Origin of the sequence: Archangium sp. (genome assembly GCF_036277355.1) — a bacterium.
GTDB lineage: Bacteria > Myxococcota > Myxococcia > Myxococcales > Myxococcaceae > Archangium.
The window spans coordinates 113,604-169,709 of the sequence record NZ_DASUNC010000063.1 but is presented as its reverse complement, the minus strand read 5'-3'; the positions used below and the strand labels follow the sequence as shown (position 1 = coordinate 169,709).

The 56,106-nt window shown below is 68.7% G+C and carries 53 protein-coding genes, 2 tRNA genes and 1 pseudogene (2 of these 56 running past the window's edge); 21 read left to right on the top strand and 35 right to left on the bottom strand.

Annotation, left to right across the window (positions count from 1 at the left end; translation table 11 throughout):
* The 6 genes from VFZ09_RS17075 to VFZ09_RS17050 form a co-directional block, all read left to right on the top strand.
* Window positions 1-721: the 3' portion of a hypothetical protein gene (locus tag VFZ09_RS17075; protein WP_329728639.1), read on the top strand. 419 nt of this gene lie to the left of the window's left edge; the window shows 721 of its 1,140 coding nt (coding positions 420-1,140); the start codon falls outside the window, past its left edge; its stop codon occupies window positions 719-721.
* Between the two features lie 3 nt (window positions 722-724).
* Window positions 725-1,195: an Imm26 family immunity protein gene (locus tag VFZ09_RS17070; protein WP_329728638.1), complete on the top strand. Its 471-nt coding sequence runs from the start codon at window positions 725-727 to the stop codon at window positions 1,193-1,195.
* A 132-nt stretch (window positions 1,196-1,327) separates the two neighbouring features.
* Window positions 1,328-1,612 carry a hypothetical protein gene (locus VFZ09_RS17065; protein WP_329728637.1) on the top strand — a complete coding sequence of 95 codons (285 nt, stop codon included), beginning with the start codon at window positions 1,328-1,330 and terminating at the stop codon, window positions 1,610-1,612.
* A 552-nt stretch (window positions 1,613-2,164) separates the two neighbouring features.
* Window positions 2,165-3,172, top strand: a complete 1,008-nt coding sequence (locus VFZ09_RS17060; protein WP_414640709.1) for a thiamine pyrophosphate-dependent dehydrogenase E1 component subunit alpha — start codon at window positions 2,165-2,167, stop codon at window positions 3,170-3,172.
* 3 nt (window positions 3,173-3,175) lie between these two features.
* A complete protein-coding gene (locus VFZ09_RS17055) occupies window positions 3,176-4,234 on the top strand; it encodes an alpha-ketoacid dehydrogenase subunit beta (protein WP_329728636.1) in 1,059 nt (352 codons plus the stop codon).
* A gap of 111 nt (window positions 4,235-4,345) precedes the next feature.
* On the top strand, window positions 4,346-4,837 hold the full coding sequence (locus VFZ09_RS17050; RefSeq protein ID WP_329728635.1) for a GNAT family N-acetyltransferase: 492 nt from the start codon (window positions 4,346-4,348) through the stop codon (window positions 4,835-4,837).
* Between the two features lie 44 nt (window positions 4,838-4,881).
* Here VFZ09_RS17050 and VFZ09_RS17045 read toward each other — a convergent pair whose 3' ends face one another.
* Complete coding sequence (locus VFZ09_RS17045) at window positions 4,882-5,244, bottom strand: TIGR02266 family protein (RefSeq protein WP_329728634.1); 363 nt, start codon at window positions 5,242-5,244, stop codon at window positions 4,882-4,884.
* A 187-nt stretch (window positions 5,245-5,431) separates the two neighbouring features.
* Between VFZ09_RS17045 and VFZ09_RS17040 the strand changes: the two genes are divergently transcribed.
* Both VFZ09_RS17040 and VFZ09_RS17035 read left to right on the top strand, forming a co-directional pair.
* On the top strand, window positions 5,432-6,292 hold the full coding sequence (locus tag VFZ09_RS17040) for a hypothetical protein (RefSeq protein ID WP_329728633.1): 861 nt from the start codon (window positions 5,432-5,434) through the stop codon (window positions 6,290-6,292).
* Window positions 6,293-6,335: 43 nt separating this feature from the next.
* Window positions 6,336-6,752: pseudogene (locus tag VFZ09_RS17035) on the top strand (MFS transporter); the annotation flags it as partial.
* A 93-nt stretch (window positions 6,753-6,845) separates the two neighbouring features.
* Here VFZ09_RS17035 and VFZ09_RS17030 read toward each other — a convergent pair.
* On the bottom strand, window positions 6,846-9,515 hold the full coding sequence (locus tag VFZ09_RS17030; protein ID WP_329728632.1) for a phosphoenolpyruvate carboxylase: 2,670 nt from the start codon (window positions 9,513-9,515) through the stop codon (window positions 6,846-6,848).
* Between the two features lie 199 nt (window positions 9,516-9,714).
* Between VFZ09_RS17030 and VFZ09_RS17025 the strand changes: the two genes are divergently transcribed.
* Window positions 9,715-11,403, top strand: a complete 1,689-nt coding sequence (locus VFZ09_RS17025; protein WP_329728631.1) for a peptidase domain-containing ABC transporter — start codon at window positions 9,715-9,717, stop codon at window positions 11,401-11,403.
* Window positions 11,404-11,405: 2 nt separating this feature from the next.
* On the top strand, window positions 11,406-12,488 hold the full coding sequence (locus tag VFZ09_RS17020) for an efflux RND transporter periplasmic adaptor subunit (RefSeq protein WP_329728674.1): 1,083 nt from the start codon (window positions 11,406-11,408) through the stop codon (window positions 12,486-12,488).
* A gap of 7 nt (window positions 12,489-12,495) precedes the next feature.
* Here the strand turns inward: VFZ09_RS17020 and VFZ09_RS17015 are convergent, their stop codons facing one another.
* From VFZ09_RS17015 to VFZ09_RS17005, 3 genes are all read right to left on the bottom strand, one after another.
* Window positions 12,496-15,054, bottom strand: coding sequence for a DEAD/DEAH box helicase (locus tag VFZ09_RS17015; RefSeq protein ID WP_329728630.1), 2,559 nt, complete (start codon window positions 15,052-15,054; stop codon window positions 12,496-12,498).
* 109 nt (window positions 15,055-15,163) lie between these two features.
* Window positions 15,164-15,466, bottom strand: coding sequence for a type II toxin-antitoxin system RelE/ParE family toxin (locus VFZ09_RS17010; protein WP_329728629.1), 303 nt, complete (start codon window positions 15,464-15,466; stop codon window positions 15,164-15,166).
* Between the two features lie 47 nt (window positions 15,467-15,513).
* Window positions 15,514-15,807 (bottom strand): type II toxin-antitoxin system prevent-host-death family antitoxin, encoded by a 294-nt coding sequence (locus VFZ09_RS17005; RefSeq protein ID WP_329728628.1) that lies wholly within the window; start codon window positions 15,805-15,807, stop codon window positions 15,514-15,516.
* A 228-nt stretch (window positions 15,808-16,035) separates the two neighbouring features.
* Between VFZ09_RS17005 and VFZ09_RS17000 the strand changes: the two genes are divergently transcribed.
* The gene (locus tag VFZ09_RS17000) at window positions 16,036-16,665 is read left to right on the top strand and encodes a TIGR02265 family protein (RefSeq protein ID WP_329728627.1); all 630 of its coding nucleotides are present in this window, start codon (window positions 16,036-16,038) and stop codon (window positions 16,663-16,665) included.
* Between the two features lie 53 nt (window positions 16,666-16,718).
* On the opposite strand, the gene VFZ09_RS16995 is transcribed toward VFZ09_RS17000, so the two are convergent.
* The 8 genes from VFZ09_RS16995 to VFZ09_RS16960 all read right to left on the bottom strand — a co-directional run bounded on the left by VFZ09_RS16995 (window position 16,719) and on the right by VFZ09_RS16960 (window position 26,340).
* A complete protein-coding gene (locus VFZ09_RS16995; RefSeq protein WP_329728626.1) occupies window positions 16,719-17,567 on the bottom strand; it encodes an MnmC family methyltransferase in 849 nt (282 codons plus the stop codon).
* Between the two features lie 4 nt (window positions 17,568-17,571).
* The gene (tgt, locus tag VFZ09_RS16990) at window positions 17,572-18,750 is read right to left on the bottom strand and encodes a tRNA guanosine(34) transglycosylase Tgt (RefSeq protein WP_329728625.1); all 1,179 of its coding nucleotides are present in this window, start codon (window positions 18,748-18,750) and stop codon (window positions 17,572-17,574) included.
* A 126-nt stretch (window positions 18,751-18,876) separates the two neighbouring features.
* Complete coding sequence (locus VFZ09_RS16985) at window positions 18,877-20,070, bottom strand: LLM class flavin-dependent oxidoreductase (RefSeq protein ID WP_329728624.1); 1,194 nt, start codon at window positions 20,068-20,070, stop codon at window positions 18,877-18,879.
* An 84-nt stretch (window positions 20,071-20,154) separates the two neighbouring features.
* Window positions 20,155-21,678 carry a vanadium-dependent haloperoxidase gene (locus VFZ09_RS16980; protein ID WP_329728623.1) on the bottom strand — a complete coding sequence of 508 codons (1,524 nt, stop codon included), beginning with the start codon at window positions 21,676-21,678 and terminating at the stop codon, window positions 20,155-20,157.
* A 117-nt stretch (window positions 21,679-21,795) separates the two neighbouring features.
* Entirely contained in the window at window positions 21,796-22,623 is an 828-nt protein-coding gene (locus VFZ09_RS16975; protein WP_329728622.1) for an ion transporter, read from the bottom strand.
* Window positions 22,624-22,668: 45 nt separating this feature from the next.
* A complete protein-coding gene (locus VFZ09_RS16970) occupies window positions 22,669-22,869 on the bottom strand; it encodes a hypothetical protein (protein ID WP_329728621.1) in 201 nt (66 codons plus the stop codon).
* 67 nt (window positions 22,870-22,936) lie between these two features.
* Entirely contained in the window at window positions 22,937-24,706 is a 1,770-nt protein-coding gene (locus VFZ09_RS16965; RefSeq protein WP_329728620.1) for a DUF262 domain-containing HNH endonuclease family protein, read from the bottom strand.
* A gap of 119 nt (window positions 24,707-24,825) precedes the next feature.
* Entirely contained in the window at window positions 24,826-26,340 is a 1,515-nt protein-coding gene (locus VFZ09_RS16960; protein WP_329728619.1) for an alkaline phosphatase D family protein, read from the bottom strand.
* 149 nt (window positions 26,341-26,489) lie between these two features.
* Here VFZ09_RS16960 and VFZ09_RS16955 point away from each other — a divergent pair, with 149 nt between their 5' ends.
* The 5 genes from VFZ09_RS16955 (at window position 26,490) to VFZ09_RS16935 (ending at window position 30,541) form a co-directional block, all read left to right on the top strand.
* The gene (locus VFZ09_RS16955) at window positions 26,490-26,690 is read left to right on the top strand and encodes a hypothetical protein (RefSeq protein ID WP_329728618.1); all 201 of its coding nucleotides are present in this window, start codon (window positions 26,490-26,492) and stop codon (window positions 26,688-26,690) included.
* Between the two features lie 622 nt (window positions 26,691-27,312).
* Window positions 27,313-27,780, top strand: a complete 468-nt coding sequence (locus VFZ09_RS16950) for an HNH endonuclease (RefSeq protein WP_329728617.1) — start codon at window positions 27,313-27,315, stop codon at window positions 27,778-27,780.
* Between the two features lie 14 nt (window positions 27,781-27,794).
* The gene (locus tag VFZ09_RS16945) at window positions 27,795-28,220 is read left to right on the top strand and encodes a hypothetical protein (protein WP_329728616.1); all 426 of its coding nucleotides are present in this window, start codon (window positions 27,795-27,797) and stop codon (window positions 28,218-28,220) included.
* A 78-nt stretch (window positions 28,221-28,298) separates the two neighbouring features.
* Window positions 28,299-28,748: a hypothetical protein gene (locus VFZ09_RS16940; protein WP_329728615.1), complete on the top strand. Its 450-nt coding sequence runs from the start codon at window positions 28,299-28,301 to the stop codon at window positions 28,746-28,748.
* Between the two features lie 194 nt (window positions 28,749-28,942).
* Window positions 28,943-30,541, top strand: coding sequence for an ABC-F family ATP-binding cassette domain-containing protein (locus tag VFZ09_RS16935; RefSeq protein ID WP_329728614.1), 1,599 nt, complete (start codon window positions 28,943-28,945; stop codon window positions 30,539-30,541).
* A 44-nt stretch (window positions 30,542-30,585) separates the two neighbouring features.
* Here VFZ09_RS16935 and VFZ09_RS16930 read toward each other — a convergent pair whose 3' ends face one another.
* Window positions 30,586-31,623: a YihY/virulence factor BrkB family protein gene (locus tag VFZ09_RS16930; RefSeq protein ID WP_329728613.1), complete on the bottom strand. Its 1,038-nt coding sequence runs from the start codon at window positions 31,621-31,623 to the stop codon at window positions 30,586-30,588.
* A 214-nt stretch (window positions 31,624-31,837) separates the two neighbouring features.
* Between VFZ09_RS16930 and VFZ09_RS16925 the strand changes: the two genes are divergently transcribed.
* The gene (locus tag VFZ09_RS16925) at window positions 31,838-34,144 is read left to right on the top strand and encodes a glycosyltransferase (RefSeq protein ID WP_329728612.1); all 2,307 of its coding nucleotides are present in this window, start codon (window positions 31,838-31,840) and stop codon (window positions 34,142-34,144) included.
* On the opposite strand, the gene rfbC is transcribed toward VFZ09_RS16925, so the two are convergent.
* The 4 genes from rfbC to rfbB all read right to left on the bottom strand — a co-directional run bounded on the left by rfbC (window position 34,132) and on the right by rfbB (window position 37,598).
* Window positions 34,132-34,683 carry a dTDP-4-dehydrorhamnose 3,5-epimerase gene (gene rfbC, locus VFZ09_RS16920; protein ID WP_329728611.1) on the bottom strand — a complete coding sequence of 184 codons (552 nt, stop codon included), beginning with the start codon at window positions 34,681-34,683 and terminating at the stop codon, window positions 34,132-34,134. The genes VFZ09_RS16925 and rfbC overlap by 13 nt on opposite strands.
* Window positions 34,680-35,561, bottom strand: a complete 882-nt coding sequence (gene rfbA, locus VFZ09_RS16915; RefSeq protein ID WP_329728610.1) for a glucose-1-phosphate thymidylyltransferase RfbA — start codon at window positions 35,559-35,561, stop codon at window positions 34,680-34,682. The genes rfbC and rfbA overlap by 4 nt, the downstream gene beginning before the upstream one ends.
* 101 nt (window positions 35,562-35,662) lie before the next feature.
* Window positions 35,663-36,562, bottom strand: coding sequence for an SDR family oxidoreductase (locus VFZ09_RS16910; RefSeq protein ID WP_329728609.1), 900 nt, complete (start codon window positions 36,560-36,562; stop codon window positions 35,663-35,665).
* A 16-nt stretch (window positions 36,563-36,578) separates the two neighbouring features.
* Window positions 36,579-37,598 (bottom strand): dTDP-glucose 4,6-dehydratase, encoded by a 1,020-nt coding sequence (rfbB, locus tag VFZ09_RS16905; RefSeq protein WP_329728608.1) that lies wholly within the window; start codon window positions 37,596-37,598, stop codon window positions 36,579-36,581.
* Window positions 37,599-37,713: 115 nt separating this feature from the next.
* Here rfbB and VFZ09_RS16900 point away from each other — a divergent pair, with 115 nt between their 5' ends.
* Both VFZ09_RS16900 and VFZ09_RS16895 read left to right on the top strand, forming a co-directional pair.
* Window positions 37,714-39,351, top strand: a complete 1,638-nt coding sequence (locus VFZ09_RS16900) for a glycosyltransferase (RefSeq protein ID WP_329728607.1) — start codon at window positions 37,714-37,716, stop codon at window positions 39,349-39,351.
* Window positions 39,341-39,844: a hypothetical protein gene (locus VFZ09_RS16895; RefSeq protein WP_329728606.1), complete on the top strand. Its 504-nt coding sequence runs from the start codon at window positions 39,341-39,343 to the stop codon at window positions 39,842-39,844. Before VFZ09_RS16900 ends, VFZ09_RS16895 begins: the two co-directional genes overlap by 11 nt.
* A gap of 20 nt (window positions 39,845-39,864) precedes the next feature.
* Here VFZ09_RS16895 and VFZ09_RS16890 read toward each other — a convergent pair whose 3' ends face one another.
* The 9 genes from VFZ09_RS16890 to VFZ09_RS16850 form a co-directional block, all read right to left on the bottom strand.
* Window positions 39,865-41,292 carry a glycosyltransferase family A protein gene (locus VFZ09_RS16890; RefSeq protein ID WP_329728605.1) on the bottom strand — a complete coding sequence of 476 codons (1,428 nt, stop codon included), beginning with the start codon at window positions 41,290-41,292 and terminating at the stop codon, window positions 39,865-39,867.
* Window positions 41,289-42,137, bottom strand: coding sequence for a glycosyltransferase family 2 protein (locus VFZ09_RS16885; RefSeq protein ID WP_329728604.1), 849 nt, complete (start codon window positions 42,135-42,137; stop codon window positions 41,289-41,291). Before VFZ09_RS16885 ends, VFZ09_RS16890 begins: the two co-directional genes overlap by 4 nt.
* Entirely contained in the window at window positions 42,134-43,438 is a 1,305-nt protein-coding gene (locus VFZ09_RS16880; protein ID WP_329728603.1) for an ABC transporter ATP-binding protein, read from the bottom strand. Before VFZ09_RS16880 ends, VFZ09_RS16885 begins: the two co-directional genes overlap by 4 nt.
* Window positions 43,438-44,217 (bottom strand): ABC transporter permease, encoded by a 780-nt coding sequence (locus tag VFZ09_RS16875; RefSeq protein WP_329728602.1) that lies wholly within the window; start codon window positions 44,215-44,217, stop codon window positions 43,438-43,440. The genes VFZ09_RS16880 and VFZ09_RS16875 overlap by 1 nt, the downstream gene beginning before the upstream one ends.
* 194 nt (window positions 44,218-44,411) lie before the next feature.
* Window positions 44,412-44,486 (bottom strand) — tRNA-Gly (locus VFZ09_RS16870).
* 13 nt (window positions 44,487-44,499) lie between these two features.
* Window positions 44,500-44,574: transfer RNA gene (locus VFZ09_RS16865), tRNA-Gly, on the bottom strand.
* 83 nt (window positions 44,575-44,657) lie between these two features.
* Window positions 44,658-45,347 carry a CDP-diacylglycerol--glycerol-3-phosphate 3-phosphatidyltransferase gene (gene pgsA, locus VFZ09_RS16860; protein WP_329728601.1) on the bottom strand — a complete coding sequence of 230 codons (690 nt, stop codon included), beginning with the start codon at window positions 45,345-45,347 and terminating at the stop codon, window positions 44,658-44,660.
* 11 nt (window positions 45,348-45,358) lie between these two features.
* Window positions 45,359-46,861, bottom strand: a complete 1,503-nt coding sequence (locus VFZ09_RS16855) for a tetratricopeptide repeat protein (RefSeq protein WP_329728600.1) — start codon at window positions 46,859-46,861, stop codon at window positions 45,359-45,361.
* On the bottom strand, window positions 46,815-47,501 hold the full coding sequence (locus VFZ09_RS16850; RefSeq protein WP_329728599.1) for a transglycosylase SLT domain-containing protein: 687 nt from the start codon (window positions 47,499-47,501) through the stop codon (window positions 46,815-46,817). Before VFZ09_RS16850 ends, VFZ09_RS16855 begins: the two co-directional genes overlap by 47 nt.
* An 87-nt stretch (window positions 47,502-47,588) precedes the next feature.
* Between VFZ09_RS16850 and nadB the strand changes: the two genes are divergently transcribed.
* Both nadB and VFZ09_RS16840 read left to right on the top strand, forming a co-directional pair.
* A complete protein-coding gene (gene nadB / locus VFZ09_RS16845) occupies window positions 47,589-49,178 on the top strand; it encodes an L-aspartate oxidase (RefSeq protein ID WP_329728598.1) in 1,590 nt (529 codons plus the stop codon).
* 22 nt (window positions 49,179-49,200) lie between these two features.
* Window positions 49,201-49,797, top strand: coding sequence for a TIGR00730 family Rossman fold protein (locus VFZ09_RS16840; RefSeq protein ID WP_329728597.1), 597 nt, complete (start codon window positions 49,201-49,203; stop codon window positions 49,795-49,797).
* A 15-nt stretch (window positions 49,798-49,812) separates the two neighbouring features.
* On the opposite strand, the gene VFZ09_RS16835 is transcribed toward VFZ09_RS16840, so the two are convergent.
* From VFZ09_RS16835 to VFZ09_RS16800, 8 genes are all read right to left on the bottom strand, one after another.
* Window positions 49,813-50,442, bottom strand: a complete 630-nt coding sequence (locus VFZ09_RS16835) for a hypothetical protein (RefSeq protein ID WP_329728596.1) — start codon at window positions 50,440-50,442, stop codon at window positions 49,813-49,815.
* Entirely contained in the window at window positions 50,439-51,008 is a 570-nt protein-coding gene (gene pyrE, locus VFZ09_RS16830) for an orotate phosphoribosyltransferase (RefSeq protein WP_329728595.1), read from the bottom strand. The genes VFZ09_RS16835 and pyrE overlap by 4 nt, the downstream gene beginning before the upstream one ends.
* Window positions 51,005-51,865 (bottom strand): ParB N-terminal domain-containing protein, encoded by an 861-nt coding sequence (locus tag VFZ09_RS16825; protein ID WP_329728594.1) that lies wholly within the window; start codon window positions 51,863-51,865, stop codon window positions 51,005-51,007. The genes pyrE and VFZ09_RS16825 overlap by 4 nt, the downstream gene beginning before the upstream one ends.
* 81 nt (window positions 51,866-51,946) lie before the next feature.
* A complete protein-coding gene (locus VFZ09_RS16820; RefSeq protein ID WP_329728593.1) occupies window positions 51,947-52,645 on the bottom strand; it encodes a polymer-forming cytoskeletal protein in 699 nt (232 codons plus the stop codon).
* Window positions 52,646-52,648: 3 nt separating this feature from the next.
* Entirely contained in the window at window positions 52,649-52,975 is a 327-nt protein-coding gene (locus VFZ09_RS16815; RefSeq protein WP_043389034.1) for a bactofilin family protein, read from the bottom strand.
* 48 nt (window positions 52,976-53,023) lie between these two features.
* Entirely contained in the window at window positions 53,024-53,368 is a 345-nt protein-coding gene (bacN, locus tag VFZ09_RS16810) for a bactofilin BacN (RefSeq protein WP_043389032.1), read from the bottom strand.
* A 64-nt stretch (window positions 53,369-53,432) separates the two neighbouring features.
* The gene (locus VFZ09_RS16805; protein ID WP_329728673.1) at window positions 53,433-54,269 is read right to left on the bottom strand and encodes a lysophospholipase; all 837 of its coding nucleotides are present in this window, start codon (window positions 54,267-54,269) and stop codon (window positions 53,433-53,435) included.
* Between the two features lie 14 nt (window positions 54,270-54,283).
* Window positions 54,284-56,106: the 3' portion of a tetratricopeptide repeat protein gene (locus VFZ09_RS16800; RefSeq protein WP_329728592.1), read on the bottom strand. It continues 49 nt past the right edge of the window; only the last 1,823 of its 1,872 coding nucleotides appear in the window; the start codon falls outside the window, past its right edge; its stop codon occupies window positions 54,284-54,286.

Sequence of the window (56,106 nt, the reverse complement as noted above, 5' to 3'; positions counted from 1 at the left end):
GGCTGTGAACGGGACGGAGACCCCCATCGACATCGCGGACAATTTCTACGGGACGCACTTCGGCGATGCTTTGGGATGGTTACAGGGCCGGTATACGGCCAGGGACACCGGGCCTGCTCGAGCCATTGAGCTCCATATCTCCATCAACCGCGCCACTGACGGCACCGTGACGGTGGAAACCCATGCGCCCGAGCCCCAAGCCGCCCCCGCGCCCACCTCCCGTGTTGCGCCCACGGTCTGGCCAGATTCGCGACGCGGCAAGGAAGACAAAGGGAAACGCGGCCGTCTGTACGTGACCTACAGGAAAATCAACAAGACAACCAACCGCTACTACTCAGGGCGAACCAGCATGGTCGTCGACCTCAACGCGCCCCTCGAAGTCCAGGCAAATCTGGCCGTCAGGCTCCGGAACATGAATCATCACATCGACGAGACCGGGGAACCGCGAGCTGTTCAATCCAATCCCGCGCAGCTTGACGAGTTCGACGTTGGAACCGCCATCGACTACGAACAGAGATATGACGATCCAGCCTACTGGCGGATTCGCGGAAGAGAGCAGCAGATGATTGATTTCCACGGGGGGGCCCAGTCCGACACTGGCAGACCCTATCGGACCGAAAATGTCGTCCGAGCTGTGGCGAAAGACAACCCGCGCGGTCGACGGTTCCACGATGCCGCCACCACACGTTGGGGTCAGCTCCACCCCTACACAGGACACTAGGAGATGAGGTCAAAATATAAGCCAGGCTCGTTTTTGAGGATTCCCCTCGCCGATGGCTCATTCGGCTATGCGAGGACGCTCGAACCACCGTTTGATGCCTTTTACGAGTATAGAACCGCAGAGCCGGACGCGGATCTGGACCGAATCGCATCCAAGCCGACCCTCTTCAGAGTTGTCGTTAGCCTCCCCTATTCGGATTCATGGAAGCTCATTGGGTGGAGAAAGCTTGAAGAGCATTTTTCTCAACCCATCGTCCAATACAGGCAAGCAGTGGGCCCCTTCGGCCGCTGCACGGTTTTCGACAATCTTGGAATGGTGCGGCAGGCGGAGCCTCACGAGTGTCTCGGACTCGAGCCCTCGGCTGTCTGGGACCCGCATTCTGTCGAGGAGCGTCTGCTGGACACATTCATGGGGCGGCCCAACGAGGCGTTGGAGCACATGAAAGCAGAGCTGCGAAACAGGATACCGAAGTGAAAGGAGTGGCCCTGCTCGGACTGGCCTCAGCGCCCAAGGGTGAGACCCACCTCGCCTCCCGGGTTCACCTGGATTCTCTCGCTGATCGACAGCCCGTTGGCACCGATGGGGTCCGCCTGGAAGCTGACCCAGTTGGTCGAGATGTACGGCGCCCCCACGCGCCACACGGAGGACTTCGAGGAGCGCGGGTTCGTGCTCGTGGACCGCTACACGAAAACCCAAGACAACATTCGGGGACTCGACGTGATCAGCGGGACCTGCCTCGTCCTGTTGATGGAGGGAAGGCTGGCCGAGCTCGAGCGATCGGGCATCATCTATACGGAGATGGACGGAGAGTGGACCGCGACGATGCGATTCACGACCCCGGAAGAGGCGGTGACCCGATGTGGCCTCGAATCCTGCATGGCGGCTCCGTGAGCGCGGCCAGCCGAGACCCCGAGACCCTGAAGAGTGGAAGCGGCGGGAATCGAAGCCGCCGCCGGAGGTGTCCGACGCAAGCTGGCCCTGGGATGGTGGTGACGGCGGACGCGGCGGGCGGCACGTTCAACCGGTGCGCGGCAGGGAGCCCAGCTCCCGCACGCAGTGCCTCACCCATGGCGGAAACGGCGCGGCGCATGTCGTCGGGCGTCACGGCGCCGATGCAACCGACACGGAAGATAAGCTCCACCGTGTCGTAGAGAAGCGTGCTCGCCAGTGCCGGGGACGCAGTGGCGCCGAGGTTGCCCTCGGCCCTCTCTGCGGCGCCGCCCCGCTCGCCGCCCCATCAGCCGGTCTGTTGGTTGCCAGCAGCCTTCCCGGCGCGGGTGCGGGCCCACTCACGCGGTGCGTGAAGAGCCCGTGCCGCGGCCTCCGCCTGTGCCGCAGCGCGGCAATGCCGGAGGCCATGAACACGCCCCGGGGTGCTTGAGCTTCCGGGCCGCCTTTGGGGTATAGGGGGCCCGTTCTTCACCCCTGACTAGAGAGACGCGCGTGCCAAAACCCCGCCTCCTCAACCGCGAAGAAGAGTCGCTCCCGCTCGAGCGGGAATTGCTGGTCCGGATGCACGACCTGATGGTGAAGGCGCGCGTCCTCGAAGAGCGCCTCATCCAGATGTACAAGCAGGGCCACGGGTACTTCTGGATCGGCGGCCCGGGCGAGGAGGCCTTCAACGTGCCCCTCGGCCTGCTGATGAAGAAGGGCCAGGGCCCGGCCTACGACTACCTGCACGGGCACTACCGCCAGTCCGCCACGATGATGGCGCTGGGCGAGGAGCCCATCGGCGCGATGCGGCAGATGAAGAACGTGGCGACGGACCCCTACTCGGGCGGCCGCAACTTCGCGGGCCACTTCTCCAAGCGCGAGTGGAACATCGCCCCCGTGTCCTCCCCCATCGAGATTCAGTACGTGATGGCCCCGGGCACCGCGCTGATGCAGAAGCGCCACGGCGGCGACGGCATCACCATCGTCACCGGCGGTGACGCGGGCACGGCCGAGGGCGATTTCGCCTCGTGCCTGGTGTGGAGCTCGCGCAAGGGCAACGAGCTGCCCGTGCTCATCATCGTCACCAACAACAAGTGGGGCATCTCCACGTCGGCCGAGGGCCAGCACGGCGAGACGAACGTGGCGGATCGCGGCAAGGCCTTCAACATGCGCACCAAGACGATCGATGGGAACGATCCCATCAACGCGTACCTGGAGCTGCAGGAGGCCTTCGAGTACGTGCGCAAGGAGCGCAAGCCCTTCCTGATGGAGGCGATCGTCTCGCGCCTCTACGGCCACTCCTCCGCGTCCGGCGCCAACATGGTGGGCAACGAGCAGGACTGCCTGACCGCGTTCGAGGCCCGGCTCGAGAAGCACGGCATCCTCACGCGCAAGGAGATGGACGAGGTGCGCATCCGCTACACCGAGGAGATGGCCGCCATGGCCCGTCAGGTCATCGAGGAGCCCATGCCCGGCCCCGAGACCATCTGGAACCACATCTACGCGGAGAGGAAGTAACCCATGGCCAACATGGCACAGGCCGTTCGCATGGCCCTGCACTACGCCGAGGAGCACCTCGGCGTCACCGACATCTTCGGCGAGGACGTGGGCCCTCCCCTGGGTGGCGTCTTCACCGCCACGCAGGGCCTCAAGACGGCGTGGAACACGCCCCTGGACGAGCGCGGCATCATCGGCATGGCCATCGGTCTGGCCATGGCCGGCGGCAAGCCCGTCGCGGAAATCCAGTTCGTCGACTACATCTTCAACACCATCGATCTGCTGAAGGTCGCCGGCAACACGTGCTGGGCCACCCACGGGGACTGGAACATCCCCATGGTGGTGAAGACGCCGGTGGGCAGCGGCATCCGCGGCTCGCTCTACCACTCGCACTCCTTCGACGCGACGGCCACGCATATTCCCGGCTGGAAGATCGTCATCCCCTCCAACCCGCTGGATGCGTATGGCCTGATGATCTCCGCCTGCCAGGAGCTCAACCCGGTCATGTACCTGGAGCCCAAGGCGCTGTTGCGCATCAAGGGCGAGGAGCGGATTCCGGGCGAGCCGGACAACGACAAGCTGCTGTCGAAGATGATCGACGCGCCGCTGGGAGACCGCTCGCAGTGGAAGCCGCAGTGGCCGGAGGGGCTGGAGGCATACGCGGTGCCCATCGGCAAGGGCAAGGTGGTGCGCGCGGGCTCGCAGGTGACGGTGGTGAGCTACGGCCGCACGCTGCCCCTGTGCAAGAAGGCCGCGGACGACCTGGCCGCCGAGGGCGTGGACGCCGAGGTCATCGACATGCGCACCCTGTGGCCGTACGACTGGGAGCTCATCAAGGGCTCGGTGGAGAAGACGGGCCGCGTGCTGTACGTGAACGAGGACACCGAGGTGACCAACTTCGGTGAGCACCTGGTGCGCCGCACGGTGGAGGAGCTCTTCTACAAGCTGATGGCGCCTCCCCGCCTGCTGGCCGGCAAGTTCATCCCGGGCATCGGCCTGGCGGACGCGCTGGAGATGGCCTCGGTGCCGCAGCAGGGGGACATCACCGCCGCCATCCGCTCGCTGGCGGGCGAGCAGCCCTGATTCTCGTACCTGGAGAAACGATGTAGGCACGTGAGGGTGGCCCGGAGAAAAGTCCGGAGCCGCCCTCTGCCTTTGCGAGGTTGCCCGCGCCTTGAGTAGAGTGTGTGGGCCGTGCAACCGACGCCAACCAGAACCCCTGCCCCGGACGCTCCCCCCTTCCGTATCCGCCGCGCGCGCCGCGGTGACGCCGAGAGCCTGGCCTCGCTCCTGCGCGAGATGGGCTACGCCCATGGCTCGGACGCGCAGACGGTCCACTGGGTCATCAGCCATCCCGAGATTGAAATCTTCGTGGCGGCGGACACGCAGGATCGCCCGGTGGGCATGGTGTCGCTGTCGCACCGGCCGCAGCTGCGGCTGCGCGGGCGCATCGCCACGGTGGACGAGCTGGTGGTGACGGAGAGCTGGCGGCGCCGGGGCGTGGGCCGGGCGCTCATGCAGCAGGTGCTGGAGCGGTGTGGCGCGCGGGCCCTGAGCGTGAAGCGGCTCGAGGTGAGCGCCTACGCGCTGGAGGAGCTGCGCACCTTCTACGTCTCCTGCGGCTTCGTGCAGGTGGACAACCTGGTGATGCGCCACGCGGACCTGGAGCGTCAGCACGGGCAGTAGCGCACCACCCGGCGGGGCCCTCGCAGGCCCCGCCCCGATTCAGCTCAACGCTTGAAGCTGGCCACCACGCGCTGCAGGCGGACCTGGTCCGCCTCGGAGACGCCGACGAAGCGCACGCCAATGGCCTCGGCGTCATCGCGCACCCACGAGATGATGCCCTCGAGGTCGAAGTCCTCGCCGCTCACCGTCATCTGCAGGCGGACGTGAGAGCCGACGTCGTAGGAGCGGCGCGTGCGCAGGCACAGGCCTCCCGCCGACAGGTTGAGGGAGTAGGCGCGCAGGGCGCGCGCGGCGTCCTCCGTGTCCTGGAAGCGGACATCGAACGTGGCCGTCACCCGCTCGTGGGCCCTCCGGTTGGCCCCCGCCACCGCCGACATCTCCGCAGCCTCGGCCGTTTTCATGGTCATGCGCACTGATTCCCTCGGGCGTGTTTCGGATGGAAGCCCCGGGTGCGGAAAACCGCCGCTCCAGGACTTCGTCAGGTCGCCAAGTGTCCGCTGTCCCCCACGTCTTGTTCAAGGGGGGCCCGTTTCTCCCGGGACGTCTTATTAGTCCCGTTCGTCACTCCAGCAGGGGCCAGGAATGCGGGCGAACGTGATTCTGTTGAGCGGTGTCCTCGTGGTGGGACTGATGGCCGGTGGCTGCCGCAACGGCAGTGGAGGCCCGGGGAGCGACGCGGGGGTGGTGGATGCCGGGAACGGGGGTGGCGGGGACGGAGGGACGCCGGGCCCGGATGGAGGGACGGCCACGGCCTGTGACGTGGCGGGGCAGCAGGGCTGTGAGGCGGGTGCGATCTGCCTGCGAGGCGTGCTGGAGGATGGCGGACAGGGGAATCGCTGCTTTCCTGGTGAGTGTGACCCGGTGGCGCAGGGCTGCCCGGCGGGGAACAAGTGCACCTACATACGCCAGGGGAGCGTGACGAGCCGCCGCTGCGTGCCGGACGGGACGGTGGCGGAGGGCGGGGCCTGCACCAGCACCGCGACGCCCGAGGGCGACTTCTACGACACGTGCAAGGCGGGGCTGTACTGCACGGATCACGCGGAGCCGGACGGAGGCACCGCGTTCACGTGCGAGAAGTTCTGCCGCACCGGTGAGCAGTGCACGGCGCCGAAGGATTGCACCGAGGTGCTGCGCTTCACGGGCTCGGACGAGCTGCCGAGGGTGTGCGGGGAAGCGGTGTCTGCATGCGATCTGCTGGCGCAGGGCTGCGCAAGCGCGCTGGGGTGCTACCCCTCGCTGGAGAGCGGGCCGGTATGCGTGACGGCGGGGACGGTGGAGGACGGAGCGGCGTGCACGTACTCGAATGACTGCCGGCCGGGGAGCGCGTGCGTGACGAACGGAGCGGGACGCGCGTGCCGCGAGCTGTGCCGATCACCCTCGGGAGAACCAGGCTGCACGTCGGGACACTGCGAGCCCCTGCAGGACTTCGCGGGAGTGGGAGCCTGCGTGCCGTAATTTCCCCTCTCCCCCCCGGAGAGGGACGGGGTGAGGGTATCGGGTGGGCGTGGCGGGCGCTGTCGCCGCGCCGCTCGCGGGCCGCTACGCCGACACGCGCGGAGACCGGCGCGTCAATGCGCTCGCCATTGGCATCCTGCTGCTGTCCTTCGGGGTTCTCGGTGTGGTGGGGCAGTCGCTGTGGGGACTCGCGCTCGGAGTCGTGCTCCTCGACCTGGGCGCACAGGCCAACCACATCTCCAACCAGGCCCGTGTCTACGCGCTGCGACCCGAGGCCCGGAACCGGCTCAACACCGTCTACATGGTGACGTACTTCGCCGGGGGTGCCTCGGGCGCGTGGTGGGGGAGCATGGCCTGGAGCCGCTGGGGTTGGCCCGGCGTCTGTGCCGTGGGCGGGGCCATGGCGCTCGCGGGATTGGTGGCCCTGGGATTCGCGGGGTCGAGACGTACGGCGGGGTGACCGGGCAGCGGAACGGGGACAGATACCCTCACCCCGACCCTCTCCCGAGGGGAGAGGGAGGAGGTGTTCGGGTCCGTTCACGGCAGCTTCACTTCACCCCGTGTTGCGCATGCCCGCGGCGATGCCGGCCAGGGTGAGCAGCAGGGGGCGATCCACGTTCGCCGCCCCCGCCCTCTTGCGCCGCAGCAGCTCCACCTGGAGGAAGGACATGGGGTCCACGTACGGGTTGCGCAGGGCGATGCTGTCACGCAACTGCCGGTTGCTCTCCAGGATGCGCGCCTCGCCCGTCACGCGCATCACCCAGCGGCGGGTGCGTGCGTATTCGGCGCGGATGCGCTCCCACAGCGGACGCGTCGACTCCGGTGCCAGCGCCGCGTAGCGCGACGCGATGGCCATGTCCGACTTCGCGAGCACCATCGCCACGTTGTCGATCACCGTGTGGAAGAAGGGCCACTGGCGGTACATGCGCTTGAGCTGCGCGAGGCCCTCGGGCCGCGAGCCGTACTCCTCCAGCGCCGTGCCCACGCCGTACCACCCCGGCAGGATCGCCCGGTTCTGCGTCCAGGCGAACACCCACGGAATGGCGCGCAGGGACTCCAGTCCTCCCGCGGCGCGCTTGCTCGGCCGCGAGCCGATGGGCAGCGCGGCGATCTCCTCAATGGGCGTGGCCGCCTGGAAGAACGGCACGAAGTTCGGGTCCTCCCACACGAGCCCCCGGTAGGCGCGGCGGCCCAGCTCGGCCAGCTCGTCGAAGGCGGCGCGGAACGGGGCCTCCTCCTGGGCCGCCACGCGCGGCTGCGCGTCCAGCGAGTGCAGCAGCACTCCGCTCAGCACCAGCTCCAGGGTGCGCCGGGCCAGCTCGGGCCGGGCGTACTTGTGATCCAACGCCTCGCCCTGCTCGGTGGCCTTGTACGTGCCCGCGACACTCCCGGGCGGGAGCGCCAGGATGGCCTCGTGCGCGGGGCCGCCGCCGCGGGCCACCGTCTCACCGCGTCCGTGGAAGAGCCGCAGCTGCACACCCGCCTCGTGCGCCACCTGGGTGAGCGCCGTCTGGGCCCGGTAGAGCGCCGCGCTGGCGGCCAGCAACCCCACCTCCTTGCCCGAGTCGCTGTACCCCACCATCACCTCCTGCACGCCACGGGCCTGCAGGTGCTTGCGGTACTCGGGGTGGGCGAACAGCTCGCGCAGGACCTTGGGCCCGTCATCGAGCGCGCCGAGCTGCTCGAACAGCGGCACCACGTCCACGGTGGCGCACCCGCGGGCCTCGTCCCACAGGCCGGACTTGCGCGCGCACGTGAAGGCCGCGAGCACGTCCTCGGCGGTGGAGGCCATCGACAGGATGAGCGTCCGGCAGCACCCCTCACCGGACTCGGCCTGGGCCTCGCGAATCCGTTGCAGCACGGCCAGCAGCCGCGCGCCGCCCACGGTGGGCGTGGGTCCTCCGTCCAACGACGCGGCGGCGCTCCGGGCGTCCTCGGCGGGCGCGCGCGCCTCCAGCTCGGCCAGGTGGAAGCCCATGACCCGCACCCGGGCGATGAGCCGGCGCACCTGCCGCAACCCGGCATGCCTCGACTTCGCGTCGATGAGCGAGCGCTCGAGGAGCTCCAGGTCGCTCAACATCTCCGCGGGCGAGCGGTAGGCGGCGGGAGCCAGGGGCTCGGTCCGGCCGGCGCGGCGGCCCTCGACGTACTCCAGGGCGGCCTGGAGCCGGGCCTCCATGAAGCGCAGCTTGCGGCGCCAGGGCTCGCCCGTGGTGCGCGAGCCATAACGGGCCATCACGTCCGGCAGCTCCGTGGCGTCCTTCTCGAGCGAGGCCCGCAGCTCCTTCGACACATAGGCATGCGGCTCCGCCTGGGTGAGCACCCAGCCCAGCCGGTACACCTCACCCAACAGGGCGCGCAGTCCGCGGGCACGGTGGGCGCGCAGCGTGTCCGCGAGCACCTCGGGCGTCACCAGCGGGTTGCCATCCATGTCTCCGCCCACCCACGAGTGCAGCCGCACCGGGGTCGCGAGCACACCCAGCGGCTCCCCGAAGGCGCGCTCGAAGGACCAGTCGAGCGTCTCCGGCATGAGCGCGAGCTGATCGGCGAGCACCTCCTCCACGTACCAGAGGACGTTCTTCACCTCGTCGCCCACGGTGGGCCGCTCGCGGCGCAGCTCGTCCGTCTGCCAGAGGGCGGTGATCTCCTCGCGCATGGACTCGAGGGTGTCGGCCTTCTCGCGAGGCGTCAGGTGGCCGCGGTCGCGCTCCTCGAGCAGACGCGCCAGGTGGTAGACCTTCTGCAGCATCGTGCGGCGCGCCGCCTGGGTGGGGTGCGCGGTGAGGGTGAGCGTCACCCGCATGGAGACGAGCATCTCCCGGACACGCGAGGCGGGGATGCCCGCCTGCTTCAGCGCCTGCATCACCGCGTCGAGCGAGCCGCGCTGGGGGCCCTGGGCTCCACCGGAGGCATGCTCGCGGGTGCGGCGGATGCGGTGGTGCTGCTCGGCGAGGTTGGCCAGGCGGAAGTAGGTGGAGAAGGCGCGGAGCACGGGCTCGGCGCGCTCCAGGGGCATCTCCCGGAAGAGCGCGGCGAGCTCCGCGGCGGCGGCGCGGCGCTCGGTCTTCGGCCCGCGGCGGCGCTGGATGGAGAGGCGCCGGACGCGCTCCTCCAGGTCGAAGAGGGCCTGGCCCTCCTGCTCGATGAGGACTTCGCCGAGCAGCCGGCCCAGGAGCCGGACGTCCCGGCGCAGCTGCGGATCCACGTGACGGATGGGAGGCATACGGGGCGCGACCCTAGTGCCACTTCCGCCCCCGGTCCACGGCGGTGAGAGAACACGCCCTCCAGTCGCACCCGGCGTCGGCGGGACGACAACGGCGGGCCGCCCACGCGCTCCACGCTTGGCGGGCAGCGGGGAGATGCACACGGTGCGAGGCCACCTTCCGCGAGAGGACGGAGGAAGGTGGGGGGAATGAGCGGACATGGCGCATGCAGCGGACGCCCCCACGCCCTGGCAGCGGCTGCGGGCGGTGATGGCCCCGGAGCGGGGTGACCTGTGGGTGGTGCTCCTCTATGGCATCGCCGTGGGCGTCCTGTCGCTGGTGGTGCCCATCGCCGCGCAGTCGCTCGTCAACACCGCGGCCTTCGGGACGTTGTTGCAGCCGGTGGTGGTGCTCGCGCTGGTGGTGTTCGGAATGCTGGTGCTGGCCGGTGGGCTCCGGGGCATCCAGGTGGCCGTGACCGAGCGGCTCCAGCAACGGCTCTTCGCGCGCATGGCCATCGACGTGGCCTGGCGGCTGGCGCGCACACGGCAGGAGGCCTGGGACGCGCACCGGGGCACGGAGCTGGTCAACCGCTTCCTGGACGTGATGACCATCCAGAAGGCCACCGCGCTCATCCTCCTGGACGGCTTCGCGCTGGTGCTGCAGTCGGTCATCGGGATGGTGCTGCTGGCCCTCTACAGCCCCTTCCTGCTCGGCTTCGACGTGCTGCTGCTGGCGGGCATGGCCTTCGTCATCCTCGGCCTGGGGCGGGGCGCGGTGCGCACCAGCGTGGAGGAGTCCTACCGGAAGTACGAGGTGGTGGCCTGGCTGGAGGAGCTCGCCCGGGTGCCCATGGCCTTCACCGGGCCCCACGGCGCCGCGCTCGCGCTGCGGCGGGCGGATGATGTCACCGTGGCCTATCTCGAGGCGCGCCAGGGCCACTTCCGGGTGCTGCTGCGGCAGGTGCTCGGCTCCCTGGCGCTACAGGCGCTCGCGAGCTCGCTGTTGTTGGGGCTCGGCGGGTGGCTGGTGGTGCGCCAGCAGCTCACCCTGGGCCAGCTGGTGGCCGCCGAGCTGGTGGTGACGCCCGTGGTCTCCAGCTTCGCGAAGATCGGCAAGTACCTGGAGAGCCTCTACGACTTGCTGGCCGCGGTGGACAAGGTGGGGCACCTGTTCGACCTGCCGCTGGAGCGCGAGGGCGGCGAGCCCCTGCCCGGCAAACAGACCCCTGAAGAGGCGCATCCGGCGTCCCTGCGCCTGCAGGACGTGACGCTGGCCGCGACGGGAGCGGAACGCCCCGTGCTGAAGGGGGTGACGCTCGAGGTGGCTCCGGGCAGCCGGGTGGCGGTGATGGGGCGGCACGGCGCGGGAAAGAGCCAGCTGACGAGTCTGGCGCTCGGCCTGCGCACGCCCACGCAGGGGGCGGTGGAGCTGGATGGGGTGGACCTGCGGGAGGTGCGGTTGGAGGACATGCGCTCGCAGGTGGCGCTGGTGCGGGGCATCGCCCTGTTCGATGGGACACTGCTGGACAACGTGCGGATGGGCCGGGAGGAGCTGTCGCTGCACCAGGTGCGTGAGGCGCTGGCGGCGGTGCGTCTGCTGGAGGAGGTGGCCGTACTGCCCGAGGGCCTTCAGACGTGGCTGAGCGGAGGCCACCTGCCCCTGTCCACCGGACAGGTCCAGCGGTTGATGTTGGCCCGCGCGCTGGTGGGGCGGCCCCGGCTGCTGGTGCTGGACGAGGCGCTCGACAGCCTCGAGGCGTCCGTGCGCACGCAGGTGCTGGACACGGTACTGGCGCCCGGGGCGCCCTGGACGGTGCTGCTCACCACGCACATCCCCGAGCTGGCCGCGCGCTGCGATCGGGTCCTGCGGCTGGAGGACGGGCGGCTGGAAGAGGTGCGGCCTTGAGCATGAAATACCGGGTGCCCCTGGAGGATCCGCGCGTGCGTGCCTTCGAGCGGGTGCGGCCCCTGGGCTTCGCCCGGAGGCTGGCGCGCTGGCTGGGCGTGCTCTTCCTGCTGCTCGCCGTGGCGCTGGCCTTCATCCCCTGGCAGCAGACGGCCCATGGCGAAGGCCACGTGGTGGCGTACTCGCCCACGGAGCGGCAGCAGCGCGTGGACGCCCCCGTGGCGGGGTGGCTCGAGGAGTGGTTCGTCCAGGAGGGCACGCACGTGCGGCAGGGAGATCCCATCGCGCGCATCGCGGACAATGATCCGAAGCTGATGGAGCGCCTGCGGGCGGAGCAGCAGGCGGCCCAGGCCGCGGAGGCCGCCGCCGGACAGGCGCTGGAGACGGCACGCCGCGACGTGACCCGCCAGCGCCGGCTGCTCGAGCAGGGGCTCTCCGCGCGCAAGCAGCTCGAGGAGGCACAGCTCAAGGAGGCGAGCATGCTCAAGGATCTCACCGACGCCCGGGCGGCGCGGGCGCGCATCAACACGCGCCTGGCCCAGCAGGGACGCCAGCAGGTGACGGCTCCGCGTGACGGCACCATCCTCCGCCGCACCGCCGGCGCGGACACCATCTACATCAAGCAGGGCGAGGAGCTCGCCATCCTCGTGCCGGACACCCGCTCTCAGGCGGTGGAGCTGTGGATGGACGGCAACCACCTGCCGTTGCTCGCGAGCGGCCAGGAGGTGCGCCTGCAATTCGAGGGGTGGCCCGCCCTGCAGTTCAGCGGTTGGCCCTCGGCGGCGGTGGGGACGTTCGGCGGGCAGGTGGCCATCATCGACGCGGGCACGGAGCGCCCCGGCCAGTTCCGTCTCCTCGCCGTTCCCTCCCCCGGAGCGGACTGGCCGGACAGCCGCTGGTTGCGCCAGGGCGTGCGCGTCCACGGCTGGGTGATGCTGGGCCAGGTCCCGCTCGGCTACGAGCTGTGGCGGCGCTTCAATGACTTCCCGCCCACGCTCCCCACCCCTCCGAGCAAGGAGGCCAGGGGTGGGAAGGAGGCGGAGAAGGACACCGCGGCGCCAGACGAGGGCGCCGGAAAGAAGTGAGGCCGCGTCAGGTCCCGATGCGGCGCAGGGTGAGCAACGGACCGTCGTCCACCTTGCGTCCGGTGAGATCGATCACGCAGTCGAGCATCCAGTCGGCATGGCCCTCGGGGTCGAGGATCCGCTGCTGGGCCTCCCACTGCCGCTCTCCCGTCTCCTTGAGGAAGGTGTGGGCCGGCCGGCGCGCCTGCGGGGTGAGCACCACGCTCTTGTACTCCTCGAAGTAGGGCGTCATCGCCTCCCCGAGCTTCGTCACCGTCCACTGCTCCCCGCCCTCCTCCTGCCGCAGCAGCGCCAGCGCGTCCGGGTAGCGCCGGTAGGCGAGCGCCCGCAGCAGCCGGTGCAGCTCGTTGCGCACGTGCGCCGCGAAGGCCCGCGGATCGTCCGTGAGATCCTGCGGCTTGCGGTCCGGAGCCTCGGCCCGGCGCACCACCACCTCGCCGGGGTTCTTCATCCGCTCCCACTCCTCCAGGAGGCTCTGGTCCACGTAGCGGATCATCGCGCGCAGCCACTCGATGATCTCGTTGACCTCCTGGTTGCGGTAGCGCTCGGGCACCGTCTGGGTGAGCGCCTTGTAGACGTCACCCAGGTAGCGCAGCAGCACGCCCTCGCTGCGCTGCAGGCCGTACTCGCGCACGTAGTCGTGGAAGGACAGGTAGCGCTCGAACATGTCGCGGACGATGGACTTGGGCCGGATGTTCTCCGCGCCCACCCACGGGTGCTTCTCCGCGAAGGCGTTGAAGGTGGTGTAGATGAAGTCCCGGTTGGGCTTGGGCCACTCGAGCTTCTCCAGCTCCTCCATCCGCTGGTCGTACTCCATGCCCTGGGCCTTCAGCTCGTTGATCTTGTTGCCCTTGAGCTCGTGCAGCTGGGCGTAGAGCACCACCTCCGGGTTCTCGCAGATGGACTCCACCAGCGTCACCACGTCCAGCGCGTACGTCTCCGCCTCGTGGTCCAGCTTGTTGAGCGTGTCCAGCAGGTAGAGCGACAGCGTCTGGTTGAGCGAGAAGTCCCGCTGCAGCCCCGGCGCCACCGCCACCGTCGCGCCCGAGCCGCCCTCCCCCTTCTGCACGAGCACCAGGCCCGCGTTGCGCAGGGTCCGGAAGCACGCCGCGGCCTCCTTCAGGTTGCGGCGCTTGATGTACTCCGAGCCGTGCGAGCGGAAGATGAGCCGCACCAGCCGCTGGTACCCCTCGGCGCCGCCCACCATCTCGCTCTGCAGCAGGTTGAGCAGGAAGCCGTGCGTCACCTCGAAGCGCGACTCGAGCGCCTCGGGGATACCGCCCTGCAGACGCTCGAAGGTGTTCTTGTCGTAGTTGACGAAGCCCTTCTGCGGCGGAGGCTTGCGCGGCAGGCGCTTGCCACCCTTGGCCTCCTTCTGGGCGATCTTCACGTTCTCGATGACGTGCTCGGGGGCCTGCGCCACCACGCTGCCCTGCGTGTCGAAGCCCTTGCGGCCCGCGCGGCCGGCGATCTGCTGGAAGTCGCGCACGCTCAGCGTGGCCAGCTTGTCGCCGTTGAACTTGAAGAGCTGCGTGAAGAGCACCGTGCGGATGGGGATGTTCACCCCCACGCCCAGCGTGTCCGTGCCGCTGATGACCTTGAGCAGGCCCGTCTGCGCCAGCCGCTCCACCAACAGCCGGTACTTGGGCAGGAGGCCCGCGTGGTGCATTCCAATCCCGTGGCGCAGGAAGCGCTGGAAGTCCTTGCCGTAGGGCGTGTCGAAGGGAGCCTCCATCAGCGCCTGCCGGATGGCCTCCTTGTCCTCCTTGGTGGAGAAGTCCACGCTCATCAGGTTCTGCGCCTGCTCGGCCGCGGCCCGCTGCGAGAAGTTCACCAGGTAGATGGGCGCCTTGTTCTGCCGGATGAGGTCCTGGAGGGTCTCGTGCAGCGGCGTCTCGCGGTACTCGAAGTCCAGCGGCACCGGGCGCTGCGCGCTGCGCACACTGGCCACCTCGCGGCCGGTGAACTCCTGCAGCCGCTCCTCGATGAGGTGCGTGTCCCCGAGCGTCGCCGACATCATCAGGAACGTGGTGCGCGGCAGGGTGATGAGCGGAATCTGCCAGGCGATGCCGCGCTCCTTGTCCGCGTAGTAGTGGAACTCGTCCATCACCACGTAGTCCGCGCTCAGCGTGGCGTCGCGCAGGGCCAGGTTGGCGAGGATTTCGGCCGTGCAGCAGAGGATGGGCGCCTCGCGGTTGATGGCCGCGTCGCCGGTGAGCAGGCCCACGTTCTCCGGTCCGAAGGCCTCGCACAGCGCGAAGAACTTCTCGTTGACCAGCGCCTTGATGGGACAGGTGTAGTAGGACACCTTACCTTCGGCCATGGCCTTGAAATGGAGGGCCATGGCGACGAGCGACTTGCCCGAGCCCGTGGGGGTCTTGAGGAACAGGTGCTTGCCGCCGAGGAGCTCGAGGATGGCCTCCTCCTGCGCCGGGTAGAGGGACAGGCCGGTGGACTCGACCCAGCCGACGAAGCGGCTGAGGATCTCATCGGAATCCAGGGGACCCTTCGAGCGGTCGGGCAGCAGCGCCGCGAGCGGCGCACGGGAGGTTTCGATCGTCACCATTGGTCAGGACTCTAGGCGGGAGGGCAGGCCGCCATCCGGGAAAAGTGCATGACGGCGTCCGAGGCCATCCCTGGTCAACGAAAGGAGTCCGACCCCCATTCCGGCCCCATCAGGGCTCTTCATCCCCGGCGAGGAGCTCTCCGGGGAAACGGCGATGGCCCTCGAAAACCGTGAGGATTTCAATCGTCTGCTCCCGGACGCGGTAGACGACCCGGTACGCCTTCCGGAACACCTCCCGCACCTCCTCGCGCCGCAGCTCTGGAACGACACGCCCGGCGAAGGGCGTGGCCGCGGCGGACTCGGCGGTGGCGATGAGCAGGCCCACCCATCGCTCCGCGGCCATGGGGTTGTCCGCGGCGATGTAGTCGCCAATCGCCCGCAGATCGTTCAGGGCGCGCTCCGTCCAGACCACGTCACGCGAAGGGCACTCCTCCGGCGCTGGTGGTGGCTTGCGCTGGCTCACCTGGGCTCGGACTTCCGGTACCGCTGCTTCATCTCGGCCACGACGGCTTCATGTGAATGGACCCGTCCGGACTCCGCGTCTTCGAGCCCCTCCTCCACGGCCGCGACGAAACGAGCCCGCTCCATCAAGCTGTCGAACGATTGGGGCGAGAGCAGGACACCAGCGGGCTTGCCGTTCTGGGTGATGACCAGCGGCTGCCCGGACTCCCCGATGCGCCGCAGCCATTCGGATGCCTGAGCCTTGAAGTCGCTGACCGGAACGATGTCATCGGACACACGAAGTGGACGCATGGATGAACCTCCTGATGGTCTAAACGTTAGTCCGAATCCGGTCCGTTAACAGTCCCCCTGACACACTCCCACACCCCCGCACCTGTGCCACCCGTCAAACCGGAGCGCACGGGGTGTTCCAGGCTCACGCCGAACCCACGGTTTTTGTTCACTTCACGTGCATAAGTGCACGCAGCCTGAACAGGCATGTAGCGTGGACGGCCGCCGACCGGATATACCAGGGGGCCTATGACCGGCGACAAGCTCGTCTATGCAGGGACCGTCGAGGCGCTTTTCCTCAAGGCACTCGAGAACCGACTCACGCCCGCGTGCCGTCTGCGCCTGCGTGAGGCGGGCCTCGACCTGGAGCAGAAGCTAACCCCCACCTACACGCTCGAGCAGTGGAAGCACTTCCTCCGCATCGCGGCGGACCACATCTACGCGGGCATGCCCGCCGAGGCGGCGTACTACTCCCTCGGTGAGCGCTTCATGGATGGCTACTTCTCCACCCTCTTCGGGCGGGCGCTGCTGGGCGTGGCCCGGCTGCTCGGTCCCCGGAGGGCGCTGACGCAGGCCCGGCTCTGTTTCCGGACCAGCACCAATTGCAGTGAGGTGCGAATCGTGGAGCGGGGGCCGACCGAGGTGGAGTTCTGGCTGACGGATATCGGCGCGGATCAGCCGACCTTCGTGGCCGGAGCCCTGGCCCGCGCGGCCGAGCTGTCCGGCGGCCAGCGCGTCGCCGTCGTCCCCGAGGGCTTCGACGGCCAGTCCGCCACCTACCACGTGCGCTGGTCCGAGCAGGCCGACGCCGCCGTCTCGCCCGAGCTCGCCGCGCGCGGCTCCGCGGCGGGTCAGGCCTCGACCCGGCCTCCGGCGTAGTCCCGAAGCACCTCCAGGGGCGGGGCACCTTCCGGTGGCTCGCCCCGAGGCGCTCAGCCCACGCGCCACTGCGGATGGGCGAGCACCCGCGCCTCGAGCTCCGGCGTGAGGGGCTCCCCATGGGGCGCGCGGGACGAGGAGCGGCGCCACCGCTCCAGCCAGCGCTCTCCCAACGGCAGAGCCAGGGACTCGCGGCGCGTGGCTCCCACCGTCGTCTCCCCCTTGGTTCCCGTGGACACGCCCGCCCCCACGTAGAAGCCCGCCAGCAGCAGCGTGACGCGCGTGGGAGTCGCCGCGCTGTACGTCAGCAGCAGCGCCCCCTCCCCGTCCTCCCGGCAGCACGCCCTCACCTGGGTCAGCACCCGGGTCGTCCACATCTCCGGGTTGGACGCCGGGGAGAACGGATCGAAGAACACCAGGTCCGCCTTCGGCAGCCCCGCGTCGATCAGCCCCTGCGCATCCCCCAGGTGCAGCCGCCAGCGCAGGCCCTCGGCCTCCCAGACGCCATCGCGCATGAGGGCCTCGGCCGCCTCGCGGAAGGGTTGCAGGAAGGGGAAGCCCGCCGCGTCCGCCAGCGCCAGCCGCAGCGGCGCCAGGTCCACCTCGAAGCTCACCAGCTCCAGGGCCCGCCGGCGCTCGGCGCCCAGCTCGCGCGCACAGGTGAGCGCCGCCACCGCGTTGGTGGCCGCTCCCAGCCCCACGTCGTGGATGACGAGCGGCTCGCCCGGGGTCCGCAGGCGCTCGGCCAGCCGCGGCTGATCCACGTAGAGGCGCAGCGCCTCCTGCCACGGGCCCACCGAGGGGTGCATCACCTCCCCGTGTCCGAGGTGCCGCACCGCCCGCGAGCCATTGCGCAACGTCACCAGCTCGAAGTCACCATCCCGAGGGTTCTGGGAGTCCACGCGCTCAGCCCACTTCCTTCAGGGTGACGGCACCGGCGCCCGCCTCGAGCTTCGCGTCCTTGAGATCCTTGGGCGTGGCGACGAGCTGCTTCAGCTCGCGGTAGGCCTGCGCGTAGGAGCCCCGGAGGATGGCATCGCGCATCTTCCAGGTGAGCTGCTGGTAGTGGTGCACGTTGTGCACGGACAGCATGCGCGAGCCGATGTGGTGCTTGCCGCTCATGAGGTGCTGCAGGTAGCCGCGGCTGAAGCGCTTGCACACGGGGCAGTCGCACGTCGGGTCCAACGGCTCGTCCGACAGCCGGAACACCTGACGGGTAATCCGCACGAGCCCCTGGAAGGTATAGGCGTAGCCCTGCTGCGCCATCTTCGTGGGGATGATGCAGTCGAACATGTCCACGCCGCGCAGCACGGCCTCGAGCAGATCCGTGGGGGTGCCCACGCCCATGAGGTAGCGAGGCTTGTCCTGGGGCAGCGACGCGGCGGCGCGGGCCGTCATGGCCTTGCGCTCCTCGTTCGTCTCGCCCACCGCGAGGCCGCCGATGGCGAAGCCGTCGAAGGGGTGCTGGGTGAGGAAGGCGGCGCTCTCGTCGCGCAGGTTCGGGTGCACGCCGCCCTGGACGATGGCGAAGAGGGCCTGGCCCGTGTCCACCTGGTTCCTGGCCGCGAGGCTGCGCAGGGCCCAGCGGTGGGTGCGCTCCATGGCCTCACGGGTGCCGGCCTCGTCCGTGCGCGAGTCGATGCACACGTCCAGCACCATCATGATCTCCGAGTTGATCGCCTGCTGCATGGCGATGCTGGACTCGGGGCTGAGGAGCTGGCGGCTGTTGTCGTGGAAGCTGCGGAAGTGCGCGCCCTTCTCGGTGATGAGCCGATCCTCGGGCAGCGAGAAGATCTGGAAGCCACCCGAGTCGGTGAGCACCGCCCCATCCCACTGCATGAAGGGGTGGATGCCGCCGAAGCGCTTGAACACGTCGATGCCCGGCTTGAGCATCAGGTGGTACGTGTTGGACAGGATGATCTTCGCGCCGGTGGCCTTCACCTCCTCCATGCCGAGGTGGCGGAAGGAGGCGTGGGTGCCCACGGGCATGAAGACGGGCGTGGGGATGGAGCCACGCCGGGTGTGCAGCACCCCGGCACGGGCCCCGGTAGGGTCGGTGGTGACGAGCTCGAAACGGACGGCCATTGGCGCCGCCTTATACCCGCGACGGGCGCGGGACATGCCCGCTATCTGCTCGGCGGCCCTCCGGCCCGGGTTTCAACCGTGTGGCCCCCCGCTTCCCGGACTCGGAGGCGGGTGCCGGACATGTCCCTAGGGCGTCTTCGGGGTGTTGAACTCCGGGATGAGCTCGCCCGTGAGGCGGAGGCTCTTCATGACCTTCTCGTGCGAGATGGGGGCCACCTGGTGGAAGGACATGAGGGCGTCGATGCCGAGCGCCTCGTAGCGCTCGAGCCGCTTGCGCACCTGGTCCTTCGTTCCGACGATCAGGGACTCCTGCTCGCTCAGCACCTCCCAGACCTCCTGGTCCGGGATGTCCTCGCCCTGCAGGATCCGGCCGATGACGCGCTGCGCCCGGGAGTGAGGTGCGTTCGGGTCCTTCTTCCGCAGGTACTGGCCGGTCAGCCCGCCCCCGGCCGGATCCTTCGCCATGGCCTCGAGCTCGGCGGCCGTCTTGATGAACGCGTCCTTCGCCTCGAAGAAGGTGAAGGAGCCGCTGGTGTACCGGGCCGCCGCCCTCGCCGCGCCGTTCTCCATCGCCTCCTGCTCGCTGTCCGCGCAGTGCACGAAGGTGAAGAAGGCGACCTGGTCGTTCACGTACTGGCCCACGGGCTTGCAGTGCTTGCGGATGGCCTCGCGGTAGATGTGGATCATCTCCGCCACCTCCTCCAGGGAGGCCCACAGCGTCACCCCGAGCGCCCCCACGCCATTGCGCCCGGCCTGCTCGAACGAGGCCGGACTGGAGCACGCCTGCCAGAGCGGCGGGTGCGGCTTGCGGTAGGGCTTCGGCACGATGTTGAGGTTCTTGATCTGGAAGTCGCGGCTCTCCCAGGAGAACGACTCCTGGGTCCACATCTTCGGGAGCATCTCGAAGGCCTCCTGCATCTGCCCCCGGGTGGAGTCGGGGTCGATGTTGAAGGTCCTCCACTCGGGGAGGGTGCTCCGGGCCAGGCCGAGCTGGAAGCGGCCCCCGCTCAGGTGATCGATGAAGGCGGCGCGCTCGGCGACGCGGATGGGGTGGTTGAAGCGCGCGGGAGCCAGCACGGACGAGTGACCGACGTGCAGCCTCTTCGTGCTCATGGCGATCGCCGTCAGCATGCACTCGGGCGCCGAGCTGTAGCTGAACTCCCCCGCCCCGTGATGCTCGACCTGCCACCACACGCCGTACCCCATCTCGTCGGCCAGCCTCGCCTGCGCCAGCGTCTCCTGGAACAGGCGGTGCTCATGGTTGGCCTCACCCCAGCGCTCCTTGGGGTGCTGCATCTCCGAGAAGACATCGAGTCTCATGTCCGTTCCTCCCACCCCAGGATTTCACACACGCCCACCGCCCGGCACACCGGACGATGGGCCTGTGCGTGCCCATCGAGTCGCTTACGGCGCCTCACCCACCTGGGCCGTCCCCTCGAAGTAGGCGCGGGTGCGGGGCCAGACGAAGTCCGCCACCCGGCGCCCCAGCTCCAGCCCCATCACGTTGTCCGCCTGGATGTGGTAGCCGCCGAGCACGCGGGAGATGCCGGCCATCTCCGCCGTCGCGCTGAAGGTGGGCAGGTGCAGCGCCACCTGGCAGTCCGCTTCCGTGTCCTTGGAGAGCTTGCCCTTGCGCTGCTGCATGACGTTGCACGGGAAGCCCGGCTCCGTGAGGGCACCCGCCGTGAGGTACTCCGTCTTGCCGAAGGTGTCGCTGCCGGTGAACAGCTCCAGCATCCGGCCGCTCGCGGCGCTCACCGCGCTGTGCCCCGACACATAGCCGGGGAACGGCGGGGTGATGAACGTGGACGGCGAGTACGGATGCCACTGCTCGGCGGCGATGCGATCGACCCCCTGCCCCGGACCGGCCCAGCCCCACAGCTCCTTGCCGGCCTCGTAGTAGCGCACCAGCGTCCACGGGCGGGAGGTGTCATAGAAGCGCTTGGCCTCCCAGGCGGCGATGAAGGCGTCCATGGCCACGTTGGACACGGCGAAGAAGAGCTTCACGTCCTGGTCCAACCCGTAGCCGTCCCGCCGCGACACGTCCTGGGCGAAGCGCAGCCAGTGGCCCGACTGGCCCGTGGAGCGCGGGCCGTCGCGCATGAACTCGACGAGCGCCTTCTCCTCGGGAGTGAGGGAGGCGTTGAAGTCGATGTTCTCCTTCACCTCGCGGCGCAGCTGCGACGAGCCCACCCGGGGCGGAGGCGGCGGGCGGAACTGGCTGCTGGACTCGATCGCGAAGGGCGTCACCCGGTACCAGTGCGGCGTGAGGAAGCCGGGCGTCACCTTGCCACCGTGCCCGTCATCGAACGTGATGGGCTGCCAGCGGTTGGGGTCGAGGATGCGGTCCGGCGGATTCACGGGCGCGTAGCCGGTGTAGTCGGAGTAGGGAGCGCCGTTGGAGCCCGGCTCGTCGCCGAACTGGTTGGAGCCGTCATGGCGCCGGTACGCGAGGACCGCGGCGGCGGCGAGGTTGCCCACCCCCTGCGGCGTGGACGGATCCGTGGACAGGTCGTCCGGGTCGAAGCCGCGCTGACGCATCTGCTCCGCGCAATAGTCCCGCCCGTCCGGGTAGACGTCCACCAGGGCGCGGTAGGCGGCGTAGGCGATGGCCTTCTCCTTGTTGGCCAGGGTGTGCTCGGCCACGGGACGGCGCAGCGAGCCGCCCAGGCGCGTGCCCACCGCGCGCGGGTCATAGGCGGCCCAGGCGTCGTACATGGCCGTCAGCGCGATGGCCAACGTGCGCGACAGCACCGTGGGGCGTGCCCCCCGGCGATCCACCTCGCGCGCCGTGAGCTCCAGGGAGATGTCCAGCCACTGGTAGGCGGCGGAGGGAGTGGACGCGGGTGCGGCGGGCACCTCGGCGCTCGCGGGGCTCCCCACGAGCAGGAGGAGGACGCCTGTGATCAGGACGCGGAGTGTATGCATGTCAGCCTTCAGGATGAGCCCTCGCGGGCGTTGTGCCCCGAGGTCCCCGGGACGCTCGCAGAGACACGCGGCGCGGGGCAACCCCATCGGGACTTGTCGCGAAAGAAGGGCGCTGGATCAGAGGCGGGTGCCGCAGAACTTGCAGTGCACCGCGTCCACGTCATGACCCTCCGCGCTACAGCCGGGACAGGCCTCGGGGTTGAGGCCTGGACGGGAGGCGGCCGCGAGTTCCACCGACACGATGCCCGTGGGGACCGCGATGATGCCGTAGCCCAGGATCATCAGCACCGACGCGATGAACTGCCCGGGCACCGTCTTGGGGGTGATGTCACCGAAGCCCACCGTGGTCATGGTGACGATGGCCCAGTACATGCCACGCGGGATGCTGTCGAATCCGTTCGCCTCGCCCTCCACCATGTACATCACCGAGCCCATGATGACGACCGTGCTCAGCACCGCCCCGAGGAAGACGGTGATCTTCGGCCGGCTCGCGCGCAGGGCGGTGAGGAGCACCTCGGCCTCCCCGAGGAAGTTCACCAGCTTGAGCACCCGGAAGACGCGCAGCAGGCGCAGCACACGGAGCACCAGCAGCGACTGCGCCCCGGGCATCATCAGGCTCACGTAGCTGGGCAGGATGGCCAGCAGGTCCACCAGCCCGAAGAAGCTGCGCGCGTAGAGCCCGGGGCGGCTCACCGAGACGAGCCGCAGCACGTACTCCAGGGTGAAGAGGACGGTGAAGACCCACTCCGCGATGCGGATGACCGGCCCGTACCTCGCACGGATGGGGCCCACGCTCTCCAGCATCACCGCGAGCACGCTGAGGAGGATGGCCCACAGCAGCGCCACGTCGAACGCCTTCCCCGCCGGGGTGTCCGACTCGAAGATGATCTCGTGGAGTCTGGCGCGGATTCCTGGAGGAGGACTCTGCTCGGAGGGGCGCGTCACGCGGCCAGTGTAGACGACGCCCTGTCCCCCGAGGGGCGCTTCGTGTCAGAGCGCCAGCAGTGTCTGTTCGATGGGCCGCTCGAGGCCCTCGGCGTAGTAGCGCACGCGCAGGTTCCCGTCGGAATCCCACCCGTCCTTCCCGCTCGAGCCCAGGTCCAGCACGGCGAAGTTCCTGCGGAAGAGCAGCCGCCCATCCGGGTTGCCCGGCAGCTCCAGCAGCCTCCCGCAGAAGAGGTCCTGGTACATGTCCACCGAGTCCGAGCCGAATGAGCTTGACCGACACAACCGGAGCAAGCCCACCACGTCGTTCCTCTCAGGGGTCGGATACGAGAGATTTCGGCCAGATCTGCTGTGCGAACTCTGCCAGTTTTTCTTGCCGTGCCTCGATTTCCGCAGCCCCCCACGTTGCTACATTCTTGAAATACTCATTCAGCTTCAAAACACTCTTCGAATAGTACTCGCTCTTCTTTTTGTTGAAATCTTTGTTACTCGCACCGCTGTTTAGCTTTTGAGCCAGCAATGTCAGGTTGCCAAGCCGGTCCACATAATCCGCATGGTGCTCCCATTTCGTAGTGGGCTGCTGGGGGTAGATATGCTCCAAATGAACTTTCTTTGCCTGAGCGACAAAAGTCTCCTCGCTGGGAGAAAGACGGGCTTCCAGCCTCCTGAGGAGGTGCTGCGCAATTGTTGCCTGCTGTTTCTTGAAAGAAACCTTTGCAAACAACGCGGAAAACTCTTGCTCATCCGGAGACAGGGCTCGCAGCCTCTCCAGCGCAGAGGCCAGCCCCTTCTTCGAAGAGATGTTGACTGCCGCTTCATATACGGCGGTCTCGAATTCAGAACGGTCCCGAGCACAAATGATGTTGTGTCGCACAATGAGAGATTCGAGCGCACGCGTCAGTACACGCACCTCGGCGTCTTGAAGCTCGCGCATCGCCGCCAGGAGAGTGGCATGTGCCGCAGTTGCCTTCGCACTCATAAAAAATCGCCACAGCTCGGCAGTCTCAAGATCCTCATGCTCTGCGCTTACGAGTTGCTCATAATTCTTTGCGTCGTCCCGAATCCGACGAGAAAAATCGAGACAAACCTCAGAGAGCGCTGTCCCTGATTTGTCCGCCTCACCCTCAAGGGTGAACTTCACCGTTCGGTATAGACTGCGGGCTTTGACATCACCATGCGTCGAAACCCATGAGCGGCGAATCAGGTCACCAGCACCGCGGCCTTGGCCTGCATCGGCTTCGGCCTTGTTCCAGAAGTCCAAAGCGTCAGCGCGTTGTTCCTCATCAACCTTGGAGAGCACCCAGCTACGCAAGAGGTCGTTAACGCTTAGACCGATGCCACGATCATTGAGGGTCTCAAAGATCGAGGCAGCACTGTCTTCATCAGTAGCTGTCACCGCAACAAGAGCCATGTTTTCCGTCAAGGCCTGTAGCAGACCTCCAATCCAACTAATGTCGTCCTCTTTCGATCGGGCTTTGATCCAGCCTTGCTCTAGTCGATCGCGAAATATTTTGTAGGCCTTTGCGATCCGATGGTGCGAACGCGGAGCCGTCTTCTTTGGAGCAACGGGCGGAGCGTCGCTGAACTCTTGGATATGCTGGCGGAAAAAATCCCTGTCGCTATCATTCATCAAAAGCTTCGGATTCTTTTTGCCCTTGAAGTAATCCTCACGCAGCAAATACTGGTTCTGAACTTGATCAGCAGCAGCACGATTTGCATTGCGGATGACATCACGCATCGCCGCGAGAAGTATGGTAGCTGTCGACAACCTCTGCTGGCCATCCAGGATTAGATACTCACTCCCAGTGTTGACCAACACTGCCGCACCAAGAAAATAGAACTTTTTCTGAATGGCTTCTCCGGGATGGCGCCCTCGAAAGGCAACCAAGTCGTCCCAGAAGCTCTTCACCTGCTCATCCTCCCAACTATAATGCCGCTGATAAGGGGGCACCCGCAGAACCTGCGGTTCTGCGAAGCTGAGAATTGTACCGAGAGTTTTTCTCGTGGGCTCGAATGACTCTGGAATTATTTGAGGCGTATTCATCGAAAAGTCCTGTGTCGGATTGGCAAGTCGAAACAGCATCTACTTTTGCTCGAACTAGCCGTTTATGGTGATCCTTGAGATTTAGGTTTCGAAGCGACACTGTTGGATGTCACGCACCATACTTCAGATGGTCGGGCCTTAGGGTGGTTTACAGGCGCCTAGAGCGCCAGCAGCGTCTGTTCGATGGGGCGCTCCAGGCCCTCGGCGTAGTAGCGCACGCGCAGGTTCCCGTCGGAATCCCACCCGTCCTTCCCAGTCGATCCCAGGTCCAGCACGGCGAAGTTCCGCCGGAAGAGCAGCCGCCCATCCGGGTTGCCCGGCAGCTCCAGCAGCCTCCCGCAGAAGAGGTCCTGGTACATGTCCACCGCGTCCGAGCCGATGCCGAACTCCACCACCTTGCGGAGGAGGCCGGTGGGCGGCTCGGAGCCGATGCCACTGGAGACCACCTGGGTGATCTCCGGCTGATCGGAGTCATTGCGCTTGTGGGAGGGCATCTGGGAGCGCAGGCGGGCCGTCGTGCCCACGTGCACGTCTCCGCCCACCAACGTCACCTCGGTGCCGGGCGCGCGCTTGCGGAAGTCGAAGAGCCGGTTGAGCAGCTTGCGCAGCTCCTCGGCGTTGTTGGGCTCCATCCACGAGTCCCGCACGTCCCCGAGGAACGAGGTGAGCCCGAGCTTCTCCAGGATCTTGCTGGCCGCGGCCACCTTCGCATGCAGCGGGGGCACGCCCGTGACGACGAAGAGCCGCTTGAGCCCCGCGTTCAGCTGGGCCTCCAGCCACGCATCGGTCTCGGCCCACTGCTTGCGGCCGATGATCGTCTGCTCCCGCCAGTTGCGGTGCGAGCGCCCATCGAGCACCAGCACGCCGAGGCCATTGCTCACCCACCCGAAGCCGAACGAGTCGCTGAAGCCCGGAGGGTTCAGGCGCTGCTGGAACTCCGAGAAGGCCATCCGCGCGGCCTCGAAGAAGGCGCGGTCCGCGGGAGACACCTCGTCGTGGGAGCCCCATCCGTCGAAGATGTCGTGGTCGTCCCACATCATCATCGAGGGCACCGAGCCGAGCACCGCGGCGATCTCCGGCCGCTGCCACGTCTCGCAATACACGGCGCGGAAGGACTCGCGCAGCCGCTGCATCAGCTCCTCGTTCTGGGGCGTCAGGCAGTCATCGTGGCCGGCGCGCTGCCACGCCTCGCGGATGTGGTCCGCGTAGATTTGATCTCCCAGGTGGATGAGCAGGTCCACCTCCCCCGCCGCGACCACCTCGCCGAGCCGCTTCCACATGGCATGGCGCCGGGAGGGCTCGGTCACCGTGTGGCAGCCATTGCAGCTCACCAGGCCGATGCGCAGCGGCTGGCCGGGCGGAGGCAGCAGCCGGAAGCGGGAGAGGCCGCTCGCGCACGAGAGCTCCTGGAGCGAGGGAAGCCCCTCCTCCGAGGACGAGACGGCCACCGCGTACTCGACCGTGGAGGACACGGCGAGCCCCTCCAGCTCGAACGAGCCGTGGAGGAAGGAGGAGCCCTCGGGCCGGCACAGGCGCAGGGTGCGCTCCTGGAGGGCGCCCTCCCCCGAGCGGAACGCGAGCCGGGCATGGGAGAGGCCATTCTTCGCGGTGATGGCGATGCGGGCGGTGGTGCTGGTGCAGCAACCCACGGTGGTGATCAGCGGCCTCGACATGCCCCCATCATTCCACGGCCCGGGCCGCAGCACACAGTAAGCACCGGGCAGCCAGCCGGGCGTGTTCCGAGCCACGGAGCCGCACCCATCCAAACGCGGGCCGGGCGCGTAACCCCTCTGAACGAAACGCAGTCAGGAGGGATACGGACATGAGGACGATGAACAAGAACCAGGCGTCCCGGCGCGGTGCGGAGGTGCTCTCGCGGCTCCCCGAGCTCACCGAGGGCGAGGCGCGGGCGGTGACTGGCGGAACCGCGAACATCTATTACGACGTCTCGACGGGGACCTACATCCTGCGCCCGGCGGGCACCGTCTACGTCGGCCCCGGGGTCCTCGTCGGCCACACCTGAGCAAGAGCGCACGGAACCTGACTGTCAGACCTTCCCTGTAATCCAGGAGTGAAGTCCCGAGCTCCTATCGCTTCCAGGGAAGAGGTCCGACATGCCTCCGCGTTCCGGCACCTGGCCGCTCCAGTCCTCCCGGGGCCCGCGCCCCTGTCTTCATCGCGCGGGGACATGGGCTCTGGTGCTGGCAGCGTGGGTACTCTCCGTCGGGTGTGCCTCGCGGAGGCCCCTGCGGCCACCTGTGGGGGGCCTGCTCGCCCACTCCAGGTACCGCCCGCTCACGCCCTCGTTCCTGGATGAAACGAGCGCCAGGGACGAAGCGTGGCACGCCGGAGAGGCGCGGGAGGGGGAACGGGCACCGGCGGGCCCCTCCACCGGTTTCGCGCCCATGAGGCAGGGGACCCTGCGGCTCATGGCCCATCCGTCCGGCCATGCGGATGTCCCCGCACCGAAGCCCGTGTTCCGGCCGGGCCCTCCACCACCGGGCCTGGATGCGCCGGGCGAGCCCTCGTCTCCGCCCCGCATCGCGCCGAGCCCCCAGCCGCGGCCTCCCATCCCATCACCGACGCCGAGCCCCACGGCCGTGCAGTCACCGCCAGACAGGGCGCCCCAGCCCATCGCACTCCCCATGCCCTTCTGGGTCCGGGTCGCCGCGCTCGTCCTCCTCCCGGGCACGGCCCACGCGCCCGGCCAGGTCTCGGAATGCGAGAAGGCCCGCTCGCACAAGAACGAGCACATGGCGGGCCAGAAACATCCGGTGACGGGGGTTCTCTACAACAGCGGTGGCTACCCGGTCTTCGAACCCATCGTGGAGATCATCATCCCCGAGGAACTCCGCGGCCCCGAGGTGAGCGACACCCGCCAGTTCACGGAGGCTTCACGCCAACTCCGGGAAACACTGGAGCAAAAACCAGTGATGAAAGCCATTTTTACCCCAGAGCAACTCGAGGCCATCAACAAGGGCTGGCCGCGCATTCCGGGGCTGACCTGGCATCACCATGAAGACGGATTGACGCTCCAACTGGTTGATCGTGACACGCATGCTCGTACGGGCCATTCTGGAGGCCGGGAGAATTCCGGTGGACGTCCCCGGTAAAGAGAGGAAGAAACGTGCGTTGCACCATCTACAGCCCGGTCATTGATCATCAGGCTGTCCATTCCGTGCGGGATGTGCTTCCCGGGTGGTTGCTGCACTGGGAGGGCGAACCCGAGCAATGGAGTTCCGCGATCTTCAAGAGTGCCCAGGGAACGCTCACGTTCAACTCCTTGGTGTTCACGGGACCGATGGATCAGTTCGGCAAGATCATCCTCGGTAGCTACAGTTATTTTGGACGCCGCGAGGATCTTCCCAAACCCGTCAGGGAGGAGTTGCAGGACTTCGTGGCACATACCAAGTGGCTGGTCGGCGTCGTGGGAACCTCGGAGGTCCTCTCCGAAGACGTCTTCCTGAAGGCCGCGCTGGAGCTGGCGCGCCGCCTGAACGGAAGGGTCTTCGTCAACGGCATGGACCTCATCTCCCCCGAGCCACGAGTCTAGGCTCGAACTGGGACGGTCCCCTGTCACCTGGTAGACGGGGACATCCGGTGAGCGTCCCAGGTAAGAGAGGAAGGCAGCGTGCGGTGCACCATCTACAGCCCGGTCGTTGATCACCAAGCCATCGAGGCTGTGCGGGATGTGCTTCCCGGGTGGTTGTTGCACTGGGAGGGTGAACCCGAGCGATGGAACTCCGCCAGTTTCAAGAGCGCCCAGGGAACGCTCACGTTCAATTCCCTGGAGTACACCGGACCGCTGGATCCGTTCAGCAGGATCATCCTGGGTACCAGCGGTCACTTCTGGCGACGTGAGGACCTCCCTGAACCCGCCAAGACCGAATTGCTTCGCTTCGTGGGTGGAACCAAGTGGCTGGTCGGCGTCGTGGGAACCTCTGAAGTCTTCTCCGAGGACGTCTTCCTGAAGGCCGCGCTGGAACTGGCGCGCCGTCTGAATGGACGGGTCTTCAACGGCATGGACCTCATCTCCCCGGAACCCCCGGGCCAGGCGGCCACCGTGCCCCCTCGCCCCTAGTCCACCAGCCGGGCAGCCAGGGGCCTGGGGGTTATCCCACATTGCCGCCTGCCCCTGGCGCCTCGCCGGTGCCTTCCGGGGGCATAGAAAGCCCAGCGAGTGGGGTTACAAGGGGTCTTCACCGCCGGTCCCGGCGAATTCAACGTGTCGCGCGCCTTTCGGCCGCCTACCCCTTCCGCTAGAAAGCGCCCCCCATGTTCACCATCGTCAACGTCTCCAAGGCCTACGGGCCCAAGAAGCTCTTCGAGGAGGTCAACGTCGCCTTCTCGCCCGGCCGCCGCTACGGCCTCACCGGCCCCAACGGGGCGGGCAAGTCCACGTTCATGAAGATCCTCGCCGGAGACGAGGAAGCCGACATGGGGACCATCTCCCGGCCCAAGAAGCTGGGAATCCTCCGCCAGGACCACTTCCGCTACGAGGACAACCGCGTCCTCGACGTCGTCCTCATGGGCAACAAGGCCCTCTGGGACGCCATGAAGGAGAAGGACACCATCCTCGCCAGGTCCGACATCTCCGACGACGATGGCAACCGCCTCGGCGATCTCGAGATGGTCATCGCCGAGGAGGACGGCTACAGCGCCGAGTCCGAGGCCGCCTCGCTCCTCGAGGGTCTCGGCATCCCCGCGGCCTCCCACGAGGGCCCCATGAAGCAGCTCACCGGCGGCCTCAAGCTGCGCGTGCTGCTCGCCCAGGCCCTCTTCGGCAAGCCCCAGGGCCTGCTGCTCGACGAGCCCACCAACAACCTGGACATCGACTCCATCCGCTGGCTGGAGACGTTCCTCATGGCCTTCGAGGGCGTGCTCATCACCATCAGCCACGACCGGCACTTCCTCAACTCCATCTGCACGCACATCGCGGACATCGATTACGAGACCATCATCCAGTACAACGGTGGCTACGACGACATGGTGCGCCAGAAGGCCCAGTTGCGCAGCCGCGTCGAGTCCGAGGTCTCCGAGAAGAAGAAGAAGATCGCCCAGCTGCAGGACTTCGTCGCCCGCTTCCACGCCGGTACGCGCGCCTCCCAGGTGCAGAGCCGCATCAAGCAGATCGACAAGCTGAAGACGGATGATCTCAAGCGCTCGAACATCGCGCGGCCCTTCATCCGCTTCGATGTGAAGCAGGCCAGCGGCAAGCAGACGCTGCAGTTCGACGGGCTCACCAAGAGCTACGACGGCCAGACGGTCATCAAGCCCTTCAGCGGCCTCATCTGCAAGGGCGAGAAGATCTGCGTCATCGGCCGCAACGGCGTGGGCAAGTCCACCCTGGTGAAGATGCTCGCCGGGCAGATCGAGGCGGACGCGGGGAAGCTCACCTGGGGCCACCAGGCCGCCATGGGCTACCTGCCGCAGGACCACCACGGCACCATCCGCAAGGGCACCACCGCCTTCGAGTGGCTGCGCGACATCAACACCAAGCTCACCAACGAGGAGATCTCCGGGGTGCTCGGCCGCATGCTCTTCTCCGGCGAGGAGCGCATGAAGCCCACCGACACCCTGTCCGGTGGTGAGACGGTGCGCCTGCTGCTCTGCAAGCTGATGCTCAACATGGACAACATGTTGATCTTCGACGAGCCCACCAACCACCTGGACCTGGAGTCCATCAGCGCGCTCGCCGAGGGTCTGCAGAAGTACGAGGGCACGGCCATCATCGTGACGCACGACCAGGAGCTCATCTCCGAGGTGGCCACCCGCATCTGGAGCCTGGAGGAGGGCAAGCCGGTCAGCGACTTCAACGGCACCTTCGCCGAGTTCCTCGAGAAGAACCCGTACCACGCCGCCCAGCGTCGCTAGCCAGGCGGCGGGCCGAGGCGCTCGCGGCGCGTCCGCGAGGGCCGTTACCGGTTGCCGCGGCGCAAGAGGAACAACCCCAGCCCGAAGCCCGTGGCCCAGGTGGTCGCCGCCCCCAGCGGCGTCATCCGGGCCGGCGCGGGCCGCGGCGGAGGCGAGGGACGCAGGCGCTCCTCCAGCTCCTTCTGCTCCTGCTCCCGCTTCTCTCCCTTGGTCATGCGGGGGCCGCCCTGGCCCGGCCGCTTCTGGCCCGGAGACTTGCCCTCGGGCGACTTGTGCTCGAGCACGGCGTTGATCTCCGCGCCCAGCAGGATGACCTGCGAGGAGATCCACATCCACAGCAGCATGACGATGACACCGCCGAGCGCGCCGTAGTTCGCGTCGTAGCTGCCGAAGTTGCGCACGTACAGCGAGAAGCCCCAGGACGCGATCAACCAGACGACGACGCCCAGCACCGAGCCGGGCGTGATGAACTTGAAGGACTGCTTCACGTCCGGCAGCAGGTAGTAGACGAGCGCCAGGATGAACATCATGAGCAGGCCGGCGAAGGGCAGGCGCAGCCACATGACGAGGGTGCCGAGCGGCTCCCCGAGGAACTTCGCCACGGCCGGCGTGGCCACCATGGCCAACGAGGCGAGGATGGAGAGCACCGCGCCGCCCAGCGTCATCAGGATGGCGATGCCCCGCACCTTCCAGAAGGGCCGCGATTCCTCCACGTCATAGACGGTGTTGAGCGCGTCCATCATCGCCACCACGCCGCCCGAGGCCGCCCACACCGCGCCCAACGCACCCACCGTCAGCAGGCCCACGTTGTTGCCCGCCGCCAGGTCGTGCAGGCGCTGGCCCACGATCTGCGTCACCGCCTCCGGTGCCACCCGGCCCAGCTCCTGGATGAGCACCTCGGCCTGGGCGGGATCGATGACGAGGCTCGCGAGCGCCACGAGGAACAGCAGGAACGGGAACAGCGCCAGCACGGCGAAGAACGTGACCGAGCCGGCCACGTTGCTGATCTTGTCGTTCTTGTATTCGTTCTTCACCTCGGTGAAGAACTCCTTCCAACTCATTCCCTTGCCCGGGAGCACCATCGCGCCTCCTCCTAGGTGACAGTCCAAGGATGCGCATTCCGCTCCCCTGCCCCACCCGGTCTCCCGGCCACTTGAGGCCGTCTGCCCGCCTCCTCCCGGAGCACCCGGGGGATGAGGTATAGAGCCCGCCCATGAGCAAGCATCCTCGGCCACGGGTGAAGGGAGCGAGCGCCCGCCTGCCCGTCCGCGCCCTGGATGCTGGAGCAGCCAATCCATGAAGCAAGACATCCCGTTGGTGACGGTCATCATCCCCGTGAAGAACGGGGGCGGGCTGCTGCGCGAGTGCCTCGCCGCGGTCTTCTCCCAGCAGACGGACTTCCCCTATGAGGTCCTCTGCGTGGACAGCGGCTCCCGGGACGGCTCCCTGGACATCATCCGCTCGTTCCCCGCGCGGCTGCTGTGCATCGAGCCCGCGGACTTCGGCCACGGCCGCACCCGCAACCTGGCCATCCAGAACAGCCCCACCCCCTTCGTGGCGCTCCTCACGCAGGATGCCGTGCCGGATGACACCGCGTGGCTGCGGGAGCTGATCGCCCCCCTGCGCGAAAACGAGGAGGTGGCCGGCGTCTTCGGGCGCCACAAGCCGCACCCCGGCTGCATCCCCTCCGAGTCCTTCATGCTGGAGCGGCACTTCGCCCGGTTCGGCGCGGACACCACCCTCTTCCGCATCCGCCCGGGCCCCGAGGGCTGGGCGCACTACGAGGCCCACAAGGGCCACTACCGCTTCTTCTCCGACAACAACGCCGCCCTCCGCCGCTCGGTCTGGGCCCGCATCCCCTACCGGGACGTGGAGTTCATGGAGGATCAGCTCTGGGGCGCGGACATCCTCGAGGCGGGCTACATCAAGGCCTACGCGCCCCGGGCCGTGGTGCGGCACAGCCACAACTACTCGCCGCTGACCCAGGCCCGCCGCGCCTTCGACGAGGCGCGCTTCCACCGCGAGTACTTCGACCCACCGCACCTGCCCGGCATCCGCGCGCTGATGCGCGACAAGCTCCGTCAGTCCGTCCAGGACGTGCGCCGGGCCCACTTCTCCCAGGCGGTGCTCACGCTCGGCCGCGACGTGGGCCAGGGGCTGGGCTGGTTCCTCGGGGACCGGTACGAGCTGCTGCCGGAGGGGCTCGTGCGCCGCATCTCCCAGCATCATGAGCTCAAGGGGGACGCCGGACAGCGGCATGGCCGCTCCTCGCTGCTGGAGGACGTGAAGCAGACCTGCGCGCAAGCGATGGACGAGCACGGCAAGCTCGGGACGGCGTTCCAGCTCGTCCGCAAGACGGTGGCCGGCTACCGGCAATACAAGCACCAGGGCATCAGCTCGACGCTCCTCGACATCCGGCGCGCCCTGCGGTCCACCCACGCGCCCGAACGGGGGTGGTGGGAGGCCAGCCACTACCGCTTCATCGAGCCTCCCCGCCCGAGCGCTCCGCCCCCGGTGGCCGGGCGGCGGCAGGTGGATCCCGAGCACCTGGTCATCAACTGGGTGGTGCCGGGCTTCGGCCGGGGCGGCGGCGGGCACATGACCATCTTCCGCACCATCCAATGGCTGGAGCGGATGGGCCATCGGTGCCGGGTGTACCTGGTGGACAGCGGCAACATGGCGCGTCAGCCGATGCGGCTGCAGGCGCAGGTGCACGAGTGGTACACGCCCATCGCCGCACCGGTGTGCCACCTCGAGGGGGAGATGGAGCCGGCGGACATCGTGATGGCCACGGCGTGGCAGACGGCCTACGTGGTGCGGGCCAGCACCTGCGCTCCGGTGAAGGCGTACTTCATCCAGGACTACGAGCCGGCCTTCTTCCCCATGGGCGCCGAGTGGCAGCTCGCGGAGGACACCTACCGCTTCGGCTTCTACGGGCTGACGGCGGGCACCTGGCTCGAGCGGCGGATGCGCGAGAAGTACGGCATGGTCACCCGGAGCTTCCCGCTGGCGGTGGACCACGCCATCTACTACCCGGAGCCGGTCCGCGAGGGAGGGGCGCGCCGCGTCTTCGCGTACATGCGGCCGCACACCACGCGCCGGGGCTTCCAGATCGTCGCGCTCGCCCTGAAGAAGGTGAAGGAGCGCTTCCCGGACGTGGAGCTCCACATCGCCGGGGCGGGAGTGGAGCCCTCGGACCTGCCCGTCCCCTTCGTGGGGCATGGCGTGCTGGACTTCGCGCAGCTGCGGCGGCTGTTCTCCAGCTGCGACGTGGGCGTGTGCCTGTCCTTCACCAACTACAGCCTGCTGCCGCAGGAGATGGCGGCGTGTGGCTGCCCGGTGGTGGAGGTGGACGTGGAGAGCACCCGCGCCGCCTACCCGGAGGGAGCCGTGGTGCTGGCCCCTCCCAACGTGACGAGCATCGCCGACGCGGTGTGCCGGCTGCTCGAGGACGAGCCGTACCGGCAGCGGCAGATCGCCGCCGGCTTCGTCTACGTGCGCGAGCTGTCCTGGGACAAGGCCATCCTCCACACGGCCGAGGCGTTGAAGGCGTTCGCCCTTCACGCCACCGGCCGCGAGGAGGGCGGCGCTCAGCCCGCGTAGACGGGCAGCACCGGCGCGTCCTTCAGACGGGGCGCGGCCGCGTCCTTGGGCGACAGCAGCGGCGACGTCACCGGCCAGGGGATGCCCAGGTCCGGGTCATTCCAGGCGATGCCGCGCTCGGTGGTGGGCGAGTAGAAGTCCGTGCACTTGTAGTGGAAGTCCGCGCTCTCGGAGAGGACGCAGAAGCCGTGCGCGAAGCCCGCCGGCACCCACAGCTGGCGCCGGTTGTCCGCGCTCAGCTCCACGCCCACGAACTTCCCGAAGGTGGGCGAGCCGCGGCGGATGTCCACCGCCACGTCGTAGACGGCACCGGCCACCACCTGCACCAGCTTGCCCTGGGCATTGGGCTCCTGGAAGTGCAGGCCGCGGAGGATGCCCTTCGCCGAGCGCGAGAAGTTGTCCTGCACGAAGGGCCCGTGGATGCCGAGCTCCTCGTAGCGCTTCGCATGGAACATCTCCATGAAGAAGCCGCGATCGTCGCCGAAGCGCTTGGGCTCGAGGATGAGGACGCCGGGCAGCTCCGTCTTCACGACGTTCACGTGCGGGCTCCCTTGTTCTCGATGAGATCCAGCAGGTAGCGCCCGTACTCGTTCTTGCGCATGGGGTGGGCCTGCTCGGCCACCTGGGCCGCGGTGATGTAGCCCATGCGGTAGGCGATCTCCTCGGGGCACGCCACCTTGAGGCCCTGGCGGTGCTCGATGATCTGGATGAAGTTGGAGGCCTCCATCAGCGACTCGTGGGTGCCGGTGTCCAGCCACGCGTAGCCGCGGCCCATCAGCTCCACCTGCAGCTGCTGCTGGCGCAGGTAGGCGATGTTGACGTCGGTGATCTCCAGCTCGCCGCGCGCGGAGGGCTTGAGGTTCTTCGCGATGTCCAGCACCTGGTTGTCGTAGAAGTACAGGCCCGTCACCGCGTAGTGGGACTTGGGCTGGGCCGGCTTCTCCTCGAGGCTCAGCGCGCGGTTGTTCGCGTCCAGCTCCACCACGCCGTAGCGCTCGGGATCCTTCACGTAGTAGCCGAACACGGTGGCGCCCGACTCACGCGCCGCCGCGCGCTGCACCAGCTCGCTCAGGCCGTGGCCGTAGAAGATGTTGTCGCCGAGGATGAGCGACACCTTGTCCTTGCCCACGAACTCGCGGCCGATGATGAAGGCCTGGGCGAGCCCGTCCGGGCTGGGCTGCACCGCGTACTGGAAGTTCACGCCCCACTGCTTGCCGCTGCCGAGCAGCTCCTCGAAGCGCGGCAGATCCGTGGGCGTGGAGATGATCAGGATGTCCCGGATGCCCGCCAGCATCAGCGTGGTGACCGGGTAGTAGATCATCGGCTTGTCATACACGGGCAGCAGCTGCTTGCTGACCACGCGCGTGAGCGGATACAGACGGGTGCCGGAGCCCCCGGCGAGAACGATTCCCTTCATGACTTTCCTCGGAAGGTCTGCCGGGTGGAGCGCGCTCCGGCCCTCAGACGCACTCTGTTTGCAGACCTCGGGAAGGCTATACCCGCCCCGAAGCGCTTCGTTCAAGCACCCCGCCCGTCCTTCCAAGCGGCATGGAAGCGGGCCAGGGACTCAGCCAACGGCAGCGGCTGGGTGCGCAGCTGGGTGCGGACCTTGTCCACCTTGAGGCCACTGCGGAGCGGGCGAGGGCTCGCCAGCTTCATGTCCGCCAGGCGGGTAGGCGTGATGAGGCCCGGATCGAAGCCGAACACCTCGCACACCGCTCGGCCGAAGCTGACGCGATCCACCACGTCCGCGCCGCAGGTGTTCCAGATGCCCCCCAGCTTGCGCTCGCCCAGCTCCACCAGCATGGCGGCCACGCTGTCGGCGAGGCTCGCGGAGACGAACTGGTCCTCGAAGAGCTTCACGGGCTGACCCTTCTCCAGGGCACCCACCAGCCACGCGCCGAAGTTGGGACGGCCCGCCATGGGCCAGCCGTACACCACGGCGGTGCGCGCGATGGCGCAGCCCGGCACGAAGGTGCGGGCGGCCTGCTCCCCCATGTGCTTGGTGAGGGCGTAGACGCCGCGCGGGTTGGGCAGCGCCTGCTCGTCGTAGGGCCCGTGCTCGCCGTCGAAGACGTAGTCCGTGGAGACGTGCACCAGGTGCGCGCCCAGCTTGCGCGCGCCCCGGGCCACCGCCGCCACCGCGGTGACGTTGGCCGCGTACGCCTGCTCCGGCTCGCGCTCGCAGGCATCCACCTCCGTCATGGAGGCCGGATGGATGATGACCTCGGGAGCCGCGGCCTCGAGGGCGGCGGCCACGTCCTGCTCGCGCGTGAGGTCGCACTCCACATACCGGTAGGCGCCGTCGGTGCGGCGCGGACCGCGGCCCAGACCCACCACCTCGTGCCCGCCCTTCTCGAGGAGCGTGCACACGCGGCTGCCCACCAGCCCGTTGGAACCCGTGACGAGGAATCGCATGGGAGAGGCTCCTGGCTCAGCCGTTGAGGCGCGTGCGGTACTGCGACTCGAAGTACTGGCGGTAGGCGCCGCTCATCACGCGCTCCCACCAGGCCGCGTTGTCCACGTACCAGCGCACCGTCTCCTGCAGGCCCTGCTCGAAGGTGTGCGACGGCGTCCAGCCCAGCTCCGTGCGGATCTTCGTGGGGTCGATGGCGTAGCGCCGGTCATGGCCCGGGCGGTCCTTCACGTACTTGATGAGGGACTCGGGCTTGTCGAGCAGGCCGAGGATCGCCTTGACGATCTCGATGTTCTTGCGCTCGGAGTTGCCGCCGATGTTGTAGACCTGACCGGACTTGCCCTTCTCCAGCGCGGTGAGGAGCGCCGAGCAGTGGTCCTCCACGTGGAGCCAGTCGCGCACGTTGGCGCCGTCGCCGTAGACGGGCAGCGGCTTGTCGTGCAGGGCGTTGACGACCATGAGGGGGATGAGCTTCTCGGGGAACTGGTAGCGGCCGTAGTTGTTGGAGCAGCGCGTCACCACCACGTCCATGCCGAAGGTGTGGTGCCAGGCCAGCGCGAGCAGGTCCGAGCTCGTCTTGGAGGCCGAGTAGGGGCTGGAGGGCTGCAGCGGCGAGGTCTCGGTGAAGTAGCCGGTGGGGCCGAGCGAGCCGTACACCTCGTCGGTGGAGACCATGAGGAAGCGCTTGATGCCGCGCACGCGGCTGGCCTCGAGCAGCTGCTGGGTGCCGAGCACGTTGGCCTGGATGAAGGCCTCGGGGCCCATGATGGAGCGGTCCACGTGGCTCTCGGCCGCCAGGTGCATGACGGCGTCGATGCGGTGCACGCCCATCAGGTGCTCGACGAGCTCGCGGTTGGCCACGTCGCCGCGCACGAAGATGTGCTTGGGGTCGCCCTCGAGCTCCTTGAGGTTCTCGAGGTTGCCCGCGTACGTGAGCTTGTCGAGATTGACGAGCGTCCAGTCGGGCCGCACGCGGCGCAGGTACTTGACGAGGTTGGACCCAATGAAACCGCAGCCACCCGTGACCAGGACGTTCATCGACGAACTCGGAGAGTAAAGAAGTGAATACCGGGGGCCTGAGTAGCGAAGGGGGCGGTGCGCGTCAAGGCAGCCTTGTGTGCGGACCTCCCAGCAGGTAGACGCTGGAAGCATCGTGAGAATCCCGAGAAGCAGACGGGCGGCCGGGCCATCAGCGGCCCGAGCGGTCCACCAGCTGGTCCCTCGGCTGGCCTGGGGCGACGCGGTGGGCAACCAGGTGCGCTACCTGCGCGAGTTGCTGCGGAGCTGGGGTTACGCCTCGGAGATCTACGCGGACCAGTGGGACGAGGAGTGCCGGCCCCTGGTACGGCCCGCGAAGGATTATCCGCGCGAGGCGGATGATTCGAGTGCCCTCATCATCCACCACAGCTTCGAGTCGAGGCTGGTGCCGCTGATCGCCCGCTCGCCGGGGCGCAAGGCGGTCGTGTACCACAACGTCACGCCGGCCCGGCTCTTCGAGGGTTTCGAGCGCAAGGTGGCCCAGGCCTGCGAGGCGGCCCGGGACGAGCTGCTGGCGATGAGGCCGATGGTGGAGTGCGCGTGGGCGTATTCGCGCTTCAGCGCCGAGGAACTGGTGGCGGCGGGCTACCCGCACGTGTCGGTGCTGCCCTTCGCGGTGGACTGGCGGGCCTTCGACGTGGAGCCGGATCCGGTGCTGCGCGCCGAGCTGGATGACGGGTGCGCCAACCTCCTCTTCGTGGGCCGCGCGGTGCCGAGCAAGCGGGTGGACGACGTGCTGCGCGTCTTCACCGCCTGGCAGCGGCTGTACCAGCCCCGGAGCCGGCTGCTCGTGGCGGGCTACCTCAACCGGGAGACGCCGTATGGCGCGTACCTGTACGGGCTGAAGGAGATGCTCGGGGCCGAGCGCGTGCAGTTCCTCGGGCGGGTGAGCGCGGCGCAGCTGTCCGCGTGCTTCTCGGTGGCCTCGGCGTACCTCTCCATGAGCCGGCACGAGGGCTTCGGCGTGCCGCTGCTGGAGGCCATGTATCGCGGCGTGCCCGTGGTGGCGTATGGCGCCGCCGCCGTGCCCGAGACGATGGGGGGCGCGGGCGTGGCCTCGCTGACGAACGACCCCCTGGAGATTGCGCGGTTGCTCGCGGTGCTGGAGCGCGACCCGGCCCTGCGGCGGGAGATGGTCGCCGCCCAGCGCGCCCGGGTGGAGCAGCTCGGCCAGGACGCCGTGGCCGAGGCCGTGCGCGAGGGGCTCCAGCCCTTCCTGGAGGGCACCCTGCGTGCACCGGCCACCGGGAGCGGGGCCTCGGGCGTGAACCTCGTGTGCCCCGGCTTCGTGGCCGCTCCGGAGGCGCCCGCGTCCGAGCTGGCACGGCGGCTGGTGGAGCAACTGCCCGGGGCACGCCTGCTGACGCTGGATCCCCAGCCCCGGCCGGTGGAGCTGGCGCCGCGCTCGCTGCGCGTGGGAGGCCTGGAGGTGCGCGCCTTCACCCCCGACGAGCCCCTGCCCCGGGATGCGTCGCGTGAGCTTCCCGGCTCCTCGTCGCTGGAGACGGCACTGCGCGCCTCGCGTGTGCCCACCGTCTTCCTGCCCGCGGATTCACTGCTCGCCCGGGACACCCTGCCCCACCTGTCCGCCGAGGCCTGGGGGGTCCGCGACACGTCCCGCCCGCTCTCCGCGCCCGACGTGGGCGAGCGCCTGGGGCAGCGGCTGCTCACCTTCGATCCCAGCCGGCCGGAGCCCACCGTGTCCGCGCTCGTCCAGGCCCTGCGGGCCACTGGAGCCCTCCGTGCGTCCTGAAGATCTCCTCACCACGACCCCGACCGCCGAGCGCCTCGCGGAGGAGGCCGCACGGCTGCCCGAGCCCGCGCCCGAGCAGGTGGAGTCGCTCCGCCGGCTGCTGGACGCCTCGCAGCGGGCTCCGGCCGAGACGGAATGGCCGCCCATCCTCCAGGCGCCCCGCTCGAAGAAGGACAGCCGCTACGCGGAGCCGCCCACCTCGCACCGCCCGGTGGTGGGGCCCATGCTGGTGACGGCCAAGCGCGCCTTCCGGCTCGCCTTCCAGCCCTTCATCAACGAGATGCTGCGCAAGCAGGTGGAGTTCAACGAGGCCATCCTCGACTCGCTGGCGCTCATCTATGAGCACCAGCGCGAGGAGTCGCGGACCCAGACGGCCTGGCGCCGCGAGGTCATGGCCCGGCTGGCCGCACTGGAGCAGTCGGCTCCTGAGCAGACGCCTTCCGAGCAGGTGCCTTCCGAGCGGGCCCCCAAGGGACGGAACCGGCGGTCCTGACACCAGGTCCAAGGACTCCGCTACCGCAGCACGCGGGAGACCAGGGAGCGGACCCGGGCGTGCGTGCCAGGGAAGCGCTCCCGGAGGCGCTGGTTGAGCCGGTCGATGGCCTGATAACGCAGACCCTTGGTGCTCTCGCCGCGGGCCTGGGCCCGGGCCAACCGCTCCTCCAGCGACGCGAGCGGGAGCAGCACCTGGAGGGGCGGAGCGGGAAGCGCCATGGGCTCGGGTCCGAGCGCGCGCCACTCCCACGTCGCGAGCCCCGCGGTGAAGACGGGCTCGAAGAGACTCGCCAGCCGCGCGGGCAGATCCGCCCGAGGAGCCTCCACCGGATCCGCCACCTCCAGCGGCAGCGCGCCCACGCGCGAGCGATCGATGACAAGCCCGTACAACAGGGCCGGGTGCTCCAGCAGATGGGAGAACTCGAAGTGGTCGCCCAACGGGAAGGGCTTCTTCTCCGCGATGAAGCGCCCCCCCGCCGTCTCGCGAACGAGCGTCCACCGGGAACGAGCGAAGGCCCACGCCGCGGAGCCCTCGCGCAGCCGCTGGACGAGTTGCACGTAGTGGGCGGGGTACACGACGCACGAGGCATCGAGGAAGGACAGGTACTGGCCCCGAGCCTCGCGCACGCCCCGGGCCATCCCGCCTTCGGGGACGCGGATGAGCTGGTAGGAGAAGTCTCGGAGCCGTCGGTGGCGTTCCAGCAGCGCGCGGGCGTCCGGTTCCTTCAGGGAGGCTCCCGGAGGCAGCACCACGAGCAGTTCCAGCGGGCGGTACTCCTGACACGCGAGCGAGAAGAGCGTCTCGTCGAGCGAGGCCGCGGGCGTGTCTCCCGCCCAGAGCACGATGCTGAGCAGCCCCGGCTCCCGCGAAGGAGCACGCGAGGCAGCACGCCCAAGGGCCAGCAACACCCCATCCGCCTCGGAGGTGGGGCTGAGCTGCGCCAGGAGCCGCCGGAGGGCACGCGCGGTATCCGGGGCCAGCTCCGCCGTGGAGTCCTGGCAGGGAATGAGCTCCTGGTGCCGCACCTCGAGTCCAAGCTCGGTCAGGCCCCGCAGCACGGCCTCGGCCGATGAGCCCGGCCGGCCCGGAGCCATCCCCAACAACGTCTCCAGCAGGGCAGCCGACGCACCGGCGTTGCGCATCGCCAGGAGGAGCTCGGCACCGGGAGCGGCCTCGGAGGCCTCGCGCACCTGGGGCAACGGCTCCCCCTCCTCCACCGGGAGCACCACGTGGGTGGGAGCGAACGCACGCATCCGCTCCACCCGCTCGCCCGTGGCCGGCACCGCGAGCACCGCACAACCCGCGGCCTCGAGGGCCCGGGCCAGCTCCGGCGCCTCACCCAGGAGAGCCACGCGGTCCCCTGCCCGGACGCGCTCCCGCACGAGCCCGCTCAGCCGGGAGTCCAGCGTCTCCAGAAGAACCGAGTCACGCGCGCCGGTGCTCACCAACGAGGCTCCGCGAACTCGAAGAGGTGCTGGAAGTCGGCCACCCGGGCCAGTGCGCGGGGCGGACGGGACTCCTTGGGAAGCTCGAAGGGCGCACCACCGAGCTCCAGGTATTCCTTCATGCGGGCCCGGGCGAACTCCAGGTCACCGTACTTGGCGCCCAGCAAGGCGGCGCTGCGGCGCACGCGGCGCTCGCGGTCCGGGCTGAGCTCCCGCGTCACCGTGTAGTGATGCACCAACGCCCGAGGCGCCACGCGGACGGAGAAGCCCGCGGCGCGAGCCCGCCAGGACAGGTCCACGTCCTCGCAGTACATGAAGAAGCGCTCGTCGAAGCCGCCGATGGACTCGAACAGCTCGCGCCGCACCAGCAGCACGCACCCGGAGCACCAGGGCGTCTCGTGCGTCTCCGGGTCGTACGGCTTGGGCAGCTCATCGGGGAAGAGCCGGGCCTCCACCAGCCCCGTACGAGGCCGCCGCTCCGCCTCGGTGACGAGCTCGCGCAGACACTCGGGGTGCAGCACGCCGTCCGGGTTGACGCAGACGTAGTGGCGCACCGAGGGGTCCGCGAACGCCTCGGCCATGAGCCGGTTGTGGGCCACGCCAAAACCCAGGTTGGCCCCGGAGAAGCGGTAGTCCGCCCCCGGTGACACCGTGAGCACCACGTCGCGCAGCGCCTCGGTGGGCGAGTTGTCCAGCCAGCGCACCTGGAAGGCCGGTGTCCCCGGCGTCTCCCGGGTCGCGGCCAGCGAGGCGACGAGCCGTTCCAGCTCCTCGCGAGAGTTGCGGTACAGCACGATGCCGAGCCACACGGGACTCGAGCCCGGCGCCGGACCGCCCCGGCTCACGAGACGACCTGTCTCACGGGAGCCGCCTCGGCGACGCCATCCAGCCGCCAGCGGTGCACCAACCTCACCAGCCCCTCGTCCGCGCCGGAGACACGCACCGAGAACGGACACACGCCCTTGCGCTCGTCGTAGACGGACCCACTGGCCGTCCGGGCGGACACATCGAACGTGTAGTCCCCGGACAGCAGCCCGAGCCGCTCGATGCTCAACCGCGCCGTCCCACGCCCGGAGACGACACCGGGCATCCGGGCGTCATCGGCGAAGGTGGTGATGCGGTAGATCATCGTGCCATCCGAGCGCATCAACGCCAGCGAGAAGCCCAGATCCTCCACCGGTTGCGTGGCGTTGTAGCCGATGTGGACCTCCAGGCCCTCCTCCGTGCCGATCTCCTTCACATCCTCGCCGCGGGGATTCGTCAGCCGGAGCAGCTCGAGGCTGACCGGGGAACCGGGACGCTGCGCCGCCGCCTCCAGCGTGGGCAGGGCGCCGCCGTCGGGAGACAGGGCGGGCGCGAGCATGGGCAGGCCACTGGCCTCCGCGAGGTTCACGGCCTGGCGGTAGTGCCGGACGACCTCCGCGGGCGTGCCCACCTCGCGGATGCGCCCACCGTCGATCCACGCGGCCAGGTCGCACCAGCGCTCGAGCGTGCCCAGGTCATGCGTGACGATGACGATCGTCTTCCCGGCGTTCCGGAACTCCGTCATCTTCTGCATGCTCTTGCGGCTGAAGTGCTCGTCGCCCACCGCGAGGATCTCATCGATGATGAGGATCTCCGGGTCCACGTGCGTGGCCACCGCGAAGGCCAGGCGCATGTACATGCCGCTGGAGTACGTGCGCACCGGCTCGTCGATGAAGTCGCCCAGCTCGCTGAAGGCGATGATCTCATCCATGCGCGCCCGGATCTCCGCGCGCGACATGCCGAGGATGACGCCGTTGATGAGGATGTTCTCCCGCCCGGAGAAGTCCGGGTGGAAGCCGGCGCCCAGATCCAACAGCGCGGAGATGCGGCCGTTGAGCTCGATGTGGCCCGACGTCGGCGTGTAGATGCCGGTGATGAGCTTGAGCAGCGTGCTCTTGCCCGAGCCGTTGCGGCCGATGATACCCATCGTCTTGCCGCGGGGCACCGTGAGGTTGATGCCCCGGAGGGCCTCGATGACCGTGGCGTCCTGCTTGTGCCGCTGACCGCGCAGCCAGCGCACCAGCTCGGACTTGAAGGTCGTGTACTCGCCCCGGATGGTTCTCTTCCGAAAGCGCTTCACCACGTCCCGCAGGACGATGGCATCGTTGGAGGGGGCTTGCATCAGATGAACTCCGCGAACTCCTCGCGGCGACGCTCGAAGATTTCGGACGCGACCCAGAGCAGACCGAAGGCAATGGCCATCCACAGCAGCAGGGGCCCCGCATCCGGCAGCCGCTGCTCGTAGAAGATGGCCTGGTAGGAGGTGACCATCACCGCCATGGGGTTGGCCAGCACGGCCAGCGTGCGGAAGCGCTCGGGGATGGTGGTCGCCTGGTAGAAGATGGGGGTGACGAAGAACCAGAGCGTCAGCACGTTGGTGACGATCTGCTGCAGGTCCCGGAAGGTGACGTTGAGCGAGGAGATGAGGTAGGCGAGCGCCAGCGTCACGGCCAACTGGGTCACCACCACCGCGGGGAAGGCCACCACGTGCCAGGAGGGGTAGCGGCCGAAGAACATCCCCAGCACCATCATCAACGGCAGGGACAGCAGGAAGTTGATGAGGTTGGTGGTCACCACCGAGGCGGGCAGCACCTGGGCCGGGAAGCGCACCTTGGTGAGCAGATCCCTCCGGTCACTGATGGCGCTGGCCCCGGTGCCCAGGGAGCTGTTGAACCAGATCCACGGCAGCAGCCCCACGAACACGAAGTACGTGTACGCCTCCATCTTCTGCCGCATGTAGACGGAGAAGAGGAGCGTGTAGACGGCCATCTGCAACATCGGGTTGAGGAACGTCCAGAGGAACCCGAGCACCGAGTTGCGGTAGCGGGCCTTGAGCTCGCGCTGCGTCAGGCTCAGCAGGAGGCCCCGGTACTGGTAGAGCTCTCGGAGGTTGCGGAACATGCGGCGCTATCCATACAGCATGGGAAGGGGTGGAGGGGAACGGCCCCCACGGATTCCCGTTCCGTATGGCTGGCCGCCCTGCTTCCCGGGGGCGAACCGCCCGAGGCGGCGCCCCCTATAGGCAAAGGGCAGGGCCTCGTCAAACCAGAGCTGGAAACAACAAAGGCCTCCTGGCTTCCCAGGAGGCCTTTTCTTGGAGCGGGAAAAGGGATTTGAACCCTCGACCCTCGCCTTGGCAAGGCGATGCTCTACCGCTGAGCTATTCCCGCATCAGAGGAGTGGTGGAGCGGGAAAAGGGATTTGAACCCTCGACCCTCGCCTTGGCAAGGCGATGCTCTACCGCTGAGCTATTCCCGCGTCACTCGCTCCTGATTGCCTCCGGCGTTGCCTCGCGGCGACGTCGAAAGCGAGGGGGGATATACAATCCGGTCCCAGGTGCGTCAAGCCTTCTGTGCGTCCGCTCCGCTCCCCCGTCTGGCCAGCATGGAGAGGAAGGCGCGGAAGTACACGACGGCGCTCCACACCGAGAACGCCCCCGACAAGTAGACCAACAACTGGCCCGCCTTGTTGAAGTCCACGGGCGCCGCGTAGAAGCCCACGTCGATGACGTGCTCGTAGTGCACGCACAGGGAGATGATGCCCACCAGTTGCAGCGAGGTCTTCCACTTGCCCTCCTGCCCGGCGGCGATGACCATGCCCTCGCTCGCCGCGATGGTGCGCAGGCCGCTGACGATGAACTCGCGCGCCAGCAGCACGATGACGACCCAGGCGGAGATGCGCCCCAGCCGCACCATCATCACCAGGGCGGCCATGGCGATGAGCTTGTCGGCCAGCGGATCCATGAACTTGCCCACCACGGTGATGAGGTTCCAACGGCGCGCCAGGTAGCCGTCCACCACGTCGGTGATGGAGGCCACGGCGAACACCGCGGCCGCCAGCAGCGAGGAGAGCGGATCCGCGTCGTAGGTGAGCCAGACGAAGACGGGGATGAGGAAGATGCGGCCCAGCGTCAGGATGTTGGGGAGGTTCCAGAACTCCTGGACGAGCACGCTCGGCTGACGTGCCGCCCGACGCCGCGCCCGCTCCTCCTTCTTCTGCTTCTTCCGCAACGCACGCTCAGCTCGATCCATGGCGGGGCCTTCTACCGGACTGGCAGGGCAATGAGGGCAAATCCTTCACCGCTCAGTTCCACGGCGACACGGGGAGCGTCCTCCTCCCCCGGCAGCGGCACCACCCGGGGCGTCACCTTGCCCTGCCAGCCCACCAGGTGGGACAGGGGGACCGTCACCGGTGTCTCCTCGGCGACGAACACCGAGCGCAGCGTCCCGCCCAGGCTCAGCACCACCCTGCCCTGCCCGCGCAGGTGTACCAGGCTCAGGTCCGGAGCGATCTCCGAGGGCACCTTGCCATTCTCGAAGGCCACCGCCTCCTCGAAGGCGAAGAGGCACTCCTCGCGCACGTAGGCGCCCACGTCCCCCAGGTCCACCGCCAGGAAGGAGCGCGACGCGGGCGGCTCGAGGAAGAGCACGCCCTGGCCGCTGGCGCGCACGAAGCGGCCCGCCCCATCACCGAAGGGCTCGTCCGTGGGCCGGCCCCGGTAGCGCTTCACCTCCGGCTGGAAGTGGATCTGCCCGCTGTAGGCCACCAGCCCCTCCAGCCGCGTGAGCAGCTCGCCCTCCACTCGCGCGGAGAAGCTGCCGTTGCCCACCCGGAAGGGCTGGGTCTGGCTCGCCCCCGCCAGCGCCAGCGCGGGCACCAGCTCCGCCAGCATCGGCACGTCCGCGCCCGGCCGGAAGGCGACCCTCGACGGCAGCTCGGGAACGGCCTCATCCAGGGACTGGGGCAACGGCTCACTCGGCGTCACCGCCTGGGACGTCTCCGCGAAGGCCGCGTCCGACTCCGCCTCGGGGGTGTCCGCCGGGGCCCGCGCTCCGGCCGCGTCCGACTGACTCTCGGAGAGGGCACCGGGCCCCTCGTCCTCGGCGAACCGCAGGTCGTCCGAGTCCTCCGCCTGCGCGGGCTGGGGCGCGGAGGGGGGCGTCTCGTCCAGGCCGAACTGCGTGCCCCACTGCCCTTCCACGGGAGCCACCGGACGCGGAGCGGGCGTAGACGCCCGGGGGATGACGGGCACGGACCTGGAGGGCCGGAGCACCTTCTCTCCCGCGATGGCCTTGGCCATCTTCTCCGCCATGGCCTCGCTGCCCGCCTTGACGAAGTGCTCGCGGGCGCGGCCGTACTCCCCGGCCTGTGCCAGGGCGAGTCCCAGGTAGTTGTGCGCCTTCTGGTGGTCGGGCTGCAGATCCGTCGCGGCCTCGAACTCACGCATCGCGCGCTGCAGGGCGTTCGTCTTCAGGTACACCAGTCCCAGGTTGACGCGCAGCGTGGCGTCCACCGGGTTGTCGCGCACCAGCGCCTCGTAGATCTCCGCCGCCCGGTCGAAGAGGCCCAGCTTGAAGTAGGCCAGCCCGAGCAGGTTGCGGCCCTTCTCGTTGCGGGGTTGGAGCTGGTGGGCCCGCTCGAGCAGTTGGCGCGCCTCGGGCACGCGGCCCTGCGCCAGCAACTCCCCGCCCTGGTAGAGCTGCTTGAGGAACTCCTCGTCAACGGGGCTCTTCTGCCCCCGCCCCGTCACGCGCGTCGTCGCCATCGGAATCCGTCCCGCGGGGCTCGTTCTTCGTGAGCCGTTCGCGCTCTTTATAATGGTAGTAGAGCTGGAGCACCTTGCGAACGTACGCCTGCGTCTCCGCGTATGGCGGCACCTGGCCCCCGTACTTGCGCACGGCTTCCGGGCCCGCGTTGTACGCGGCCACCATCTTCACCATGTCCCCGTTGAAGAGGTTGGCCAGCACGCGCAGGTAGCGCACCCCACCCTCGATGTTGTCCCGGGTGTCGAAGATGTCCTTCACGTACATGTCCGAGGCCGTCGCCGGCATGAGCTGCATCAACCCGCTGGCGCCCTTGGGAGACAGGGCATTGGAGTTGAAGTTGCTCTCCGTGTGCATGATGGCCCGCACCAGCGCGGTGGGGATGCGGTAGCGCTCGGCGGCCTTGACGATGTGCGGCTCGAGCTCCGCCGGGGTACGCGACCTGCCCTTCACCGGGGCGGTGGGCTCGGGAGCATCGGTGAAGGTGCCCTTGAGCTTGCTCGCCTTCTTGGCTCCACCGGGCGGGACGTTCGTGTAGACGATGGTCCCGTCCTTCTCCACGTACCTGTAGATGCCCTCCGCCTGGACACCCAGGGGGGCAAGCAGCAGCGCGGCCAGCAGCAGGAAGGAAATGGGTCGCATATCGGCCCCCCAACCTTAGATCCCCTGTCGAAAGTCCTCAAGAAATCGCCTTGTTTCCGGCACTTACAGCCATTAAGGGTCTGACACATGCCCCATCGGTTCGACTTCCTGGTTTTGGGCGGTGGTGTGGCCGGACTCTCGCTGGCCCTCCAGGCGGCCCGGCACGGCACTGTCGCGGTCCTCACCAAGCGGGACAGGCACGAGGGCAACACGGCCTACGCCCAGGGTGGCATCGCCAGCGTGCTGTCGCCCACGGACACCTTCGAGGAGCACATCCAGGACACCCTGGAGGCCGGTGCCGGCATCAACCACCTGGACGCGGTGGAGGTGACGGTGCGCGAGGGCCCCGAGCGCATCCGGGAGCTGGTGCAGCTGGGGGCGGACTTCAACCGGCGGGCCACGGGCGAGTTCGACCTGACGCGCGAGGGCGGCCACTCGCAGCGGCGCATCATCCACTCGGGCGACATCACGGGGCGCGAGGTGCAGCGGGCCCTGATCGAGGCCTGTGACGAGCAGCCCAACATCACCTTCTTCCAGAACACCTCGGCCATCGATCTGATCCTCGATCGGAAGGCGGGCCCGGGTGCGCCCGGCCGGTGCCTGGGGGTGTACGCGCTCACGGCGGAGGGCCACATCGAGCGCTTCCTGGGGAAGGTGACGGTGCTGGCCACGGGAGGAGCGGGCAAGGTGTACCTGTACACCTCCAACCCGGACGTGGCCACGGGCGACGGCGTGGCCATGGCGTACCGGGCGGGGGCGGCGGTGGCCAACATGGAGTTCTACCAGTTCCACCCCACCTGCCTGTACCACCCGGAGGCCAAGAGCTTCCTCATCAGCGAGGCGCTGCGGGGCGAGGGCGGCAAGCTGCGGCTGCGCAACGGCCAGCAGTTCATGGACCGCTACCACCGGATGGGCGAGCTGGCCCCGCGCGACGTGGTGGCGCGCGCCATCGACGCGGAGCTCAAGCGCACCGGTGACGACAGCGTCTTCCTGGACATGACGCACCTGGGGCGCGCCTTCATCATGGAGCGCTTCCCCAACATCTACACCACGTGCAAGGCCTTCAACATCGACATGGCCGTGCAGCCCATCCCCGTGGTGCCCGCGGCCCACTACATGTGCGGCGGCGTGGTGACGGACCTGTACGGCCGCACCAACGTGCCGGGCCTCTACGCCATCGGCGAGGTGGCCCACACCGGCCTGCACGGCGCCAACCGGCTCGCCTCCAACTCGCTGCTGGAGGGGCTCGTCTTCGGCCACCGTGCCGCCGCCATCTGCGCCGAGGAGCTCCGCGCCCTCTCCCCGCTCGAGGAGGATCCTCCCGAGTGGGACGAGGGCAGCGCGGTGGCCTCGGACGAGAGCGTGGTGGTCACCCACAACTGGGATGAGATCCGCCGGCTCATGTGGAACTACGTGGGCATCGTCCGCACGGACAAGCGGCTGATGCGGGCGCGGCGCCGGCTGGAGCTGCTGCGCGAGGAGATCCGCGACTACTACTGGCGCTTCAAGGTGACGCGCGACGTGATCGAGCTGCGCAACATCTGCGAGGTGGCCAGCCTCATCGTGGACTGCGCCAGCCGCCGCAAGGAGAGCCGCGGCCTGCACTTCACGCTGGACTACCCCAACACGGACGACCACCACTGGAAGCACGACACCGTCGTCCGCCGCGAGCTGTGAGCCCCTGGAGGAGCTTGCCGAAATGGAACCGAAGTCGGTCTGTGTCTTCTGTGGCTCGCGGATGGGAGCCCGGCCGGAGTACCTCGAGGGGGCCCGGGCCCTGGGCACGGAGATCGCCCGGCGGGGGCTCACCCTCGTCTACGGCGGCACCAGCGTGGGGCTGATGGGCGCGATGGCGGACGCGGCCCTCGCGCGGGGCGGCAAGGTGATCGGCGTGCTGCCCCAGTTCTTCCTGAGCGAGCGGGAGCGCGCCCACAAGGGGCTCACCGAGCTGCACCTGGTGGACTCCATGCACACGCGCAAGGCGATGATGGCCCGGCTCTCGGACGCCTTCATCGCCATGCCCGGCGGCGTGGGCACCTTCGAGGAGCTCTTCGAGATCACCACCTGGGCCCAGCTCGGCCTCCACCACAAGCCCATCGGCCTGCTCAACGTGGCGGACTTCTACGGGCCACTGCTGGTGATGATGCGGCGCGCGGTGGACGAGGGCTTCATCCCCGAGGCGCGCGCCCAGCCCTTCGCCTGCGACACCTCGCCGGCCGCGCTGTTGGATCAGCTCCAGCGGGCCGGGCAGCCGCTCGCGCCGGACACGCCGGTGCTGCGGCCCGAGCAGACGTGAGACGCCGGGGGCACGTCAGCGCGCGTGCACCCGCATCTCCACCTTGCCGAGCGAGGAGGCCATGCGCAGCACCACGTGCCCCATGCCCTCGGTGATGACGGGCCTGCCATCCGGGTAGGTGGCGGGGAAGCGCACGCGGTAGCCCACCCAGAAGGTGCCCATGTACGGGTAGAAGGAGCGCATCTCCAGGTCCGAGCGCCCCACCCGCTCCACGCTCACGGGCTTCAGCTCGCCCCCGGGCGTCACCATCACCAGGTTCCAGATGGACGAGGGCCGGTCGAAGTCCTCGTAGCGGTAGTTGAAGACGTGGACGCCGAGGAAGAACTCGTGCGTCTTCGCCGCCTCGGCGATCTCCTGGGTGAGGATCTCCTGCACGCGCTCCTGCGTCAGGGCCTTGAAGGCGGCCTCGCGGCGCACGCGGGCCTCACGGAAGGGCTGCGTCTGCAGCGTGGCCGCGGCGAACATCACCGTGTCGAAGCCGCTGTAGAGCTCGGCGCGATCCGTGTACTTCTCCAGCACCTCCTGGTAGCCGAACTCCTGGCGCTCGTCCTTGAAACCAGGCGGCGGATCTCCCAGCGTGGGAGGCGTCGAGACACAGCCCGCGAGCGCCATCATCAGCGCCCCGAGCCGCAACTGCATCTTCATGGAATGAAGTCCTTGCGGGTGTACAGGGTGAAGAGCCGGTGTCCGGCGGCCTCGACCGCCTCGCGTCCGCCCTCCAGTCTATCCACCAACGCGAACGCCCCAAGCACCCGCAGTCCTTCCTGCTGAGCCCGCTCGATTGCCTTGAGCGTGGAGGCGCCCGTGGTCACCACGTCCTCCAGGATGGCCACCGGCGACCCGGGAGCGAGCGCCTTCATGCCCTCGATCCACTGGCCGGTGCCATGGCCCTTGGGCTCCTTGCGGACGATGAAGGCATGCAGGGGCGTGCCCGACAGGTAGCTCATCAGACTGACGGCCGACGCGAGCGGATCCGCGCCCAGCGTCAGCCCGCCCACCGCCACCGCCTCGGAGGCCTCGCGCTGCACGGCCTGCAACAGCAGCCGGCCGATGAGGAAGTGCCCCTCGGCCAGCAGCGCCGTGCGCTTGCAGTCGATGTAGAAGTCCGACTCCTTGCCGGACGACAGCACCACCTTGCGCCGCTCGAAGGAGCGCTCGGTGAGCACCTCCAACAAGCGGGCCCTGTCCCGCGCGAGCGCGTCCACGGTCACAAACGCTCCAGCCAGGCCACGAGGTCCGAGGAGTAGCGCAGCTGGGTGAGCAGCTCCTGCTTCCGCGTCTCATCCAGGTCGGCGAACACGTCCGCCAGCAGCGCCAGGTCCTGGTTGATGTCCACCAGCCGCTGGGTGGCCTCGGCGGCCAGCTCGTCCGCGTCGACCTCTTCCTCCACCGTCTCGGAGGCCAGCGACTCGTCGGGGGACACCAGCGCCTTGTCCAGCATGTCCCGGGCGATGGGCGTCAGCCGCCCCTCGGACTCGAGCCGCGCCTTCAGCTCCTCCAACTCGTCCGCATCCACCGGCGAGGCATGGATGGCCGAGGCCAGCGCCATCAGCAGCGCGTCCTCGTCCGACAGGTCCGTGTGCAGGCGGGCCAGCACCCGATCCCTCTTGAGGAACCTCAGCGCCGCCACCCGGCGGAAGCCGGAGATGATCTGGAAGCGGTCCGGCGGCTTGAAGCGCACGTCCACCGGGAAGAGCTGTCCCAGCCTCGCCAGGTCCGTGGCGAGCGCGGACAGTTCTCCCGGCGGGCGGATCTGGAAGGTGGTGTCCTCGTCGATCCGCTCCAACGGAATGTGCGCGGGAGCCACATGCCCCCGGCGGCGCGGCGCCACGGCTTCCATCCCCTCGGGAGGAACCGCGGCCTGCGCGCTCTCCGGCTGCGAATGCTGCTCGGTGCCCTGTGCCCCACCCTCCTGCTGCTCGGTGGAAGCCGCCTGGGCGGTCTCGGACGCGGAGGCCTCCGCCGTCCCCTCCTGCTCGGAGGAAACGGAGGACTCCCCGGTCGACGACTCCTCGGCCGGGGTGCTCGGCTTCGCGTCCACCTCGTCGATTCTGTTCTCGGCGTTCATGGCGTTCATCGGCACCCTTGGATCGGCCCGTCGTAGCGCCGGGACGGCGGTGCGGTGGCGCACGAGCGCCACCACAACGCTTTAACGACCCTTCTTCTTCACCACGACCTTCTTGCGGGCGGCCTCGGCCACGGTCGGCGGGACCGGCGCGGCGGCCGGCGGCCGAGGAGGCTCGGGGCGGGTGGGCTCGGCGGCCCTGGCCGCGGGCGGCGCAGGGGGTGCCGGGCGGGCCGCCGCCGGAGCGGGCGGAGGCGCCGGGCGGGCCGGAGCCGCGGCCGCCGGACGGGCCGGAGCGGCAGCGGCGGGCGGCGTGGGCCGCGCACCCGGCAGGGCCGGACGGGCCGGAGCCGCACCCGGACGCACCGCGGGACGCACGGTGGCGCCCGTCGGACGCGGCAGCGCCGAGCGATCGGACGGCATGCGTCCCGGCTCCACCTCGCCCATGTCCACGCGGCCGCGGAAGCTCGCACCATCCACGATGATCACGCGGGGGGCGTGGATGTCGCCCACCATGCGGCCCTCGCGGGTGAGCTCCACGCTCTCGGTGGCGTTGATGTTGCCCACCACCACGCCGCTCACGATGGCGTTCTTCACCGCCACGTTCGCCTTCACCACGCCCGTGGGCTCCACGATGAGGGTGCGGCTCAGCGTGAGCTCGCCCTCCACGCGGCCGCGCACGGTCAGGTCCTCGTCACCCGTCAGCTTGCCGCTGATGAGGATGGACTGACCGACCACGGTGTTGTTGACGGCCCCTGGGGCCAGTTCCTTCGCAGTGGCCAAGGATCAGCGCTCCTTCGGAATGTCCATGTCGACGTTGCCCTTGAAGGAGGCACCATCGGCGATGAGGATGCGCGGGGCCTTGATGTCGCCCACCACGCGGCAATCCGTCTTGAGCTCCACCTTGTCCGAGGCGGCGATGTTGCCCGTCACCCGGCCGGCGATCTCCACGTTCTGCGTCTCGATGTCGGCCTCGACCACGCCGCTCCCCTCGACGAAGAGACTCTCCTTCAAGGAGATCTTCCCCTTCACGGTGCCCTGGATGACCAGGTCCTCGTCGCCGGAGATCTCACCATCGATGACAATGCTCGAACCAATGACCGTATTCGCCATGAGTGTTGTCCACCCCTCCCGGAGGGTGCTGCGGGCCCTGGGGCCCGTTTAGATGTCGTCCGGCAGCTTCACGTCCATCTCGATGGAGCCGTTGAACACCGCTCCATCCTCGATGACCACGCGCGGGGCCTTGATGTCCCCCGCCACCTTCGCCGAGGCGTTGATGGCCACCCGGCCCGAGGCGTCGATGTTGCCACTCGCCTCGCCGTTGATGGTCAGCTCCTCCGCGCGGATGTCCGCCTGGACCTTGCCCGTGCCCTCGATGGTCAGGTGGTTCTTCAGGGCGATCTGCCCCTCCACCCGTCCCTCGATGATGAGGTCCCCACCACCCGTCAGATTGCCCCGGATGATGATGCCCTTGCCGATGATGCCCGTCTGCTCGCCCTGTGCCATGCGGTGACCCTCGGAAGCGCCCTCGCGATAACGAAGTTTGCTCTGTAAGGAATTGGAACCTACGTCAGAGATGCGCGGAGATCCAGTTGGAGATATCGCCCTGGACCTCCTCTTTGCCGAGCTCGTTGAGCGGCTCGTGGCGCATCCCCGGATACACCTTGTACACCTTGTCCTTCGAGCCCACGGCCTCGAAGAAGGCGCGTCCGGTCTCCACGCTCGCCACGCCGTCGTCCGCTCCGCTGAGCAGGAAGAGCGGCACCTTCACCTCCGGAGCGAGCGTCATCACCCGGGCCTGGGCCTCGGTGGACTGGATGAACCAGCGGGGGGTCACGATGTGATTGTAGAGGGGGTCCTGACGTACCGCCTCCTGCACCGCCTCGTCCCGGCTCAGGTCCTTGGGCGTGAGCTCCGTCTTGATGGGCATCCACGGCAGGACCCTGCCCACCGCCTTGGCGGCCACGAGCTTCATCGCGGGCGGCGTGATGGCGAGCTTGAAATAAGGTGCTGACAGCACCATGCCGCTCACGCCCTGGAGGCCGCCGCGCCCCAGCAGGTGCACCGCCATCAGGCCGCCGTGGCTGTGCGCGAGCACGAAGATCTTGCGCCCACCGGCCGCGCTCCGCACCCGGTCCCAGAAGGCCGCGAGGTCGTCCAGGTAGTCCGGCCAGCTGGCGCAGAAGCCGCGGCGTCCGTCGGCGCGGCCATGGCCCCGGTAGTCGAAACCGTGCACGGCGAAGCCCTGGGCCGTGAGGGCGTCGAACGTCGTGCGGTAACGGCCGATGTGGTCGCCGTAGCCGTGCACCACCGCCACGTGCGCGCGGGGTTCGTCCGGCTGCTCGGACATCCAGTACAGCCGCAGCCCGTCCTTCCCGGTGAAGAAACCCTCGTCGAAGCGCGCCATAGGATGCGGGGACATTAGCGATCCGCGGCACCCGTGGATAGCAACTTCAGCTTGCGCTCGAGGAGCACCCGTTGATCCGCCGGGTCGGCCGCCTCCGGATTGAGGGCCAGCACCTCCAGCGCGCGCCGCCAGGCCCCCGCCGCATCACCGGGCCGTGACACGCGGTGGTAGACATCCCCCAGGTGCTCCAGGATGACGGGCTCCTCGGGCTCCAGCTCCACCGCCCGCTCCAGCGACTGCAACGCGCGGGGGTAGTCGCCCCGCTGGTAGTGGATCCACCCCAGCGAGTCGAGGAAGGAGCCGGTGTCCGGGCGCAGCTGCAACGCGCGCCGCACCAGCCGCTCCGCCTCGGCGAAGTCCCGGCCGCGCTGGGCCAGCACGTAGCCGATGAAGTTCATGGCCGCGGCGTGCTCCGGGTCCACCTCGAGCACGCCGCGCATGCTGGTGATGGCCCCCTCCTCGTCCCCCTGTGCGAGCAGCACGTTGGCGAGCACGTAGCGCAGGGCCGGCTCACGAGGCTCCCGTGAGATGGCCTCCCGCAGCAGGCGCACGGCCTCGGCCGGGCGCTTCTGACGCTGCAGGGTGGAGGCGAGCGCCTCGTACAACTCCGGGGACGACTTGCGCGCGAGGGCCTCCTTCAGCGTGGCCACGGCGCGCTCGGGCTCCCCGGCGCGCTCCTGGGCCCGGGCCTGATGCACCCACAGCTCCGTGTCGTCGGGGTGCTCGGCGAGGGCCTCGCGCAACAGGGCGAGCGCGGGCTCATGCTGTCCCGCCTGCGAGAGACAGACAGCGCGGCGGGCGCGCGCCTCGGGGAAGAGCTCGGAGGTGAGGGGCACCTCGGCATAGGCGGTGGCGGCCGCGTCGAAGTGGCGCAGCCGCTCGTGCACCAGGCCCGCGTAATAGGAGATACGGGGCGAGGCGACCCTCCCCTTCCGCGCGGCGTCCAGCACCTCCACGGTGGAGGAGGGATCCCTCGCGGAGAGGAAGGCCAGCGCCACCCGCACGGTGAGCTCCGGGTCCGAGGAGATCGACAGCAGCCGATCGAAGTACGCCCGCGCCCGCACCGGCGAGCCGAGCCGCAGCGCGAGCCGGCCGGCGCTCATCAGCACCGCCTGGTTGTCGGGATCCCGCTCCAGGGTGCGGGCCAGGGCCTCCTCGGCATCGGAGAGCTGCCCGGCCTTCTCGCGAATCTGCGCGAGCACGGTGAGCGACTCCACGTCACCGGGATCCCTCTCGATGGCCCGCGCCAGCAGGTGCCCGGCCCGCGTGGAGTCTCCCCGTTCGGCCAGCGCCAGACCGAGGCGACGGTAACCGGAGGCCTCGCCGGGAAGCGCCGCCGCCAGCTCCTCCACCACCTTCACGGCCTGCTCGTTCGCGCGGCCATCCAGGTGGAGCTGCGCGAGGACGAGGTAGGCCTCCGGCTCGCGGGGCTTGAGCTGGATGGCGCGGCGCAGGTGCATCCGGGCGCGCGCGGGCTTGCCGGCCTCCATCAGCACGCGCCCCAGCATCAGCCGGCCGGCGTAGTGCGTGGGGTACGACTTCACCACGCGCCGCAGCTCGCGCTCGGCCTTCGTCAGGTCGCCCAGGCGCGCGTACTCCTCGCCCAGCTGCGTGAGCAGGTGCGGGTTGTTCTCGTCGGTGGCCAGCGCCAGCCGCAGCGCGTACACCGCCTCCCGGTGCTGGCCCTGGAGGCTCAGCAGCTTCGCCCGGAGGTAGTTCGCGTAGCTGGCGGGCGACGCGATGCCCTCGTCATTGGACCCCGCGGAGATGGCCTCGCGCATGGCCTGCGTGTCCACCTTGGGCCGGCGCGCGGGCGCGGCCATCACCCCCAGCCCCA

Bases quoted from the DNA above. Each gene is read 5' to 3' on its own strand.
- VFZ09_RS17025 (WP_329728631.1), top strand. From the start codon at position 9,715: ATGGCGCATGCAGCGGACGCCCCCACGCCCTGGCAGCGGCTGCGGGCG.
- VFZ09_RS16925 (WP_329728612.1), top strand. From the start codon at position 31,838: ATGAAGCAAGACATCCCGTTGGTGACGGTCATCATCCCCGTGAAGAAC.
- VFZ09_RS16970 (WP_329728621.1), bottom strand. From the start codon at position 22,869: ATGTACCAGGACCTCTTCTGCGGGAGGCTGCTGGAGCTGCCGGGCAAC.
- rfbB (WP_329728608.1), bottom strand. From the start codon at position 37,598: ATGAACGTCCTGGTCACGGGTGGCTGCGGTTTCATTGGGTCCAACCTC.
- VFZ09_RS16850 (WP_329728599.1), bottom strand. From the start codon at position 47,501: ATGCGACCCATTTCCTTCCTGCTGCTGGCCGCGCTGCTGCTTGCCCCC.
- VFZ09_RS16965 (WP_329728620.1), bottom strand. From the start codon at position 24,706: ATGCTGTTTCGACTTGCCAATCCGACACAGGACTTTTCGATGAATACG.
- bacN (WP_043389032.1), bottom strand. From the start codon at position 53,368: ATGGCACAGGGCGAGCAGACGGGCATCATCGGCAAGGGCATCATCATC.
- VFZ09_RS16935 (WP_329728614.1), top strand. From the start codon at position 28,943: ATGTTCACCATCGTCAACGTCTCCAAGGCCTACGGGCCCAAGAAGCTC.
- VFZ09_RS17015 (WP_329728630.1), bottom strand. From the start codon at position 15,054: ATGGTGACGATCGAAACCTCCCGTGCGCCGCTCGCGGCGCTGCTGCCC.
- VFZ09_RS16840 (WP_329728597.1), top strand. From the start codon at position 49,201: ATGGAACCGAAGTCGGTCTGTGTCTTCTGTGGCTCGCGGATGGGAGCC.
- VFZ09_RS17030 (WP_329728632.1), bottom strand. From the start codon at position 9,515: ATGCCTCCCATCCGTCACGTGGATCCGCAGCTGCGCCGGGACGTCCGG.
- VFZ09_RS16960 (WP_329728619.1), bottom strand. From the start codon at position 26,340: ATGTCGAGGCCGCTGATCACCACCGTGGGTTGCTGCACCAGCACCACC.
- tgt (WP_329728625.1), bottom strand. From the start codon at position 18,750: ATGGCCGTCCGTTTCGAGCTCGTCACCACCGACCCTACCGGGGCCCGT.
- VFZ09_RS16930 (WP_329728613.1), bottom strand. From the start codon at position 31,623: ATGGTGCTCCCGGGCAAGGGAATGAGTTGGAAGGAGTTCTTCACCGAG.
- VFZ09_RS16910 (WP_329728609.1), bottom strand. From the start codon at position 36,562: ATGCGATTCCTCGTCACGGGTTCCAACGGGCTGGTGGGCAGCCGCGTG.
- VFZ09_RS17055 (WP_329728636.1), top strand. From the start codon at position 3,176: ATGGCCAACATGGCACAGGCCGTTCGCATGGCCCTGCACTACGCCGAG.
- VFZ09_RS16815 (WP_043389034.1), bottom strand. From the start codon at position 52,975: ATGGCGAATACGGTCATTGGTTCGAGCATTGTCATCGATGGTGAGATC.
- VFZ09_RS16950 (WP_329728617.1), top strand. From the start codon at position 27,313: ATGCCCTTCTGGGTCCGGGTCGCCGCGCTCGTCCTCCTCCCGGGCACG.
- VFZ09_RS17020 (WP_329728674.1), top strand. From the start codon at position 11,406: ATGAAATACCGGGTGCCCCTGGAGGATCCGCGCGTGCGTGCCTTCGAG.
- VFZ09_RS16955 (WP_329728618.1), top strand. From the start codon at position 26,490: ATGAGGACGATGAACAAGAACCAGGCGTCCCGGCGCGGTGCGGAGGTG.
- VFZ09_RS17045 (WP_329728634.1), bottom strand. From the start codon at position 5,244: ATGACCATGAAAACGGCCGAGGCTGCGGAGATGTCGGCGGTGGCGGGG.
- VFZ09_RS16855 (WP_329728600.1), bottom strand. From the start codon at position 46,861: ATGGCGACGACGCGCGTGACGGGGCGGGGGCAGAAGAGCCCCGTTGAC.
- nadB (WP_329728598.1), top strand. From the start codon at position 47,589: ATGCCCCATCGGTTCGACTTCCTGGTTTTGGGCGGTGGTGTGGCCGGA.
- VFZ09_RS16835 (WP_329728596.1), bottom strand. From the start codon at position 50,442: ATGAAGATGCAGTTGCGGCTCGGGGCGCTGATGATGGCGCTCGCGGGC.
- pgsA (WP_329728601.1), bottom strand. From the start codon at position 45,347: ATGGATCGAGCTGAGCGTGCGTTGCGGAAGAAGCAGAAGAAGGAGGAG.
- VFZ09_RS16805 (WP_329728673.1), bottom strand. From the start codon at position 54,269: ATGGCGCGCTTCGACGAGGGTTTCTTCACCGGGAAGGACGGGCTGCGG.
- VFZ09_RS17000 (WP_329728627.1), top strand. From the start codon at position 16,036: ATGACCGGCGACAAGCTCGTCTATGCAGGGACCGTCGAGGCGCTTTTC.
- VFZ09_RS16985 (WP_329728624.1), bottom strand. From the start codon at position 20,070: ATGAGACTCGATGTCTTCTCGGAGATGCAGCACCCCAAGGAGCGCTGG.
- VFZ09_RS17005 (WP_329728628.1), bottom strand. From the start codon at position 15,807: ATGCGTCCACTTCGTGTGTCCGATGACATCGTTCCGGTCAGCGACTTC.
- rfbA (WP_329728610.1), bottom strand. From the start codon at position 35,561: ATGAAGGGAATCGTTCTCGCCGGGGGCTCCGGCACCCGTCTGTATCCG.
- VFZ09_RS16980 (WP_329728623.1), bottom strand. From the start codon at position 21,678: ATGCATACACTCCGCGTCCTGATCACAGGCGTCCTCCTCCTGCTCGTG.
- VFZ09_RS16880 (WP_329728603.1), bottom strand. From the start codon at position 43,438: ATGCAAGCCCCCTCCAACGATGCCATCGTCCTGCGGGACGTGGTGAAG.
- VFZ09_RS16825 (WP_329728594.1), bottom strand. From the start codon at position 51,865: ATGAACGCCGAGAACAGAATCGACGAGGTGGACGCGAAGCCGAGCACC.
- VFZ09_RS17070 (WP_329728638.1), top strand. From the start codon at position 725: ATGAGGTCAAAATATAAGCCAGGCTCGTTTTTGAGGATTCCCCTCGCC.
- VFZ09_RS16875 (WP_329728602.1), bottom strand. From the start codon at position 44,217: ATGTTCCGCAACCTCCGAGAGCTCTACCAGTACCGGGGCCTCCTGCTG.